The 57,671-nt window shown below is 71.6% G+C and carries 48 protein-coding genes (2 of these 48 cut by a window edge); 26 read left to right on the top strand and 22 right to left on the bottom strand.

Annotated elements, in window-relative coordinates:
- The 10 genes from acnA to R2D22_RS08955 form a co-directional block, all read left to right on the top strand.
- On the top strand, positions 1–1,082 hold the final stretch of the coding sequence (gene acnA, locus R2D22_RS09000) for an aconitate hydratase AcnA (protein WP_318102500.1). 1,636 nt of this gene lie to the left of the window's left edge; only the last 1,082 of its 2,718 coding nucleotides appear in the window; its start codon lies off the left edge, out of view; it ends in the stop codon at positions 1,080–1,082.
- Positions 1,083–1,452: 370 nt separating this feature from the next.
- Positions 1,453–2,892, top strand: a complete 1,440-nt coding sequence (ngcE, locus tag R2D22_RS08995; protein ID WP_318102499.1) for an N-acetylglucosamine/diacetylchitobiose ABC transporter substrate-binding protein — start codon at positions 1,453–1,455, stop codon at positions 2,890–2,892.
- 49 nt (positions 2,893–2,941) lie between these two features.
- Entirely contained in the window at positions 2,942–3,877 is a 936-nt protein-coding gene (locus R2D22_RS08990; RefSeq protein ID WP_318102497.1) for a carbohydrate ABC transporter permease, read from the top strand.
- A gap of 15 nt (positions 3,878–3,892) precedes the next feature.
- Positions 3,893–4,828 (top strand): carbohydrate ABC transporter permease, encoded by a 936-nt coding sequence (locus tag R2D22_RS08985; protein WP_318102495.1) that lies wholly within the window; start codon positions 3,893–3,895, stop codon positions 4,826–4,828.
- Between the two features lie 164 nt (positions 4,829–4,992).
- A complete protein-coding gene (locus tag R2D22_RS08980) occupies positions 4,993–6,204 on the top strand; it encodes an ROK family transcriptional regulator (protein ID WP_318102493.1) in 1,212 nt (403 codons plus the stop codon).
- A 122-nt stretch (positions 6,205–6,326) separates the two neighbouring features.
- Positions 6,327–7,391 carry a sugar ABC transporter substrate-binding protein gene (locus tag R2D22_RS08975; protein WP_318102492.1) on the top strand — a complete coding sequence of 355 codons (1,065 nt, stop codon included), beginning with the start codon at positions 6,327–6,329 and terminating at the stop codon, positions 7,389–7,391.
- 219 nt (positions 7,392–7,610) lie between these two features.
- Positions 7,611–8,399 carry an ATP-binding cassette domain-containing protein gene (locus R2D22_RS08970; protein ID WP_318102491.1) on the top strand — a complete coding sequence of 263 codons (789 nt, stop codon included), beginning with the start codon at positions 7,611–7,613 and terminating at the stop codon, positions 8,397–8,399.
- Positions 8,396–9,667, top strand: a complete 1,272-nt coding sequence (locus tag R2D22_RS08965; protein ID WP_411976994.1) for a sugar ABC transporter permease — start codon at positions 8,396–8,398, stop codon at positions 9,665–9,667. The genes R2D22_RS08970 and R2D22_RS08965 overlap by 4 nt, the downstream gene beginning before the upstream one ends.
- Before the next feature lie 216 nt (positions 9,668–9,883).
- Positions 9,884–11,809, top strand: coding sequence for a 1-deoxy-D-xylulose-5-phosphate synthase (gene dxs, locus R2D22_RS08960; protein WP_318102489.1), 1,926 nt, complete (start codon positions 9,884–9,886; stop codon positions 11,807–11,809).
- Between the two features lie 148 nt (positions 11,810–11,957).
- Complete coding sequence (locus R2D22_RS08955; protein ID WP_318102487.1) at positions 11,958–13,478, top strand: amino acid permease; 1,521 nt, start codon at positions 11,958–11,960, stop codon at positions 13,476–13,478.
- Between the two features lie 21 nt (positions 13,479–13,499).
- Here the strand turns inward: R2D22_RS08955 and R2D22_RS08950 are convergent, their stop codons facing one another.
- Positions 13,500–13,892: an NTP pyrophosphohydrolase gene (locus tag R2D22_RS08950; protein WP_318102486.1), complete on the bottom strand. Its 393-nt coding sequence runs from the start codon at positions 13,890–13,892 to the stop codon at positions 13,500–13,502.
- Positions 13,893–14,071: 179 nt separating this feature from the next.
- Between R2D22_RS08950 and R2D22_RS08945 the strand changes: the two genes are divergently transcribed.
- On the top strand, positions 14,072–15,130 hold the full coding sequence (locus R2D22_RS08945; protein ID WP_318102484.1) for a PLL family lectin: 1,059 nt from the start codon (positions 14,072–14,074) through the stop codon (positions 15,128–15,130).
- A gap of 81 nt (positions 15,131–15,211) precedes the next feature.
- Here the strand turns inward: R2D22_RS08945 and R2D22_RS08940 are convergent, their stop codons facing one another.
- Positions 15,212–16,312, bottom strand: a complete 1,101-nt coding sequence (locus R2D22_RS08940; protein WP_318102482.1) for an LCP family protein — start codon at positions 16,310–16,312, stop codon at positions 15,212–15,214.
- Between the two features lie 238 nt (positions 16,313–16,550).
- Here R2D22_RS08940 and R2D22_RS08935 point away from each other — a divergent pair, with 238 nt between their 5' ends.
- The 6 genes from R2D22_RS08935 to R2D22_RS08910 all read left to right on the top strand — a co-directional run bounded on the left by R2D22_RS08935 (position 16,551) and on the right by R2D22_RS08910 (position 26,796).
- On the top strand, positions 16,551–18,128 hold the full coding sequence (locus R2D22_RS08935) for a PLL family lectin (RefSeq protein ID WP_318102479.1): 1,578 nt from the start codon (positions 16,551–16,553) through the stop codon (positions 18,126–18,128).
- Positions 18,129–18,354: 226 nt separating this feature from the next.
- Positions 18,355–19,539, top strand: a complete 1,185-nt coding sequence (locus R2D22_RS08930) for a CDP-alcohol phosphatidyltransferase family protein (protein WP_318102477.1) — start codon at positions 18,355–18,357, stop codon at positions 19,537–19,539.
- Positions 19,536–23,969 (top strand): bifunctional glycosyltransferase/CDP-glycerol:glycerophosphate glycerophosphotransferase, encoded by a 4,434-nt coding sequence (locus tag R2D22_RS08925; protein WP_318102475.1) that lies wholly within the window; start codon positions 19,536–19,538, stop codon positions 23,967–23,969. Before R2D22_RS08930 ends, R2D22_RS08925 begins: the two co-directional genes overlap by 4 nt.
- Positions 23,970–24,000: 31 nt before the next feature.
- On the top strand, positions 24,001–24,765 hold the full coding sequence (locus R2D22_RS08920) for a rhamnogalacturonan acetylesterase (RefSeq protein WP_318102474.1): 765 nt from the start codon (positions 24,001–24,003) through the stop codon (positions 24,763–24,765).
- Positions 24,762–25,490, top strand: a complete 729-nt coding sequence (locus R2D22_RS08915; protein WP_318102471.1) for an Ig-like domain-containing protein — start codon at positions 24,762–24,764, stop codon at positions 25,488–25,490. Before R2D22_RS08920 ends, R2D22_RS08915 begins: the two co-directional genes overlap by 4 nt.
- A complete protein-coding gene (locus R2D22_RS08910; protein ID WP_318102469.1) occupies positions 25,483–26,796 on the top strand; it encodes a phosphodiester glycosidase family protein in 1,314 nt (437 codons plus the stop codon). Before R2D22_RS08915 ends, R2D22_RS08910 begins: the two co-directional genes overlap by 8 nt.
- Before the next feature lie 33 nt (positions 26,797–26,829).
- Here the strand turns inward: R2D22_RS08910 and R2D22_RS08905 are convergent, their stop codons facing one another.
- The 3 genes from R2D22_RS08905 to R2D22_RS08895 form a co-directional block, all read right to left on the bottom strand.
- A complete protein-coding gene (locus R2D22_RS08905) occupies positions 26,830–27,726 on the bottom strand; it encodes an RNA polymerase sigma-70 factor (RefSeq protein WP_318109657.1) in 897 nt (298 codons plus the stop codon).
- 177 nt (positions 27,727–27,903) lie between these two features.
- A complete protein-coding gene (locus R2D22_RS08900; protein WP_318102467.1) occupies positions 27,904–30,033 on the bottom strand; it encodes a 3-hydroxyacyl-CoA dehydrogenase NAD-binding domain-containing protein in 2,130 nt (709 codons plus the stop codon).
- Positions 30,030–31,244 carry a thiolase family protein gene (locus tag R2D22_RS08895; RefSeq protein ID WP_318102465.1) on the bottom strand — a complete coding sequence of 405 codons (1,215 nt, stop codon included), beginning with the start codon at positions 31,242–31,244 and terminating at the stop codon, positions 30,030–30,032. Before R2D22_RS08895 ends, R2D22_RS08900 begins: the two co-directional genes overlap by 4 nt.
- Before the next feature lie 303 nt (positions 31,245–31,547).
- On the opposite strand from R2D22_RS08895, the gene R2D22_RS08890 reads away from it, so the two are divergent.
- Entirely contained in the window at positions 31,548–32,672 is a 1,125-nt protein-coding gene (locus R2D22_RS08890) for an alpha/beta fold hydrolase (protein ID WP_318102463.1), read from the top strand.
- Positions 32,673–32,713: 41 nt separating this feature from the next.
- Here R2D22_RS08890 and R2D22_RS08885 read toward each other — a convergent pair whose 3' ends face one another.
- From R2D22_RS08885 to R2D22_RS08875, 3 genes are all read right to left on the bottom strand, one after another.
- Positions 32,714–33,988, bottom strand: a complete 1,275-nt coding sequence (locus R2D22_RS08885; RefSeq protein WP_318102461.1) for a ribonuclease D — start codon at positions 33,986–33,988, stop codon at positions 32,714–32,716.
- 77 nt (positions 33,989–34,065) lie between these two features.
- On the bottom strand, positions 34,066–34,728 hold the full coding sequence (locus tag R2D22_RS08880; RefSeq protein WP_188272546.1) for a LuxR C-terminal-related transcriptional regulator: 663 nt from the start codon (positions 34,726–34,728) through the stop codon (positions 34,066–34,068).
- 261 nt (positions 34,729–34,989) lie between these two features.
- Positions 34,990–35,679: a DUF3000 domain-containing protein gene (locus tag R2D22_RS08875; RefSeq protein WP_318102459.1), complete on the bottom strand. Its 690-nt coding sequence runs from the start codon at positions 35,677–35,679 to the stop codon at positions 34,990–34,992.
- Positions 35,680–35,770: 91 nt separating this feature from the next.
- On the opposite strand from R2D22_RS08875, the gene hemE reads away from it, so the two are divergent.
- Positions 35,771–36,832 (top strand): uroporphyrinogen decarboxylase, encoded by a 1,062-nt coding sequence (gene hemE, locus R2D22_RS08870; RefSeq protein ID WP_318102457.1) that lies wholly within the window; start codon positions 35,771–35,773, stop codon positions 36,830–36,832.
- Between the two features lie 67 nt (positions 36,833–36,899).
- Here hemE and R2D22_RS08865 read toward each other — a convergent pair whose 3' ends face one another.
- From R2D22_RS08865 to R2D22_RS08855, 3 genes are all read right to left on the bottom strand, one after another.
- Entirely contained in the window at positions 36,900–37,277 is a 378-nt protein-coding gene (locus tag R2D22_RS08865; protein ID WP_318102455.1) for a hypothetical protein, read from the bottom strand.
- 65 nt (positions 37,278–37,342) lie between these two features.
- Positions 37,343–38,764, bottom strand: coding sequence for an FAD-dependent oxidoreductase (locus R2D22_RS08860; protein WP_318102453.1), 1,422 nt, complete (start codon positions 38,762–38,764; stop codon positions 37,343–37,345).
- Positions 38,765–38,791: 27 nt separating this feature from the next.
- The gene (locus R2D22_RS08855; protein WP_318102452.1) at positions 38,792–39,832 is read right to left on the bottom strand and encodes a DUF4349 domain-containing protein; all 1,041 of its coding nucleotides are present in this window, start codon (positions 39,830–39,832) and stop codon (positions 38,792–38,794) included.
- A gap of 158 nt (positions 39,833–39,990) precedes the next feature.
- Here R2D22_RS08855 and hemG point away from each other — a divergent pair, with 158 nt between their 5' ends.
- On the top strand, positions 39,991–41,493 hold the full coding sequence (gene hemG / locus R2D22_RS08850) for a protoporphyrinogen oxidase (protein WP_318102451.1): 1,503 nt from the start codon (positions 39,991–39,993) through the stop codon (positions 41,491–41,493).
- Positions 41,494–41,510: 17 nt separating this feature from the next.
- Positions 41,511–42,224 carry a hydrogen peroxide-dependent heme synthase gene (gene hemQ / locus R2D22_RS08845; RefSeq protein ID WP_318102449.1) on the top strand — a complete coding sequence of 238 codons (714 nt, stop codon included), beginning with the start codon at positions 41,511–41,513 and terminating at the stop codon, positions 42,222–42,224.
- 281 nt (positions 42,225–42,505) lie between these two features.
- Here the strand turns inward: hemQ and R2D22_RS08840 are convergent, their stop codons facing one another.
- The 5 genes from R2D22_RS08840 to R2D22_RS08820 all read right to left on the bottom strand — a co-directional run bounded on the left by R2D22_RS08840 (position 42,506) and on the right by R2D22_RS08820 (position 47,688).
- Positions 42,506–43,261: a TIGR04222 domain-containing membrane protein gene (locus R2D22_RS08840; protein ID WP_318102447.1), complete on the bottom strand. Its 756-nt coding sequence runs from the start codon at positions 43,259–43,261 to the stop codon at positions 42,506–42,508.
- 97 nt (positions 43,262–43,358) lie between these two features.
- Positions 43,359–44,357: a TIGR04222 domain-containing membrane protein gene (locus R2D22_RS08835; protein WP_318102445.1), complete on the bottom strand. Its 999-nt coding sequence runs from the start codon at positions 44,355–44,357 to the stop codon at positions 43,359–43,361.
- A 5-nt stretch (positions 44,358–44,362) separates the two neighbouring features.
- Positions 44,363–46,000, bottom strand: a complete 1,638-nt coding sequence (locus R2D22_RS08830) for an MbnB/TglH/ChrH family RiPP precursor modification enzyme (RefSeq protein ID WP_318102443.1) — start codon at positions 45,998–46,000, stop codon at positions 44,363–44,365.
- Between the two features lie 105 nt (positions 46,001–46,105).
- Positions 46,106–46,858: a DUF4142 domain-containing protein gene (locus tag R2D22_RS08825; protein WP_318109655.1), complete on the bottom strand. Its 753-nt coding sequence runs from the start codon at positions 46,856–46,858 to the stop codon at positions 46,106–46,108.
- A 116-nt stretch (positions 46,859–46,974) separates the two neighbouring features.
- On the bottom strand, positions 46,975–47,688 hold the full coding sequence (locus R2D22_RS08820) for a peptidyl-tRNA hydrolase (RefSeq protein WP_318102441.1): 714 nt from the start codon (positions 47,686–47,688) through the stop codon (positions 46,975–46,977).
- Between the two features lie 83 nt (positions 47,689–47,771).
- Between R2D22_RS08820 and R2D22_RS08815 the strand changes: the two genes are divergently transcribed.
- Positions 47,772–48,449, top strand: a complete 678-nt coding sequence (locus R2D22_RS08815; protein ID WP_318102440.1) for an AIM24 family protein — start codon at positions 47,772–47,774, stop codon at positions 48,447–48,449.
- Between the two features lie 125 nt (positions 48,450–48,574).
- On the opposite strand, the gene R2D22_RS08810 is transcribed toward R2D22_RS08815, so the two are convergent.
- The 6 genes from R2D22_RS08810 to zapE all read right to left on the bottom strand — a co-directional run bounded on the left by R2D22_RS08810 (position 48,575) and on the right by zapE (position 54,563).
- A complete protein-coding gene (locus tag R2D22_RS08810; protein ID WP_318102438.1) occupies positions 48,575–49,213 on the bottom strand; it encodes a dihydrofolate reductase family protein in 639 nt (212 codons plus the stop codon).
- Positions 49,214–49,304: 91 nt separating this feature from the next.
- Positions 49,305–50,273, bottom strand: a complete 969-nt coding sequence (locus R2D22_RS08805) for a polysaccharide deacetylase family protein (protein ID WP_411976993.1) — start codon at positions 50,271–50,273, stop codon at positions 49,305–49,307.
- An 87-nt stretch (positions 50,274–50,360) separates the two neighbouring features.
- Positions 50,361–51,248, bottom strand: a complete 888-nt coding sequence (locus R2D22_RS08800; RefSeq protein ID WP_318109651.1) for a polyphosphate kinase 2 family protein — start codon at positions 51,246–51,248, stop codon at positions 50,361–50,363.
- Between the two features lie 222 nt (positions 51,249–51,470).
- The gene (locus tag R2D22_RS08795; RefSeq protein WP_318102436.1) at positions 51,471–52,838 is read right to left on the bottom strand and encodes an alkaline phosphatase PhoX; all 1,368 of its coding nucleotides are present in this window, start codon (positions 52,836–52,838) and stop codon (positions 51,471–51,473) included.
- Positions 52,839–53,013: 175 nt separating this feature from the next.
- Positions 53,014–53,439: an OsmC family protein gene (locus tag R2D22_RS08790; protein WP_318102434.1), complete on the bottom strand. Its 426-nt coding sequence runs from the start codon at positions 53,437–53,439 to the stop codon at positions 53,014–53,016.
- A gap of 32 nt (positions 53,440–53,471) precedes the next feature.
- On the bottom strand, positions 53,472–54,563 hold the full coding sequence (zapE, locus tag R2D22_RS08785; protein ID WP_318102432.1) for a cell division protein ZapE: 1,092 nt from the start codon (positions 54,561–54,563) through the stop codon (positions 53,472–53,474).
- 36 nt (positions 54,564–54,599) lie between these two features.
- On the opposite strand from zapE, the gene R2D22_RS08780 reads away from it, so the two are divergent.
- The 4 genes from R2D22_RS08780 to msrB form a co-directional block, all read left to right on the top strand.
- A complete protein-coding gene (locus tag R2D22_RS08780; RefSeq protein ID WP_318102430.1) occupies positions 54,600–55,376 on the top strand; it encodes a pyrimidine reductase family protein in 777 nt (258 codons plus the stop codon).
- Between the two features lie 105 nt (positions 55,377–55,481).
- Complete coding sequence (locus tag R2D22_RS08775; RefSeq protein WP_318102428.1) at positions 55,482–55,961, top strand: indole-3-glycerol phosphate synthase; 480 nt, start codon at positions 55,482–55,484, stop codon at positions 55,959–55,961.
- A 155-nt stretch (positions 55,962–56,116) separates the two neighbouring features.
- On the top strand, positions 56,117–57,523 hold the full coding sequence (gene murC, locus R2D22_RS08770) for a UDP-N-acetylmuramate--L-alanine ligase (protein ID WP_318102426.1): 1,407 nt from the start codon (positions 56,117–56,119) through the stop codon (positions 57,521–57,523).
- Positions 57,524–57,536: 13 nt separating this feature from the next.
- Positions 57,537–57,671, top strand: partial view of a peptide-methionine (R)-S-oxide reductase MsrB gene (gene msrB / locus R2D22_RS08765; RefSeq protein WP_318102425.1) — the 5' end (the start) only. It continues 273 nt past the right edge of the window; the window shows 135 of its 408 coding nt (coding positions 1–135); it begins with the start codon at positions 57,537–57,539; its stop codon lies beyond the right edge, outside the window.

Here is a 57,671-nt window from a genome sequence, read left to right as displayed (position 1 = left end):
ACTTCGAGGGCCGTATCAACCCCGACGTCAAGATGAACTACCTGGCCTCCCCGCCGCTGGTCGTCGCGTACGCCCTCGCGGGTTCCATGAAGGTGGACATCACCAAGGACGCGCTCGGTGTCGACACCGAGGGCAAGCCGGTCTACCTGGCTGACATCTGGCCCTCCGAGGCCGAGGTGAACGACGTCGTCGCCAACGCCATCGGCGAGGACATGTTCAGCAAGTCCTACCAGGACGTCTTCGCGGGCGACGCCCAGTGGCAGGCGCTGCCGATCCCGACCGGCAACACCTTCGAGTGGGACGCCGAGTCCACCTACGTGCGCAAGCCCCCGTACTTCGAGGGCATGACGATGGAGACCACCCCGGTCACCGACATCGTCGGCGCCCGTGTCCTGGCCAAGCTGGGCGACTCGGTCACCACCGACCACATCTCCCCGGCCGGCGCCATCAAGGCCGACACCCCGGCCGGCAAGTACCTCACCGAGCACGGTGTGGAGCGTCGTGACTTCAACTCCTACGGCTCGCGCCGAGGCAACCACGAGGTCATGATCCGCGGCACGTTCGCCAACATTCGCCTGCGCAACCAGATCGCGCCGGGCACCGAGGGCGGGTACACCCGCGACTTCACCCGCGCCGACGGCCCGGTGTCGTTCATCTACGACGCCTCGCAGAACTACCAGGCCGCCGGCACCCCGCTGGTCATCCTGGGCGGCAAGGAGTACGGCTCCGGCTCGTCCCGCGACTGGGCGGCCAAGGGCACCGCGCTCCTCGGCGTCAAGGCCGTCATCACCGAGTCGTACGAGCGCATCCACCGCTCGAACCTCATCGGCATGGGCGTCCTGCCGCTCCAGTTCCCCGCCGGCCAGTCGGCCGACTCGCTCGGCCTGACCGGCGAGGAGACCTTCTCCATCGCGGGCATCACGGAGCTGAACGAGGGCACCACCCCGAGCACGGTCAAGGTCACCACCGACACCGGTGTCGAGTTCGACGCGGTCGTCCGCATCGACACCCCCGGTGAGGCGGACTACTACCGCAACGGCGGCATCATGCAGTACGTGCTGCGCAACCTGATCCGCGGCTAAGCACCACCGCACCGGCCGGTAACGGCCGGCACGGGCCAAGAGGGCCGCACCCCCGGCAACGGGAGTGCGGCCCTTTTGTCGTCCCCGGACCATTCCCGTCCGCACAGATGACGAACCGTCAGGCATTTCCCGCAGGTCTCAACTCGGGAAAGACTGCCGACCAACCTTGCTTTCGATCTTGCTCCGCCGACGGGAAGTGGACTATACCTGTCGCGTCCGGCCAGTCGTACCGCACACGACGGCAGAACGACTGCACGACTGCACGAACCCAGCTGCAATTGACTGCGGTGGCGGGGCCCTTCGCCTCAGGCGAGCAGTACGGGCGACCGGCAAGCACCGCCTGAGTCCTGGAGAAGGCGAGGACTTGAGCATGGGATCCACCTCCGCCCACAACAATGAGGGCCTCGGCCGTCGCGATCTGATCAAGCGTTCAGCCGCACTCGGTCTGATCTCGGTACCGACGATGAGCTTCCTGTCCGCGTGCGCCTCCAGCGGTGGAGACGACTCCGGCGACAAGAAGCCGCAGGGGCAGAAGTCCAAGGACAATCCGTTCGGCGTGGCCAAGGGCGGCAAGATCGACGTCGTCGTCTTCAAGGGCGGCTACGGAGACGAGTACGCGAAGGCCTGGGAAGCCGCCTTCAATAAGAAATGGGGCGTCACCGCCACCCACACCGGCACCCAGGAGATCACCGGCAAGCTCCAGCCGCGCTTCAACGCCGGCAACCCGCCGGACATCGTCGACGACTCCGGCGCCCAGAAGATCAAGATCGACGTTCTGCACAAGAACGGCCAGCTGCTCGACCTCGCCGAGGTCCTGGACGCGCCGTCCGTCGACGACCCCTCCAAGAAGGTCCGCGACACCCTCATCCCCGGCACCCTCGACCCGGGCCTGCAGGAGGGCAAGGTCGTCGCCCTCAACTACATCTACACGGTGTGGGGCCTGTGGTACTCCGGCAAGCTCTTCAAGGAGAAGGGCTGGACCGAGCCCAAGACCTGGGACGAGTTCCTCGCCATCTGCAAGGAGGCCACCGCGCAGGGCATCGGCGGCCTCGCCCACCAGGGCAAGTACCCGTACTACATCAACGTCGCCATCATGGACCTGATCGCCAAGAAGGGCGGTCTCGACGCGATGAAGGCGATCGACAACCTCGACCCGAAGGCGTTCGTCGGTTCCGACGCCGCCAAGGAGGCCGTCGAGGCGATCTACGAGGTCGTGGAGAAGGGCTACTTGATGCCCGGCACCAACGGCCTGACCCACACCGAGTCGCAGACCCGGTGGAACCAGTACAAGGCCGCCTTCATCACCTGTGGTTCCTGGCTGGAGAACGAGCAGCTCAAGCAGACCCCGGCCGACTTCGACATGAAGTTCATGCCGATGCCGCTGCTGCCCGGCAGCAAGATGCCGTACGAGGCGATCCGGGCCGGCTCCGGCGAGCCCTTCATCATCCCCGCCAAGGCCAAGAACCTCGCCGAGGCGAAGGAGTTCATGCGGCTGATGCTCTCCAAGGAGTGGTCGACGAGCTTCGCCAAGGAGGCGAACTCGCTCACCATCCTGGCGGACGGCGTGGACCCGAGCGTCAAGCTGCGGCCCGGTACGCAGTCGACGGTCGACGTCTCCAAGAAGGCCGGCACCAATACCTTCCGCTACCTCTACACCGAGTGGTACAGCGAGATGGACACCGCCATCCAGAACGCGTCCAACGAGCTGATGGCCAAGCGCATCCAGCCCGCGGAATGGCTGAAGAGGGCACAGGCCGCGGTCGACAAGGCGGCCAAGGACCCGGCGTCCAAGAACAACCGCCGCGACTGATCTCGCACCGACCGCTGCATTCGCCGGGAACATCAGGAGCAGGAACGCCATGCGCAAAGGGCAGTACCAGTTCGTCGCGGGATTTCTTCTCGTCCCCGTGGCGCTCTATCTGGTCTTCGTCATCTGGCCGTACATCCAGACGTTCGGTTACTCGCTGACCGACTGGAAGGGGCAGTCGCAGACCTTCTCGTTCGTCGGACTGGACAATTACGTCGCGTTGTTCCAGGACGACATCTTTCTCGGTGCCATCTGGCACAACATCCTGTTCCTGGTGTTCATCCCGGTGATCACCATTCTGCTCGCCCTGTTCTTCGCCTTCATGGTGAACGCGGGCGGGCGGAGCCGGGCCGGCGGCGTCTCGGGCGTCGCCGGGGCCGGGTTCTACAAGATCCTCTATTTCTTCCCGCAGGTGCTGTCGCTGGCGATCCTCTCGGTGCTGTTCGGCGCCGTGTACCGCAGCGACTCCGGCGGCATGCTCAACGGCTTCCTGGTCTCCATCGGCCTGGTCGATCCGGGCGCTCCCGTCGAATGGCTCAACGAACCCAACTTCGTGCTCTGGGCGCTGATCGCGGTCATCGTCTGGCACGGCGTCGGCTTCTATCTGGTGCTGTTCTCCGCCGCCATGCAGTCCATCCCCAGGGACATCTACGAGGCCGCGCTGATCGACGGTGCCGGCCGCGCCCAGTCCTTCTTCAAGATCACGCTGCCGCTGCTGTGGGACGCGGTGCAGACCGCCTGGGTCTACCTCGGCATCGTCGCGATGGACATGTTCATCCTGGTCTCCACCATGACCGCGCCCGGTGGCGAGTTCGGCGGTGGTCCCGACCACGCCAGCGAGACCATGTCGACCTACCTGATGCGCAACTTCCTCATCTACGGCAAGAGCGGCTATGCCTGCGCCATGGGCGTCGTCATGCTGCTCCTCACCCTGATCCTGTCCGTGGTCACGCTGCGCGCCACCCGCCGCGAGCGCATCGAGTTCTGAGCGGGAGACCCCACGATGACTGCACCCCTCCAGAAGACCGACGTCACCGAGGCCGAGGTGCCCCGCCAGCGCGCGGTCACCAAGGCGAACACGCCGGCCTCGGGACCGGCCCGCGAAGGCGTCGTCCTCAACGTCTTCTCGCACGGCTTCCTCGCCCTCTGGGCCCTGATGATCGTCCTGCCGCTGCTGTGGCTGGTGCTCAGCTCCTTCAAGACGGACGCCCAGATCGCCGGGTCCGCCTTCGGCTGGCCGGCCAACTGGTCCTTCGACGTCTTCACGCGGGCCTGGGACAAGGGCATCGGCGACTACTTCGTGAACACCGTGATCGTCCTGGTGTTCTCGGTCCCGCTGACCATGCTGTTCGGCTCGATGGCCGCGTACGTGCTGGCGCGCTACGAGTTCTGGGGCAACCGCCTCGTCTACTACGTGTTCGTCGCCGGCGCGATGTTCCCGGTGTTCCTGGCCCTCGTCCCGCTCTTCTTCATGGTGAAGCTGCTGGGGATGCTGAACACCTACCAGGGCCTGATCCTGGTCTACGTCGCCTACTCGCTGCCGTTCACCGTCTTCTTCATGCACGCCTTCTTCCGGACGCTGCCGACGGCCGTCTTCGAGGCGGCGATCCTGGACGGTGCCTCGCACACCCGGACCTTCTTCCAGGTGATGCTGCCGATGGCGAAGCCCGGCCTGCTCAGCGTCGGGATCTTCAACACGCTCGGCCAGTGGAACCAGTTCGTGCTGCCGACCGTGCTCATGCAGCCGCAGAGCGGCGACGACCCCGAGCGGTACGTGCTCACGCAGGGCCTGATCCAGCTCCAGCAGCAGCAGGGGTACGAGACCGACCTGCCGGTGCTCTTCGCCGGTGTGACGATCGCCATGATCCCGATGCTGGTCGTGTACCTGTCCTTCCAGCGCCAGGTGCAGGCGGGACTCACCTCCGCGACCCTGAAGTAGCGCGTTCACGCGTCGAACGGAACCCTGCGAGGCCCCGGCGGGCGATGCCTGCCGGGGCCTCGGCACGTCCGGACACCACCCCCACCAGGTCTTGACGGGGACGGAGGCCAAAGCGTCCCCTTAGAGTTCACATGTTGGAGAAAACGGCAGGAGTGAGTGAGTCGATGGAGACTCCCGGGTCGCAGACGTCTCTGCACAGGGCCAACCTCGAACGCGTCGTCCGAGCGGTACGCATGGCCGGATCGCTGACCCAGGCGGAGATCGCCCGGGCCACCGGGCTGTCCGCCGCGACGGTCTCCAACATCGTGCGAGAACTGAAGGACGGCGGCACGGTCGAGGTCACCCCGACCTCCGCGGGCGGCCGGCGGGCCCGCAGCGTCTCGCTCTCCGGCGACGCCGGCATCGTCATCGGGGTCGACTTCGGCCACACCCACCTGCGGGTCGCGGTCGGCAACCTGGCCCACCAGGTGCTCGCCGAGGAGTCCGAGCCGCTCGACGTGGACGCCTCCGCCGCGGAGGGCTTCGACCGGGCGGAACGCCTGGTCACCCGGCTGATCGCGAGCACCGGCATCGGCCGGGACAAGGTCGTCGGGGTCGGCCTCGGCGTCCCCGGCCCGATCGACCTCTCCTCCGGCACCCTCGGCTCCACCTCGATCCTGCCGGGCTGGAGCGGCATCAACCCGGCCGAGGAGCTGTCCGGCCGGCTCGGCGTGCCCGTGCACGTCGACAACGACGCCAACCTCGGCGCGCTCGGCGAGCTGGTGTGGGGGAGCGGCCGGGGCGTGAAGGACCTCGCGTACATCAAGGTCGCCAGCGGTGTGGGCGCGGGCCTGGTCATAGACGGCCGCGTCTACCGGGGGCCCGGCGGTACGGCCGGCGAGATCGGCCACATCACGCTCGACGAGTCGGGGCCGGTCTGCCGCTGCGGCAACCGGGGCTGCCTGGAGACCTTCACCGCGGCGAGGTACGTGCTGCCGCTGCTGCAGCCCAGCCACGGCCCCGATCTGACGATGGAACGGGTCGTCCAGCTGGCCCGGGAGGGCGACCCCGGCTGCCGCCGGGTGGTGGCGGACGTCGGCCGGCACATCGGCAGCGGTGTCGCCAACCTCTGCAACCTGCTCAACCCCAGCCGGGTGGTGCTCGGCGGCGACCTCGCGGAGGCCGGTGAGCTGGTCCTGGGGCCCATCAGGGACTCCGTCTCGCGGTACTCGATCCCCAGTGCCGCCCGGCAGCTCTCGCTGGCTCCTGGGGCGCTCGGGCAGCGCGCCGAAGTGCTGGGCGCACTGGCCCTGGTGCTGAGTGAAATGGGCGATTCGACCCTGTTGGGGAGCGCGTTGCCGGGAGTCGCGCCGACCGCCCAGCCTGCGTTCACTTAGAGAACGGATGCCGTCGTTGTCATCTCGTTAAGGATTTACTTCTTGACGTCGGGGTCGCGGCCGAGTTGACTTCCAGCCACCTCGGCCGCGACGTTGCGGCCACGTCAGGGAGGCAAAACCTTATGAACGCAGTGACGCGTCGCGTCGTCATAGGCACGGCAGCGGTCTCCATGGCCCTCGCGCTCTCCGCCTGTGGCAAGGCCGGCGGCGGCGACGGCGAGGACAAGGGCAGCGCCACGAAGATCGGTCTGCTCCTGCCCGAGAACAAGACCGCGCGTTACGAGGCCCTCGACAAGCCGCAGTTCGAGAAGGCCGTCAAGGCCGCCTGTGCCGACTGCGAGGTCGTGTACAACAACGCCGTCTCCGATGTCGTCAAGCAGAAGCAGCAGTTCGACCAGCTGATCGCCGACGGCGTGAAGGTCATCGCCCTGGACCCGGTCGACGCCGCCAAGGCCGCTGGCTGGGTCAAGGACGCGAAGGCCAAGAACGTGAAGGTCGTCGCGTACGACCGTGCCGTTCAGGGCGCCGACGCCTACGTCAGCCACGACAACAACAAGGTCGGCGAGCTCCAGGGCCAGGCCCTGCTGACCGCGCTCGGCGCGAAGGCCGCCACCGCCAACGTCGTGATGATCAACGGTGACGAGAAGGACCCGAACGCCGGGCTGTTCAAGAAGGGCGCCCACGCCGCCCTCGACGGCAAGGTCGGCAAGGTCGCCTACGAGGCCTCCGGCGAGTGGGACCCGAAGGTCGCGGGCGAGAAGATGGCCGCCGCGATCTCCTCGGTCGGCAAGGACAAGATCGGCGCGGTCTACTCCGCCAACGACGGCATGGCCGGCGGCATCATCACCTCCCTCGAGAACGCCGGCGTCAAGGGCATCCCGGTGGGCGGCCAGGACGCCGAACTCGCGGGCATCCAGCGCATCGTCGCCGGCACCCAGACCTTCACCATCTACAAGTCGCCGCTCCAGCTGGCCCCCGAGGCCGCCAAGTTCGCGGTGAACCTGCTCAAGGGCAAGGCCGCCGGCGCCCAGGGCGAGACCGACGGCGTGCCCTCCACGCTGTTCGCGCCGGTCGTCGTCGACAAGAGCAACATCCAGTCCACCGTCATCAAGGACGGCATCTACAAGGCCTCCGAGGTCTGCACCGCGGACCTCGCCGCGCAGTGCGCGGCCATCGGCCTGAAGTAGCCCCGGCCCGAGGGCGCCCCGGTCGGTGGACCGCGGCGCCTCGCGCCCCCTCCGCCGGACCCGGTCCGGCACGGGCGGTTCCCGCCCCCCACCAGCCGTCCGGCCCCCGGCCGGCCCAGACCCCGCTGTCGGTCCGGGGCCGGATGGCACACCCCCCTTGAACTTCGGCGCCGCACCGGCGGCGCGTCATGCCCGCCGCCCCACCCTGCGGCGAAGGAGTTGGTTCACGTGTCCCAGACGCCTGTCCTGGCGTTGCGCGGGATCTTCAAGCGATTCGGAGCGGTCCAGGTCCTCTCCGGTGTCGATCTCGAAGTCCACGCCGGTGAAGTCGTCGCCCTCGTCGGCGACAACGGAGCCGGCAAGTCCACTCTCGTCAAGACGATCGCGGGTGTTCACCCGATCGACGAGGGTGTCATCGAGTGGGAGGGCGAGCGAGTCGAGATCTCCCGCCCGCACGACTCCCAGAACCTCGGCGTCGCGACCGTCTACCAGGACCTCGCGCTCTGCGACAACCTCGACGTCGTCGCCAACCTGTTCCTCGGCCGCGAGATCAAGAAGGGCGGCGTCCTCGACGAGGTCGCCATGGAGAAGCGGGCCAAGGACCTGCTCTCCACCCTCTCGATCCGCATCCCCAGCGTCCGGATCCCGGTCGCCGCGCTCTCCGGCGGTCAGCGCCAGGTCGTCGCCATCGCGCGTGCCCTGGTCGGCAACCCCAAGATCGTCATCCTGGACGAGCCGACCGCCGCCCTCGGCGTCGAGCAGACGGCCCAGGTCCTCGACCTGGTGGAGCGGCTGCGCGAGCAGGGCCTCGGCGTCATCCTCATCAGCCACAACATGGCCGATGTGAAGGCCGTCGCCGACACCGTCGCCGTGCTGCGGCTCGGCCGGAACAACGGCTCCTTCCCGGTGGCCACCACCACGCACGAAGAGATCATCGCCGCGATCACGGGCGCCACGGACAACGCCGTGACCCGTCGGCAGGCCCGCAACGCGGAGGTAGCGAAGTGAGCACGACCCCCGCCGCCGAGACCCCGGCCGCCACCGAGACCCCTGCCGTGGTCCCCGCCGTCGACCCCCGCCTCCTCGTCCGCGAGCAGGGATTCAAGGGCTACGTCGACGAGTTCAAGCGCAAGATCCGCTCCGGCGAGATCGGCTCCCTGCCGGTCGTGGTCGGCCTCGTCGTCATCGGCATCGTCTTCCAGGCCCTCACCGGCAACTTCATCACCTCGTACAACCTCGACCAGATCACGCTGTACGCGGTCGGCCCCGGCATCATGGCCGTCGGCATCGTCTTCGTGCTGCTGCTCGGTGAGATCGACCTCGCGGTCGGCTCGGTGGCCGGCCTCGCCGGCTCCGTCTGGGGCGTCCTCGGCACCGACATGCCCGACTCCCTGGCGATCCTGCTCGGCATCCTGTCCGGCACCCTGATCGGCGCCTTCCACGGCGTCGTCTTCGCCAAGATCGGCGTGCCCGCGTTCGTCGTCACCCTCGCCGGCTTCCTCGGCTGGGCCGGCCTGCAGACCTGGGTGATGGGGGAGAAGTCCACCATCCCCACCCCGATCGGCAGCTTCGTCGGCGACCTCACCAAGTACTACTTCTCCGACGTCGCCGCCGCCTACGGCCTCGCCGTGCTCGTCGTCGCGGGCTTCTACCTGGCCCAGCTGCGCGACGCGCGCCGTCGCAAGGCCGCCGAACTCCCGAGCCGCCCGCAGAGCGAGATCGTGCTGCGCACCGCCGTCCTCGCGGTCCTCGTGTTCGTCGCCGCGTACGGCTTCAACCAGGAGAAGGGCCTGCCGCTCTCCCTGGTGATCTTCCTGGCCATCCTGCTCGTCACCGACTTCGTCCTGCGCCGCACCACCTACGGCCGCCAGGTCTTCGCGGTCGGCGGCGGCATCGAGGCCGCCCGCCGGGCCGGCATCAACGTCGCGTGGATCCGGACCTCGGTGTTCATGATCTCCGGCACGATGGGCGCGATCGGCGGTCTCTTCCTCGCCTCCGCGACCGGCGGCGCCGACCGCTCCCTCGGCGGCGGGAACCAGCTGATGATGTGCATCGCCGCGGCGGTCATCGGCGGCACGTCCCTCTTCGGCGGCCGCGGCAAGGTCTGGTCCGCCCTGCTGGGCATCCTGGTCATCCAGTCCATCGTCCAGGGCCTGAACCAGATGAATCTGGACTCCAACGCGATCCAGTACATGATCACCGGCGCGGTCCTGCTCATCGCCGTGATCATCGACTCGGTCTCGCGCCGCACGCAGAAGTCCGCCGGACGCGCCTAGCCAGGCAGCCGCGTAACGAACCCCACAGTGTCCCGGCGCCGCGAACCGGCGCCGGGCACTGCTGCGTCCGGACCAGTGGGGTCGCCACCCGGAGCACCGGCGTGTCGGCCACCCGAGTGACGCGGAAGCGCCGCCCGGAGACTTCCGGTCCCCGGCGGAACATTAGACTCGACAAAATCGGCAAGCTCGACCAGCTCAAAACGCAAGGAGGCACGGGTGGCTCTGCTGACCCGTATCAAGGGCCCGCGCGATCTGGACCGGCTCTCCCCGGAACAGCTGGACCAGCTGGCCGCGGAGGTCAGGACGTTTCTCGTGGACGCCGTCTCCAAGACCGGCGGGCACCTCGGCCCCAACCTCGGTGTGGTCGAGCTGACCATCGCCCTGCACCGGGTCTTCGACTCCCCGAAGGACAAGGTCCTCTGGGACACCGGCCACCAGAGCTACGTGCACAAGCTGCTCACCGGCCGTCAGGACTTCTCGAAGCTCAAGATGAAGGGCGGCCTGTCCGGCTACCCCTCGCAGGCCGAGTCCGAGCACGACGTCATCGAGAACTCGCACGCCTCCACGGTCCTCGGCTGGGCCGACGGCCTCGCCAAGGCGAACGAGGTCCTGAAGAAGGACGACCACGTCGTCGCCGTCATCGGCGACGGAGCCCTGACCGGCGGCATGGCCTGGGAGGCGCTGAACAACATCGCCGCGGCCAAGGACCGTCCGCTCGTCATCGTCGTCAACGACAACGAGCGCTCGTACGCCCCGACCATCGGCGGCCTCGCCAACCACCTGGCCACCCTGCGCACCACCGACGGCTACGAGCGCTTCCTCGCCCGCGGCAAGGACATCCTGGAGCGCACCCCGGTCGTCGGGAAGCCGCTGTACGAGACCCTGCACGGCGCCAAGAAGGGCCTGAAGGACTTCATCGCCCCGCAGGGCATGTTCGAGGATCTCGGCCTGAAGTACGTCGGCCCGATCGACGGCCACGACATCGAGGCCCTGGAGTCCGCGCTCACCCGCGCCAAGCGCTTCGGCGGCCCGGTGATCGTCCACTGCATCACCCAGAAGGGCCGCGGCTACCAGCCCGCCCTCTCCGACGAGGCCGACCGCTTCCACGCCGTCGGCAAGATCCACCCGGACACCGGCCTTCCGATCTCCGCCTCCGGCGCCGACTGGACCGGCGTCTTCGCCGAGGAGATGGTCGCGCTCGGCAAGGAGCGCGAGGACATCGTCGCGATCACCGCGGCCATGCTCCAGCCGGTCGGCCTGGACCGGTTCGCCAAGGCCTTCCCCGAGCGGGTGTACGACGTCGGCATCGCCGAGCAGCACGGCGCGGTCTCCGCGGCCGGCCTCGCCACCGGCGGCCTGCACCCCGTCTTCGCGGTGTACGCCACCTTCCTGAACCGGGCCTTCGACCAGGTCCTGATGGACGTGGCGCTGCACAAGTGCGGCGTGACCTTCGTGCTCGACCGGGCCGGCGTCACCGGCACCGACGGCGCCTCCCACAACGGCATGTGGGACATGTCGATCCTCCAGGTCGTGCCCGGCCTGCGGCTCGCCGCCCCGCGCGACGCCGACCAGGTCCGCGCCCAGCTGCGCGAGGCCGTCGAGGTCACCGACGCCCCGACCGTCGTCCGCTTCTCCAAGGGCGCCGTCGGCCCGGCCGTTCCGGCGCTGCGCCGCGTCGGCGGGATGGACGTGCTGCGCGAGCCGGGCAGCGACAAGCCCGACGTCCTCCTGGTCTCGGTCGGCGCCCTCGCGCCGATGTGCCTGGAGATCGCCGACCTGCTCGACAAGCAGGGCATCTCGACGACCGTCGTCGACCCCCGCTGGGTCAAGCCGGTCGACGAGGCGATGGCCCCGCTCGCGGAGCGGCACCGCGTCGTCGTCACCGTCGAGGACAACAGCCGCGTCGGCGGCGTCGGCTCGGCCGTCGCCCAGGCGCTGCGCGACGCAGGCGTGGACGTGCCGCTGCGCGACTTCGGCATCCCGCCGCAGTTCCTCGACCACGCCTCGCGCGCCGAGGTCATGGCCGAGATCGGCCTGACCGCCCCGGACATCGCCCGTCAGGTCACCGGCCTCGTCTCCCGCCTCGACGGTAGGTACGAGACCAGCGCCGCCGCTCCGGCCGTGGAGCCCGCGCGCGACTGACCCGCGACACCCGCCCCGATTGGGCCGGTCGGACTCCCTCCGGGGCGTTCCGACCGGTCCGTTCGTGTGAATGGGCCTCAGCTCGGCGCGCGCGCACCGGTGTCTGCCTCGATCATGGGCGTACGGCCATGGGTACGGAGGTACGCCGGTGAGCGTGGACCAGCAGTCCAACGGGAACGGGAACGAGTCGCTGTTCCGGACCAAGACGGTCGAGCAGTCGATCCGGGACACCGAAGAGCCTGAGCACGCACTGAAGAAGTCCCTGTCCGCATGGGACCTGACCGTTTTCGGCGTCGGTGTCATCATCGGCACCGGCATCTTCGTGCTCACCGGCAAGGTGGCCAAGGAGAACGCCGGACCCGCCACCGCATTGGCGTTCGTCGCCGCGGGCATCGTCTGCGCCCTGGCGGCCCTGTGCTACGCCGAGTTCGCCTCGACCGTCCCGGTCGCCGGATCGGCGTACACCTTCGCGTACGCCTCCATCGGCGAGCTGCCGGCCTGGATCATCGGCTGGGACCTGGTGCTGGAGTTCGCACTCGGCACCGCGGTCGTCGCGGTCGGCTGGTCCGGGTACGTACGGTCCCTGATGGACAACGTCGACTGGCATCTGCCGGCCGCGCTGGAAGGGCCGGACGCGCCGGGCGGCAGCTTCGACATCCTGGCCTTCCTGCTGGTCCTGGTGCTCACCGCGGTCCTCGTGCTCGGCATGAAGCTGTCCGCCCGGATCACCGCGGTGGTCGTCGCGATCAAGGTCACCGTGGTGATGATCGTGATCATCGCGGGCCTGTTCTTCATCGTGGGCGACAACTACAAGCCGTTCATCCCGGACGCGGTGACCCCGGAGGGCGGCCTCGGCTGGGAGGACGCGCCGATGGTCCAGCTGATCTTCGGGTACGAGCCCACCAACTTCGGCGTGATGGGCATCTTCACCGCCGCCTCCATCGTCTTCTTCGCCTTCATCGGCTTCGACGTGGTGGCCACCGCCGCCGAGGAGACCAAGCTGCCGCAGCGCGACATGCCCCGCGGCATCCTCGGTTCGCTCCTCATCTGCACCGTGCTGTACGTGGCCGTCGCCCTCGTCGTCACCGGTATGCAGCACTACACGAAACTGTCCGTCAGCGCGCCGCTCGCCGACGCGTTCAAGTCCGTCGGGCATCCCTTCTACGCGGGCGTGATCAGCTTCGGCGCCGCCGTCGGTCTCACCACGGTCTGTCTGATCCTGCTGCTCGGCCAGACCCGGGTGTTCTTCGCGATGAGCCGCGACGGGCTGCTGCCGCGGTTCTTCTCCGTCACGCACCCGAGGTTCAAGACCCCGTACCGGCCGACCATCCTGCTCGGCGTGATCATCGCCATCGTGGCCGGCTTCACCAGCATCAACGAGCTGGCGACGCTGGTGAACATCGGCACCCTGTTCGCCTTCGTGATGGTCGCCGCCGGCGTGATGGTGCTCCGCCGCACCCGCCCCGACCTGCACCGCGCCTTCCGCACCCCGTGGGTGCCGGTGCTGCCGATCGTCTCCATCGCCGCGTCGCTCTGGCTGATGCTGAACCTGCCGGGCGAGACCTGGCTCCGCTTCGGCATCTGGATGGTCATCGGCATCGTCGTGTACTTCCTCTACGGCCGCGGCCACAGCCGCCTCGGGCAGCTGGGCCGCGGGGCCGAGTACTGACCGCCGGGCGGGACCACACCTTCATACGTCTCTTACGGCGCGCGGGCCCAGGCACCGCGCGCCGTGGCGTTCCACCCGAGCGCGCAGCTCCCGGTCGGCCGTGACCACGACGCACGGCCGGCCGTCCGTCTCCCGGGCCGCGCGCACCAGCTCCACGACGAGGTCGTCGCCACTGCCCGGCGCGGACTCCACCCGCACCCCCGGCACCGATGCCACCCCGCGCGCCGCGCCCTCCACGACCAGCACAAGCTCGACCGGGCCGGGCAGCTCCGCGAAGCCCTCCGCCGCGCGTCCGGCGAGCCGGTCGCGCAGCCGCTCGGCAGCGCCGCGGCGGTCCCGCCACCAGCCGTCGGGCACGGAACCGACGACGTTCGCGCCGTCGACGACGATCATGGGCCGAATCTGCTCGGGCATGGTGCCAATGTTATTGTCGCCAGGATTTCAAGGGTGTCAGGGAAGGTGGTCGGCAGACCATGGCGGTGTGGTCCGCGCGCAGGTCGCAGGGTCGGAAGTCCGAGTCGCGGCGATCCGACGACGCCCTCCCGGGAGCCGTCTCCGGCTCCCGCTCCGCCGCGCTGCGGCCCGGGGAGCCGATGAGCACCCCCCTGCCGGCCACGGTCGACTGGCTGCTGCGCGGCAAGGACGGCCGGCTGACCGCGTACTCCCCTGTCGACGGCGGCGTGCTGCGCTGGACCGAGTCCCGGCCCGGCGGACCCGGCTGGGACGGCCCGGACCTGCTTCCGGCGCCCGGACTGCTGCCCTACCTGTCGATCGTGCAGAGCACCGAGGGCTACGTGTACCTCACCGGCCTGCGCCGGCTGCCGGGCGCCGATGGACTGCTCGACGTGGACGTCCTGTACGGGGTCCAGTACCAGACCGGCCGCCCGATGCGCGACTGGCACTCGCTGACCAGCCCGTACACCGTCCCGCGGGTCAAGCACTTCGCCGCCGAGATGGGCGTGCCGGTCTCCTTCGTCGACGCCACCGGATCGCTGCACGTCATGCTGCGCAACGCGGGTGGCGGCGTCAGCGGCCGGAGCCAGAACCCGGTGCGCTGGCAGCCCAAGTGGGCCGACCTGAAGGGCAGCGACGTCACCGGCACGGTCGCCGTGACCGTCAACGAGGCGGGCCACGTCGACGTGTTCGCGCCGTCCGCCGAGCACGTGCTGCGCTGGAGCCAGGACACCGGGGGCGCGGAGTTCCCCCGGGTCGACGCCCTGACGGCCGCGGTCGCCGACGGCACCTTCACCGCGCTGCGCACCGGCTCGGACACGGTGACCCGCTTCTGGCGGGACGCGCACTCCGGCGAGGTCCTGGCCTGGCGCCCGGGCGCCGGCCCCCGCTCCCTCGGCGGCGCGACCGGCACCGGCCCGCTCGCCCTGCTGCGCACCCCGGTCGACGGCGTGGACTGCACGCTGCTGGCGCAGCGGGACGCCTCGGGCCGGGTCGCCCTGGCCGCGTACCCGACGGAGCACGAGGACGCCGGCCTCAGCTGGACCCCGACCGGCCCCGTCGTCACGGGCGCCCCGGCGCTCGCCCTCGACGGCCGCGGCCGCATCGTCCTGGCGGCGATCGCCGAGGACGGCGGGCTGCTCGTGACGCGTCAGAAGGACGAGTCGGGCCTGGCCCTGGAGGAGTGGACGCGCGCCTGACGCGCCCACCGGCCGCACACGCGCGAAGGCCCCGGAACTCGAGTTGAGTTCCGGGGCCTTCGGCGTATCGCTCCGGGTGGATCAGCCGCCGGTGGCGGGGGACTTCTTCGCGGACGCGGGGATCTCGGCGTCCTCGCGGATCGCCTTCCACAGCGTCGAGGCGTTCGGCTCGGCGGCGACGACGCGGTTCGGGTCCTTCTTGTCGTACGCGACCGGCAGCATGATCGTCTCCATGTTCTGCGGGTCGACGCCGTTCATGCTCTGGGCGAACTCGCTGAGCGACTTGAGGGAGGCGAGCTCGGAGTCGGTGGTGAGCGCCTTGGTCGCCGAGCCGGCGATCTTGTAGGCCTTCGCCGGGCTGCCCAGCAGGTCCTGCTTCTTGACCTCGCTCAGCAGCGCCATCAGGAACTGCTGCTGGAGGCCGATGCGGCCGAGGTCGCTGCCGTCGCCGACGCCGTGCCGGGTGCGGACGTAGGCGAGGGACTGGGTGCCGTCGAGCTTCTGCGGGCCGGCCTGCAGGTCGAGCCCGCTCGCGCCGTCCTTGATCGGCTGCTTCACGTCGACGGTGACGCCGCCGATGGCGTCCACGAGGTCCTTGAACCCGGCGAAGTTGATCTCCAGGTAGTGGTCGAGCCGGACGCCGGACATCTCCTCGACGGTCTTGACCACACAGGCCGGGCCGTACTGGGAGTACACCGAGTTGAACATGACGCGCTTCGCGCCGGGCGCGGTGTCGCCGTTCTCGCGGACGCACTCGGGCCGGGTGACCAGGGTGTCGCGCGGGATGCTGATGGCGACCGCCTCGGTCCGCCCCTCGGGGATGTGCACGACCAGCGCCGTGTCCGACCGGGCGCCGCTCACGTTGCCGCCGGCCAGGTCGCCGTTGGCCCCGGCCCGCGAGTCGGAACCGAGCACCAGCAGGTTCTGGCCGCTGGTCGGCAGCTTCTGCGGGCGGTTGTCACCGAGCGCCTTGTCGATGTCGACGCCCTTGATGTTGCTGTCCAGGCTGCTGTACATCCAGTACAGCCCGCCGCCGGCGGCGAGCACCAGCGCCAGCAGGACCAGCAGCACGATCGTCCCGGTCCGCCGCTTCTTGCGGCCGCGTCCGCGGCTGCCGCGGCCCTCCGGTCCGGAATCCCCGCGTGAGCTGCGGGTTTCGGGCGTGCGTATGTCCTGGCTCATGGTGCGTGAGTCCTCGAATCTGATGGCCCGGTCGGGCGTCGGGGAACCCTGTACCCCCCCGGGGCTCAGGATCCGCAGGCTCAGTAGACCGTGAAGTATAGGCGGAGGCCCAGACAGGCGTGCGACTGAGCCCGGGTTTCCCGGCCGGCCGTACGAACGCTTATCGTCTACGGGGATTACGCGATCGAAAGCACGATCGACGTCGAGTTGAACGGCAGTCCATCAGCGGGAGGGTCGGATGGCGAGAGGTTCCGGTCGCCGGACGCGGGCCGGGCGTCCCGCCGGCGACGCACACTCCGGTGCCGCCGGCCCGCTCGTGCTGGTGGTGGCCACCCCGGCGGACGCGATCCCGCTGCTGAGCGCGGAGCCTCCGGGCGCCCCGATCGCGGTGACCTGCCTCGACCGCGGTGCCGCGGGCGAGCTGGAGGCGCTCGGCCGGGCGCTGGCCGTGGCCCGCGATCACGGCCACCGGATCATGGGCGAGCCGTACGTGGTGGACGCCCGCGGCGACGAGGTCGAGGACCTGCTGTTCGACGAGTTCCTGGACATCGGGCCGACCCGGATCGGCACGCTCGACCCCGACCCGGTGAGCACGGCGGTGGAGGGCGGCGAGCGGAAGTTCGCGGTCGTCGAGCCGCCGGCGCGCGGCCGGGCGGCCCGTGCCGCGCTCCGTGCGGCCCGCGCCTACCAGGAGTACACGGGCAAGCCGGTGTTCGTGGACTGCCGGCGCGCCGGCACCGATCCGCGCGCGCCGTTCGAGGCCGCGTCCCGGTACCCCCGCCAGAGCAACTGGCTCACCCTCGGCCGGGACGGCCGGCTCTCCGTCCACCTGCTCTCCGCGGCGGGTGTGCTGCGCTGGACCGAGTCCGTGCCCGGCGGGCCGGGGTGGGACGGTCCCGAACTGCTCGAGACGCCGGAGCTGATGCCCGGACTGACCGTGCTGCAGGGCGCCGACGGTTACGTACGGCTTTTCGGGCTGCGCCGCGCCGAGCGCCAGGACGGCGGTGAGCTGGAGGTCGTCACGGCGGTCCAGTACCAGAGCGGCAGGCCGCTCGGCCCGTGGAACCCGGTCGGCAATCCGAACGCCCGCGAGTGGGAGCGGGCCCGCCAGGTCGGCTTCCCGGTGGCCGCGCTCGACGCGGCCGGGACCCTGCACGTCTTCGTGCGCAACATCGGACGCAGCATCAGCACCCGGCGGCAGGACACGGCCGGGCGCTGGACGGCCTGGGAGCACCTGCGCGGCCGGCGGGTCGCCGACGAGATGGCCGTCTTCCCGGGCTGGGACGGCGGCGTCGAGCTGGTGGCGCGGCGGCGGGACTCCGTGGAGGCCGTGCACTGGCACTTCGATCCGGCGTCGCGGTCCTGGACCGAGAACCGGACGATCCCGGTGAGCGCGGTGCCGGGCAGCATCGCGGCGGCCCCGGAGGCCGCGGCGGTCCGGTTCCGGTACGCGGCCACCAACGAGCTGTGCGTCTGGCAGCCGGGCGCGCACGCGCCGATCAGCCTGGGCGGCGCCGACGGCAGCGGCCCGGTGACGGGTGTCGCCGGGGCCGGGATCCAGGGTTGGAGCTGCACGGTGATGGCGCGCCCCGGCCGCGACGGTGTGCCGGCGGTCGGCGCGCACGCGGACGGGCGTCCCGACACCGGGGTGTGGTGGTCGCCGACCGGCGAGCGCTCGCTGGTGGCGCCGGCGGTCGCGCTCGACGGACTGGGGCGCGTGGCGGTCGCCACTCTGGGGAGTGACGGCGTGCCCCGGATCGCCCGTCAGCGTGAGGACGTCGCAGGGCTGGAATTCGGTCCCTGGCAAGCGATTTGATGCTCGCGCGGACCGTGCGGTAGCGCCTTGGGCGAGGGCGCGGCGCGCCCGGGTCGAACTGTTGATCGTGGATCAAGTTTGCTAAGGTCGGCTAGTCACTTTATGCGAATCACAGGTGAAGGATCTGTGTGCGCAAAGTGTACGGCCCCCGGATGCGGGGGTTCGTGCGCAGGCCAAGGGTCGTCCTGCCACACCAGGTGTTCCGTGGGTCGACGACGAGGGGTCCATGCACAAGCTGTCTCTGAGGGCTGTCCAGAAGCTCACGTGCAAGAAGCGTGACGCCTGGTGGACCGTCCTCCTCGTGGACCCCGTCGCCACGCGGCTGGTGTGCTGGTTCGCCCGGTTCAACTGGATCACCCCGAACCGCGTCACCTGGGCCGCCCTCTTCGTGGGCCTCGGCTCGGCCGCGCTCTTCCTCAAGGGCGACTACCAGTCCCTGGCCATCGGCGCCGCGCTCTACCACGTCAGCTTCATCCTGGACTGCATCGACGGCAAGCTCGCCCGCCTCAAGGGCAACGGCTCCGTCTTCGGCGGCTGGCTCGACTACGTGTTCGACCGCATCCGCGTGCTGTTCTGCGCCCTCGCCCTGATGGGCGGCCAGTTCCTGCGCACCGGCGAGCCGATCTTCCTGCTCGCCGCACTCGTCGTGGTCTTCCTCGACATGCTCCGCTACGTCGACGCCCTCCAGATCTACAAGATGCGCATGTCCATGCGCTCCAAGATCGAGGCGGTCACGCTGGCCCGGCAGGCCGAGCAGGGCGTCAGCGAGGAGGAGCAGAAGGTCGTCTTCATGGAGGACCTGCTCCGCGAGAACCCCCTGATGGAGGCCGACCACCTCAAGGCGGCCGCCTCGCAGCCCGGCTCGTCCGAGGTCATCGACCTGCACCAGCAGTTCCGCAAGCGCTTCCCCTGGTACGCCAGGGTCCGGCACGCGCTGCTGCGCAGCCGCATCCGGCCGCACCTCATCAGTGGCATCGAGTTCCAGATGTTCATCTTCATCGTCGGCCCGCTGATCGGCCGCGTCCTGATGACCACCGCGGTCTCGGCGATCCTGCTCGGCGCCTTCGAGCTCGTCATCATGTTCAAGTTCTGGCTCTCCACCCGGGACTTCACCCGCACCATGGAGCGGCTCGACCCGGACAGCGTGCCCAGCCGCGCCGGCAACATCTCCCCGCACCTCAAGGCCGGCCGCCACCGCCGCCGCGAGGACGACGTGGACCCGGAGCAGGCCGCCTGGGCCGACGAGCGCTTCCCCGCACCGGCCCCCGACGAGGACCCGGGCTTCCAGCCCTGGCCGCACCCGTACGCGGACGGGGAGGGACGCGACCCGCGGGACACCATGCAGCTCACCAGGATCCCGATGCAGGCGCTGTACGGCTACGGCCGCGATGCGGAGCAGGGTCGTCCATGAGTTTCCCGCCCGACATCAGCCAGTACCTCGTCACGGTCGTCGTCCCCGCGTACAACGCCAGCGCCACGCTCGCCAGGGCGCTGCAGTCCGCGCTCGCCCAGACGCATCGCAACGTCGAGATCCTCGTCGTCGACGACTGCTCCGCCGACGGCACCCTGATCACCGCCCGCCAGTTCGCGGCGCAGGACGCCCGGGTGCGCGTCATCGAACGGCCGCAGAACAGCGGCGGCTGCGGAGCGCCCCGCAACAACGGCATCGAGGCCGCCTCCGGTCAGTACGTGATGTTCCTCGACGCGGACGACGAGCTGCCGCTCAAGGCCGTCGAGGAACTGCTCTCCTCCGCGCTCACCACCGGCTCCGACGTCACCGCCGGCCGCGCGCTGCGCATCAACCCGGTCAACGACGAGATCACCGTCTGGCAGCCGCAGCTCTACGCGGCCGACCAGACCGTCGAGGGCCTCGGCGCCCTGCCGGAGCTGTTCAGCGACCCGATCGCGGCCGGCAAGCTCTACCGCCGCGACTTCCTCGACAACTTCGGCATCCGCTTCCCCGAGGGTGTCTTCTTCGAGGACACCTACTTCTCCACGGTCGCCAACTTCTACGCCCGGTCCTTCACCATCCTCGCCACCCCGGTCTACCGGTGGATGTGGGAGCGCGAGAGCGACCAGCCGTCGATCACCAACCGCCGCCACGAGCTGCGCAGCATCCGCGACCGGGTGCTGGTCCACCAGTACACCGACCGCTTCCTCGCCAGTGTCGGCCGCCAGGACCTGCTCGCCCACAAGGGCGCCAAGTTCCTCTCCCACGACCTGCGGCTCTACACCCCGGAGCTGCGCACCGGCGACGAGGCCTACCGCAACGGCTTCGTCCGCGCCGTCGCGCCGTACCTGACCTCCCTGGACCCGCAGACCTACGAACTGTGCGGCCCCATGGAGCGGGTGCGCGCCTTCGGCCTGATCCACGGCCGCGTCGACATCGCCGTCTCGGCGTCCGACTTCATGCGCCGCCGCAGCGTGATCAGCTCCGACATCGTCGAGCGCGACGGGCGGGTGTTCTGGTCCGGCTCACTGCTCGGCCGCGCCGGCGCGGAATCGTTCCTCGACGTCACCGACCTGGAGCTCACCGGCGCCAAGCTGGCCGACGCCCGGCTCTACAACGAGGCGTCCCGCGTCGAGATCGACGGCGACCGGCTCCACATCGCCGGCGCCATCCGCAACCAGTTCGGCCGGATCGACCCCGAGGGCAAGGTCGAACTCGTCGCCGTGCTGCGCCGCCGCAGCACCAAGGCCGACCACCACTTCCCGGTCTCCGGCGTGGAGATCGACGAGCACTGGATCCGGTACCACGCCAGCCTCGACCTGGCCGACACGCTCGGCAAGGCCGACCGCCCGGGCAACTGGAACTTCTTCGTCCAGCTCCGCTACGAGGGCGAGCGCGCCTCCACGGCGCTGAACATCAGCGGCGTCGACACCGAGGACCTGCGGTACACCGCCGAGGCCGGCACGTACGAGGTCTACGAGACCGTCAGCGGCAACCTCGGCCTGCGCCCGCAGACCGCCGAGGCCCAGGCCAAGTCGTTCCCGCGCGGCACCCCCTGGCTGTGGTGGCAGGACCGGGAGCCGGCCGCCCCCACGTTCCCGAAGGACCGCTACGCGGCCGCGATCGTCGTCCACTGCCGCAACGACGAGTACAACCTGCGGGAGTTCCTCGCCTCGCTGTCCGCGCAGGCCCGCTTCGAGGACATCCAGGTGGTGTTCGTCGACGACGGCTCCACCGACACCACCCCCCAGCTGCTGTCCGGGTACGCCGCGTACTACCCCAACACCGGCATCGTCACCCAGAACAGCCTCGGCCTGCGCTCCGCCTTCGACAACGGCCTGCAGTACGTCACCGCGCCCTACGTGATGTTCGCGCGCGCCCGCGACATCCTCGGCGAGGCCGCCGTCGGCCGGCTGCTCGCCGCAGCCCACCGCGTGAAGGGCGGTGTCGACGTCGTCGTCGGCGAGGCCGACAACTTCCCCGGCCCCATCCAGAGCGAGGGCGAGCCGTGGAGGCGGTACTTCACGGACTCCGACCCGATCGGTCACCTCGACGACGCGCCCTACCTGGTCTTCTCCACCGCCCTCGGCGCCAAGCTGTTCAAGACCTCCTACGTGCGCGACCGCCGCTTCCGCTGCGGCCCCGGCCCAGGCTTCGAGGACGACTGGTTCACCGTCCCCGCGCTGCTGCGTTCCCGCCGGGTCGCCGTCGCCCGCGGCGCGCGCTTCTTCGCCCGTGACGAGGAGCTGCAGGGCTCGCTCTTCGACCGGCCGTGGAACGACCCGGTCAAGACCCAGGAACTGGTCCGGCTCACCGCGCACGTGCTGACCGCGGTCAAGGACATGCCGGAGCGCACCGTCCGGCTCGCCCAGCGCTTCGTCGTCCGCTCGCTCCAGCCGTACGTGCGCAACATGCACCGCATCATGAGCAAGCCGGAGATCGCCGCCGTCTTCCCGTGGCTGCACACCATCTACACCCAGATCCCCGACGACCTCATCCTCCAGTACGCGGTGCAGCCGCTGGCCCGGCTCCAGCACCACGCGATCGTCACCGACAACCTGGACCTGTTCGCCGAGCCGCTGAGCAAGCCTGACTACCTGCCGACCCTCTTCCTCGACGACGAGGGCGTCTTCCGGAAGATCGCCGGGGACCCGGTCCAGACCCAGCTGCTCCGCGTCCCGAAGACCGGCGCCGTCCTGGAGACCTTCGACTGGTCCGGGGACGAGATCGAGTTCGAGGGCCTGCTGGTCTTCGCGGCCACCGACATCAACGAGCCGTTCACCAACCGGGTCCAGCTGGTCTTCTCCGACGGCGAGCGCGAGACCTCGGCCCCCGTCGAGCAGGTCTACCGGCGCGACCGCTGGCGCACCCGCAAGGACCAGGACTGGTTCTCCGGCTGGCGCGCCCGGGTCCGGCTGGACGCGCTCGACGTCGTCGCCAACGCCGACCTCCGCCTGTCGATCCGCATCCACGAGGACGACCGGCACCACGACATCCCGCTGGCCACCCGGCAGATGCTGCACCGCTTCAAGGGCGTGCACACCCGCGGCAAGGACCGCTTCGTGCTCTCCATCGCGGACGACGAGACGCCGTCGGTCCGGTGGGTGCAGGGTTTCCGCGCCCGCCGCAAGGACAAGCGTCGCCGCTTCCGCTGGGAGCTGCGCAACTCGCTGCCGGGCCGGCCGGGCTGGCGCACCCGCCTCATGTACTGGCTGACGTACCCGAGGCTGCACGGCCGCGGCATCTGGATCATCGGTGAGCGCGAGGACACCGCACAGGACAACAGCTACCACCTGTTCAAGTGGATCCGGCAGAACCACCCGCGCCGCAAGGTCTACTACTCGATCAACGGCAACTCCGCGGACTGGGACAAGATCGCCCAGTACGGGCACGTGATCGACCGGCTCTCCTGGAAGCACCGGGCCTATCTGCTGCACGCGGAACGCCTGATCAACGCCTACGACCTGGAGGCCTACCTCGGCTTCCCGGGGCTGAACAAGCGCGCCTTCCTGCGCGGCTACGGCGACCTGCTGCGCTACAAGCGCGTCTTCCTCCAGCACGGCGTCGTCTACAACGACGTCGTCGCCTCGATCCACGCCCAGGCCACCAACGTCGACATGGTGCTCACCACCGGCCGCAGCGAGCGCGCCTACTTCGCCGAGCACTGCGGCTACGGCTACGACCGGGTGGCGGCCACCGGCCTGCCGCGCTACGACGCGCTGGACCCGGTCCCGGGCATCCGCCGGGTGCTCGTCATGCCGACCTGGCGGCGCGACATCGTGGCCCCCTCGTACAACAAGGCGGCCAAGCCGGAGATCCCGTTCGCGGCCTCGCAGTACTACCGGTTCTTCTCCGCGCTGCTGCGCAACGAGCGGCTGCTCAAGGCGCTGGAGTACTACGGCGTCGAGCTGGAGTTCATGCCGCACTACGAGATCCGGCCGTACCTCAAGCACTTCAAGATCGACCACCCGTCCATCACGGTGTCCACCACCGGCCGGGACGTCCAACTGGCGATGCGAGAATGCTCGATGCTGGTGACCGACTACTCGTCCGTGTTCTTCGACGTGGCCTACATGGGCAAGCCGATCGTCTACACGAACTTCGACGACGAGGAGTTCTACAGCAAGCACTACAAGCGTGGATACTTCGACCTGGGGCGGGACGGCTTCGGGCCGGCCTGCGCCACGGTCGACCACGCGGTGCACGAGATCATCGCCTCGATCGAACGCGGCTTCCAGGTCGAACCCGAGTACCAGCGGCGCGCGGCGGACTTCTTCGTGCTGCGCGACACGTCGAACTGCGAGCGGGCGTTCCAGGTCATCGAGACCCTGGACCCCTCGGTCGTGGCGGACCCGGACTTCGACGACTACCGCGGGGTGCAGATTCCATGAAGTGGCAAGGCGAGCAGGGATGAACGGTCGGATGAAACGAATCTTCCTCGCGGGGGGATCCTCGGTCTGCACCCGCCAGATCAGCATGGCCCCGATGGCCGGCTGGGGACAGGCCATGGACCTGTTCCTGCAGGGCGTGGAGGTCGTCAACTGCGCCCGGGCCGGTGCGAGCTCCCGCAGCTTCTACGAGCGCGGCCGGCTGGCCTGGATCCTGGACAACATCGCCCCCGGCGACCTGCTGCTCGTCTCCTTCGGGCACAACGACATGCGCTCCGAGGCCGGCCGCTTCAGCGCGCCGTTCTCCGACTTCCAGTTCTACCTGCGCAAGTACGTCGACGGCGCCCGGGCCCGCGGCGCCCACCCGGTGCTGATACCCGGCCAGGAGCGCCGCGTGTTCGACGCGTACGGCAACATGCGCCGCAGCCTCGGCGTCTACCCGCAGGCCATCCGCGAACTCGCCCAGTCCGTCTCCGTCCCGCTCATCGACCTGCACGAGTTCTCCTGCAACTGGTGGCAGCAGCTGGGCGCGGAGGAGAGCAAGAAGGTCTTCGTCTACCTGCGGCCCGGCGAGAGCCCGAACTACCCGGACGGCGTCGAGGACAACACCCACCTCAGGCCGCAGGGCGTCATCGAATGCGCCCGGTTCATCTCCCGCGAGCTGTACGCCCAGGGCCTGCTCCACCCCGGCTGCTTCCGGAACCTCGACGCGCACATACCGGAGCAGGAGATCACCTGGCTGCCGGACGACGTCTTCGAGCACCTGACCAAGTCCCGCGTGAGCGAGGTAGTCCGATGAGCGACTGGTACCCGCTGGCCCGCTCCTGGGTCAGCCACCCGGAGACCCCGCAGTACGGCGGCCACCTGGAGCTGTTCTCCGACGTCGACCCGCTGCGCCCGCTCGTCCCCGGGCAGAAGTTCAACTTCGCGCTGTCGATCACCCCGCAGGACGCCCCGTACCGGGTGTACGGCTACCTCCTCGGCGACATCTTCGAGGGCGTGACGAAGGTCGTCCGCCACAAGGGCCTCGGCAAGCTCGGCAACGGGCGCTACGCGACGTACTCCTCCGGCGCCGAGCCGCGCACCGCCACCATGACCGTCAAGATCGACGAAGACGCGCCGGAGGCCTCCTACCTCCTCCCGCGCATCGTGGTGGGCGTCAAGCGCACCGACGGGGAGAAGCTGGTCTCCTCGATGAACGTCTCCCACCTCGGCTTCCGGGTCCGCCGGCACTGGCTGGCCGGTCGCTCCATGCAGCTCAACCCCGGCGGCCGGTTCACCATCCCGGCCGACTACCAGCCGGCCGACGGGCTGCGCTTCACCGGCAGCTCGTTCCCCGCCAACGGCACGCTGTTCCACGCGCCCGGCGGCGGCCTCACCTACCAGGCGAACCCCGACTTCCTCGGCTACGACGGCTTCTCGTGCACCTTCGAGGACGAGTTCGGGCACCGCGTCCAGCAGGAGATCGTGGTCCACATCGGCGGCCTCGGCGACTCGCCCGGCGCGCTGCCCGCGGATGGGTAGACCCGCGGCACGACGCTCGGCCGCGGCGCTCGCCCTCGTCCTGCTGGCGACGACCGGGGCGTGCACCGCGTCCCCCGACGACAAGGGCGGCGCCGCACCGCGCCCCACCGCCTCGCCGTCCGTCGCGCCGTCCCGCTCGTCCGCCCCGACCTTCGAGCGGACGATCGCCCCCGGCGTCGGCTACCAGGAGTCCACCCGCCGCGGCCCGGCCGGCCCGGTACGGATCGCCGTGCTCCGCGTCGCGCCCGACGCCGAGGCCCGGCTCACCGCCGTGCACGGCAGGACCCTCGCCGTCCCGCAGACCGTGCGCCAGGTCGCCGGCCGGGTCGGCGCGCTCGCCGCCGTCAACGGCTCGTACTTCGACATCCAGGGCGGCAAGGCCTTCGGCGGCTACCAGGGCGACCCGGTGGGCCTGTACGCCGAGGGCGGCCGGCTGCTCAGCGAGGCCCGCAACGACGGTGCCGCTCTGCTCCTGGGCCAGAAGGACGGTCGCATCGAGGCCCGGATCACCGAGGTCTCCACCCGCGGCCGGATCACCGCCGGCGACGGAGCCGCACGCCCCCTCGACGGCGTCGACCGGGTCACCGGGCGGCTGCGGGCCTGCGGGGGAGCGGACAGTGCCCGGCTCGCCGCCGAGGGGCGCCCGCTGCGCAAGGACGCGCGCACGGGCCTGTGCAGCGACCCGGACGAGATCGTCGAGTACACCTCCGACTGGGGCGTCGACACGCCCGGCGGGCGGCGCGACGGCGTCGAGGCGGTGCTCGCCCAGGACGGCACCGTACGCCGCCTGCGCTCCCCGGGCAGCGGACCGGTGCCCCGCGGCACCCGCGTGCTCCAGGGCATCGGAGCGGGCGCCGACTGGCTGCGCGACCACGCCCGTACCGGCGAGCGGCTCGACGTCGCGATGCCCATGACCGACCCCGACGGAACGGACCTCACCGGCCTGGTCGACTCGGCGATCGGCGGCGGCGCCAGGTTGCTGGAGAACGGCCGGGTCGCGCTCGGAGAGCGCGAACTCGCCGCCGCCGACCGGCCGCCGCGGACGCTGGCCGGCGTCACCGCCGACGGCGCCGTCCTGCTCGTCACCGTCGACGGGCGCGACCCCGGCGTCAGCGAGGGCGCCACCCTCGCCGAGTCCGCGGAACTGCTGCGCTCGCTGGGCGCAGTCGACGGGCTCAACCTGGACGGCGGCGGCTCGACCTCGATGGTCGTCGACGGCGAACTGCGCAACAGCCCGCGCGAGGCCGCGGGCGACCCGGTGGGGGAGCGGAAGGTCGCCACGGCGATCGCGGTCCTGCCGCGCTGAGCGTCAGGACCGCCGTCGTCGTCGCGGCCGTGTTCAGCGCAGGCTGAGCGGGGTCCCGGTCGCGACGCGGGTCAGCTTCTCGGGGTTGCGGACGAAGAACAGGCCGGTGACGAGGCCGTCCTCGACCCGGACCGTCAGTACGCCGTCGAGCTCGCCGTCCCGGCGCAGGACGAGCGCCGGGTTGCCGTTGAGCGTCGTGAGCTCGCCGGTGACGGCGACGCCGAACTTGGCCGCGCCGCCGACGATGAAGCGGGCCACCTTGTCCGCGCCGACGATCGGCCGTGCCGCGGCCTGCTTGATGCCGCCGCCGTCGCTCATCAGCACGACCTCGGGAGCGAGCACGTCGAGGAAGCCCTGGACGTCGCCGGTGACGAGCGCGCGCCGGAACGAATCCAGCGCGGTCCGCGCGGCGTTGGGGGACACCGTGTTGCGGGGGCGGCGGGCCTCTACGTGCTTGCGGGCGCGGTGGGCGATCTGGCGGACGGCGTCCGGGGTCTTGCCGACCGCCTCGGCGATCTCCTCGTAGCCGACGTCGAAGACCTCGCGCAGGACGAAGACGGCGCGCTCGGTCGGGCCGAGCGTCTCCAGGACCAGCATCATGGCCATCGACATGCTCTCGGCCAGTTCGACGTCCTCGGCCACGTCCGGTGCGGTGAGCAGGGGTTCGGGCAGCCAGGGGCCGACGTAGGACTCCCTGCGGCGCTTCATCGTGCGGAGCCGGTTGAGTGCCTGCCGGGTGGTGATGCGGACCAGATAGGCGCGTTCGTCGCGTACCTGCTCCCGATCGGCGTCGACCCAGCGCAGCCAGGTCTCCTGGACGACGTCCTCGGCGTCGGCCGCCGAGCCGAGCATCTCGTACGCGACGGTGAAGAGCAGATTGCGATGGGCGACGAAGGCCGCCGTCGCCGGTTCGGCGGCGTGGTCCCCCAAGCCCCCACGCGGGTCACCGGGTTCGGTCGGACGAGCATCCACAGCAAGATCCTTTCTTCCGGTACGGAGCCTACGCCGCGACGGCCGGGAGCGGAGGGGGAGGACGCCGGAAAAGCCGGTGGCCCGCACCCCCGGAAGGGGATGCGGGCCACCGGCCTCAGCTGTGAGCCCGCGGCACTAGGCCGGGACGCTCGCCACGCCCTGCGCCAGGAACGGCTTGCCGTTGACGCGCTGGGAGACGCCCTCGCGGTCCAGGTACGGCGTGATGCCGCCCAGGTGGAAGGGCCAGCCGGCGCCCGTGATCAGGCAGAGGTCGATGTCCTGCGCCTCGGCGACGACACCCTCCTCCAGCATCAGGCCGATCTCCTGCGCCACCGCGTCCAGGACGCGGTCGCGGACCTGCTCCTCCGTCAGGACGACGTCGCCCTGCTCGAGGAGGGCGGCGACCTCGGGGTCCAGCTCCGGCTTGCCGGAGTCGTAGACGTAGAAGCCGCGCTTGCCGGCCTTGACGACGGCCGTCAGGTTCGGGGAGACGGTGAAGCGCTCCGGGAAGGCGCGGTTCAGGGTCTCGGAGACGTGCAGACCGATCGCCGGGCCGACCAGCTCCAGGAGGACCAGCGGCGACATCGGCAGGCCGAGCGGCTCGATGGCCTTCTCGGCCGTCTCGACCGAGGTGCCTTCGTCGATGACGTTCTGGATCTCGCCCATGAAGCGGGTCAGGATGCGGTTCACGACGAACGCCGGGGCGTCCTTGGTGAGGACCGCGGTCTTCTTCAGCTTCTTGGCCACACCGAAGGCGGTGGCCAGCGAGGCGTCGTCGGTCTTCTCGCCGCGGACGATCTCCAGGAGCGGGAGGATCGCGACCGGGTTGAAGAAGTGGAAGCCGACCACGCGCTCCGGGTGCTGGAGCTTCGAGGCCATCTCGCTGACGGACAGCGAGGAGGTGTTGGTGGCGAGGATCGCGTGCGCCGGGGCGACCGCCTCGACCTCCGCGAACACCTTCTGCTTGACCGACATCTCCTCGAACACGGCCTCGATGATGAAGTCCGCGTCCGCGAAGCCCTCGGCCTTGTCCAGGACGCCGGTCACCAGGGCCTTGAGGCGGTTGGCCTTGTCCTGGTTGATGCGGCCCTTGCCGAGCAGCTTCTCGATCTCGGCGTGGACGTAGCCCACACCCTTGTCGACGCGCTCCTGGTCGATGTCGGTCAGCACGACCGGCACCTCGAGGCGGCGCAGGAACAGCAGCGCCAGCTGCGAGGCCATCAGGCCCGCGCCGACGACGCCGACCTTGGTGACCGGACGCGCCAGCGACTTGTCCGGGGCACCGGCGGGGCGCTTGGCGCGCTTCTGCACCAGGTTGAAGGCGTAGATGCCGGAGCGCAGTTCGCCGCCCATGATGAGGTCGGCCAGGGCCGTGTCCTCGGCGTCGAAGCCCGCCTGCAGGTCGCCGTCCTTGGCCGCGGCGATGATGTCCAGCGCGCGGTAGGCGGCCGGAGCGGCGCCGTGCACCTTGGAGTCCGCGATGAAGCGGCCCTTGGCGACGGCCTGGTCCCAGCCCTCGCCGCGGTCGATCTCCGGGCGCTCGACGGTGACCTCGCCCTTGAGGACCCGGGCGGTCCAGATGAGGGACTGCTCCAGGAAGTCGGCGCCCTCGAACAGCGCGTCGGCGATGCCGAGCTCGAAGACCTGCTTGCCCTTGAGCTGACGGTTCTGGTTGAGGCTGTTCTCGATGATGACCGAGACGGCCTTCTCCGCGCCGATCAGGTTCGGCAGGATCGCGCAGCCGCCCCAGCCGGGCACCAGGCCGAGGAAGACCTCGGGCAGCGAGAAGGCGGGCAGCGCCTTCGACACGGTGCGGTAGGTGCAGTGCAGGCCGACCTCGACGCCGCCGCCCATGGCCGCGCCGTTGTAGTACGCGAAGGTCGGGACGGCGAGCGCGGACAGACGCTTGAAGACGTCGTGGCCGCCCTTGCCGATGGCCAGCGCGTCCTCGTGACGCTTCAGCAGCTCGACACCCTTGAGGTCGGCGCCGACGGCGAAGATGAACGGCTTGCCGGTGATGCCGACGCCGACGATCGAGCCCTCGGACGCCTCCTTCTCGACCTGGTCGATGGCGACGTTCAGATTCGCCAGGGACTGCGGGCCGAAGGTGGTCGGCTTGGTGTGGTCGAAGCCGTTGTCCAGCGTGATCAGCGCGAACCGGCCCGCACCCGCGGGCAGTTCGAAGTGCCGTACGTGGGCGCTGGTGACGACCTCGTCCGGGAAGAGCTCGGCGGCGCCCTTCAGAAGCTCGGCGGTGGTGCTCACTTGCCCTCCCAGTGGGGGTTCTCCCAGATGACCGTCGCGCCCATGCCGAAGCCGACGCACATGGTGTTGAGGCCGTAGCGGACCTGCGGGTTCTCCTCGAACTGGCGGGCCAGCTGCGTCATCAGACGCACGCCGGAGGAGGCCAGCGGGTGACCGTAGGCGATCGCGCCACCGTACTGGTTGACGCGGGCGTCGTCGTCGGCGATGCCGTAGTGCTCGAGGAACGCCAGGACCTGGACCGCGAAGGCCTCGTTGATCTCGAAGAGGCCGATGTCCTCGATCGAGAGGCCGGCCTGGGCCAGCGCCTTCTCGGTCGCCGGGATCGGGCCGTAGCCCATGACCTCGGGCTCGACGCCGGCGAAGGCGTACGAGACGAGGCGCATCTTCACCGGGAGGTTGTTCGCGCGGGCGAAGTCCTCGGAGGCGATGATCGAGGCGGTGGCGCCGTCGTTGAGACCGGCCGCGTTACCGGCGGTGACCTTGCCGTGGACGCGGAACGGCGTCTTCAGGTTGGCCAGCGACTCCAGGGTGGTGCCCGGACGCATCGGCTCGTCGGCGGTGACCAGGCCCCAGCCGGTCTCGCCGGCCTCGGCGTTGGTGCGGCGGACGGAGATCGGCACCAGGTCGGGCTGGATCTTGTTGTCCGCGTACGCCTTGGCGGCCTTCTCCTGCGAGCGCACGGCGTACTCGTCGGCGCGCTGCTTGGTGATGGTCGGGTAGCGGTCGTGCAGGTTCTCGGCGGTCATGCCCATGAACAGGGCGGACTCGTCGACGAGCTTCTCCGACACGAAGCGCGGGTTGGGGTCGACGCCCTCGCCCATGGGGTGACGACCCATGTGCTCGACACCGCCGGCGATGACGGCGTCGTACGCGCCGAAGGCGATGGAGCCGGCGACCGAGGTGACGGCGGTCAGCGCGCCGGCGCACATGCGGTCGATCGAGTAGCCCGGGACCGACTGCGGGAGGCCGGCGAGGATGCCGGCGGTGCGGCCGAGGGTCAGACCCTGGTCGCCGATCTGCGTGGTCGCGGCGATGGCGACCTCGTCGATCTTCTTGGGGTCGAGGTCCGGGTTGCGGCGCAGCAGCTCCCGGATGGCCTTCACGACGAGATCGTCGGCGCGGGTCTCGTGGTAGATGCCCTTCGGGCCCGCCTTGCCGAACGGGGTGCGGACGCCGTCGACGAAGACGACGTCCCTGACGGTACGAGGCACGATGGCTCTCCTCCAGGGTGCGGGATGGCACTGCTGCGGCACGCGACTAAGCGCGCGCTTGCTCCCCCCATGCTACTTGCGGGTAACCAGGCTGCCCAGTCCCCTGGGCCGGAGCGGCGAAGGTCACATCCCGCGCCCCACGCCCGAACATGTGCGCCCCGTCCGTGCGCCCGTCCGATCGGAGGGTTCTGCAACCCGATTTGCCCAGACCGGCGGCCGTGCCGTGCGCGCCGGGCGCACATCGGACCGAGGCTGGCACAACCCGGGCGCGAGGCCCGGACCGAGCGCACGGAAAGGATCCCCATGCCGATCGTCACCAACGACCTCCTGGTCCCCCACAAGTCCACTGTCCCCGCGAACAAGAACGACCCCGTCGAGCTGTTCGTGCGGGAGCGGGACGGCACGCCCCTGGGGCTCCTCCCGGAGCGCAAGGCCGTCCTCATGCTGCACGGCCGGAGCATTCCGGCGCTTGCGGCCTTCGATCTCCAGCACACGTCCTACAGCTGGGCGGAGCACCTGGCCAAGGCCGGCTACGACGTCTTCATGATGGACCTCCAGGGCTCCGGACGGTCGCCACGTCCCAAGATGAACGAGCCCCGCAATGCCAGCCCCGCCAACCAGAACCTCCTGACGCCGAGGCCACCGGGATTCACCCCGGGCCCGGTGGAGTACAAGTTCCAGCTGAACAACTCGAACAGCGACCGGGACGAGCTGCACACCGTCGTGGAGTACATCCGCAAAGAGCGCAACGTGGACAAGGTCGCGTTCGTCGGCTACTCCGCTGCGGGGCTCACGATGGGGCCGTACGCGGTGAACAATCCCACCAGGGTGGAGAGTCTCTTCCTGCTGGCGCCGGTCTTCCCGCCCGACGGCACATCGACCCCACCGAGCACGCTGCCGCAGCCCGGCTTCCCGATGTTCCTGGGCACGAGGTGGGGTTTGGAGCAGGGGTGGAACAGGGAACTGGGCTGCGACGGTCAGCGCGAACTCGGCATCGTCGAGAAGGCGTGGGCCGCGGTGATGGAGAGTGACCCGGTAGGCAGGAACTGGGGACCGCCCGAGGGCCTCAATCGGATCCGGAACTTCGTCCGGTGGGGCTGGAACAAGACGACGGCGGCGCAGGGCGGTGTCCTCGGCGGACGCGTGCCCGTCCTGATCGTGTACGGGGAGCACGACGCCACGGTGAACACGTCGCCGCCCAGCACCGACCCGGAACTCAACTTCTCGGTTCCCGCGCTCTACGACGCCATCACGGGCGACCACAAGCTCATGGTCAAGCTGGCCTGCGCGGGCCACACGGTGGTGTGGGAGACGCAGCACAAGAACGTGCACAACCTCTCGAAGCACTGGCTGAAGCACCTCAAGGTCGACGGCAAGACACAGGGCGTCTTCAACATGGACACCGACGGCAACCTCAGCCCCGCGTAGGAAGGAAGAGCCCCCGGGCGCCGGGGGCTCTTCCCGCAGGACTACGCGCTCGCCGTCAGCGCCTTCACGAGCAACGGGGTCACCAGTTCGACCTGCCAAGGGCGCGCGCCGTACGTGCGCAGTGCCGCCGCCACGTCGCCGTCGGCCGGGGGTTCCCAGCAGACGCGGCGGACCGTGTCCGGGGTGATCAGGTTCTCCTGGGGGAGGTTCAGCTCCTCCGCGAGCGCCGAGACCGCCGTGCGGGCCGCCGCGAGGCGGGCCGCCGCCGCCGGGTCCTTGTCCGCCCAGGCGCGCGGCGGGGGCGGGCCCGCGACGGGCTGGCCGGGCTGCGGGAGCTGCGCGTCGGGGAGGGCCTTCGCCCGGTCCACCGCCGCCTGCCACTGCTCCAACTGCCGCCGTCCCATCCGGTGGCCGAACCCCGGCAGCGCCATCAGCGCCTGCACGTTCGCCGGCACGGCCAGCGCCGCCTCGACGATCGCCGCGTCGCTCAGCACCTTGCCCGGCGAGACGTCCCGTCGCTGCGCCACCGCGTCACGCGCCTGCCACAGCTCGCGCACCACCGCCATCTGCCGGCGGCGGCGCACCTTGTGCATGCCGGAGGTCCGGCGCCACGGGTCCTTGCGGGGCGGCGCGGGCGGGGCCGAGGCGATCGCGTCGAACTCCTGGAGGGCCCAGTCCAGCTTGCCCTGCCGGTCGAGCTCCTTCTCCAGTGCGTCACGCAGGTCGACGAGCAGCTCGACGTCCAGCGCGGCGTACCGGAGCCAGGGCTCGGGCAGCGGGCGGGTGGACCAGTCCACCGCGGAGTGGCCCTTCTCCAGGGCGTAGCCCAGTACCGACTCCACCATCGCGCCGAGGCCGACGCGCGGGAAGCCCGCGAGCCGTCCGGCCAGCTCGGTGTCGAACAGGGAGGTGGGGACCATGCCTATCTCGCGCAGGCAGGGCAGGTCCTGGGTGGCCGCGTGCAGGATCCACTCGACGCCGTCGAGCGCCTCGCCGAGCCCGGACAGGTCCGGGCAGCCGACGGGGTCGATGAGCGCCGTGCCGGCGCCCTCGCGCCGGAGCTGGACGAGGTACGCGCGCTGCCCGTAGCGGTAGCCGGACGCCCGCTCGGCGTCGACCGCCACCGGCCCGCGGCCTGCGGCGAAGGAGGCGATCACCTCACGCAGGGCGTCGTCGGTCTCCACGACGGGCGGAATGCCCTCGCGCGGTTCCAGAAGGGGGATCGGCAGCCCGTCGGCAGGGACATCTTCGTCCGGGGGGCCGCCCCCGGTGGTGCGCAGTGCGGTGTCTGCTGCGGTCTCTTGGGCGTCGGTCACCAGTCAAGGGTATCCGTGAACGGACGCCGCCCGTCGACGGAACGTTCCGTCGACGGGCGCGGCTGCCGTGTCGGGCGTCAGTGGATGATGCCGGTGCGCAGCGCGACGGCGACCATCCCGGCGCGGTCACCCGTGCCGAGCTTGCGCGCGATGCGGGCGAGGTGGCTCTTCACGGTCAGCGCGGACAGGCCCATCGAGACGCCGATGGCCTTGTTCGACTGGCCTTCGGCGACGAGCCGGAGCACCTCGACCTCACGGCCGGAGAGCTCGCGGTAGCCGCCCGGGTGGCTCGGGGCACCCGGGGGGCGGCGGTGCATACGGGCCGCCGCGGAGCCGATGGGGGCGGCGCCGGGGCGGGTGGGGTGGCCGATGTTGGTACGGGTTCCGGTGACCACGTAGCCCTTCACACCGCCGGCGAGGGCGTTGCGGACGGCGCCGATGTCGTCGGCCGCGGAGAGGGCGAGGCCGTTCGGCCAGCCCGCGGCGCGGGTCTCGGACAGCAGGGTGAGCCCGGAACCGTCGGGCAGGTGGACGTCGGCCACGCAGATGTCGCGCGGGTTGCCGACGCGGGGACGGGCCTCCGCGATGGACGACGCCTCGATGACGTCGCGCACGCCGAGCGCCCACAGGTGGCGGGTGACGGTGGAACGGACGCGTGGGTCGGCCACGACGACCATGGCCGTCGGCTTGTTCGGGCGGTAGGCGACCAGGCTTGCGGGCTGCTCGAGGAGAACGGACACCAGGCCTCCTGGGGGGAAGGTGCGGGACGGAGCCGGCTCGGGGAAGAAGCCGGGGGTGGACCCCTGCCTGAAGGGTCATTGACCTCTTCGGCAGCTCGGCCGCCCGCCTTTAGAGAAAGATCACGATTTGGTGAGTAACATTTAGGGCAATTCGGACACGTGATCGATCATCCTACGAGTGACCCGGGCCCTGGACCAGCGCAGGACCAGCGCGGCGCCGGTACGGGAGCGCTCCCGTACCGGCGCCGCAAAAGGCACCGGTCACGCCTGCTGCGGTCCCCGCCGCTGCGGCAACGACACCACGCCCGCGCCCGCCGTCGTCCCCGTTCCGTTCTCCCCGGCGCCCTGCCCCGACGGTGGCAGCCCGGCGACCTGGCACAGCAGGTCGCACCACGCGGCCAGGTGCGCCGCCGTGTCCGGCACCCCGCCGAGGCCCTCGCGCGGCGTCCACGACGCCCGGATCTCGATCTGGCTGGCCGGCCGCCGCTCCGCCAGCCCGCCGAAGTAGTGCGACCCCGCCTGCGTGACGGTGCCGCTCGCCTCCCCGTACCCGAGACCGCGCGCCTCCAGCGCCCCGGTCAGCCAGGACCAGCAGACCTCCGGCAGCAGCGGGTCCGCCGCCATCTCCGGCTCCAGCTCCGCCCGGACCAGCGTCACCAGACGGAAGTTGCCCTGCCAGGCGTCGTGCCCGGACGGGTCGTGCAGCAGGACCAGGCGGCCGTCCGCCAGATCCTCCTCGCCCGAGACGACCGCCGCCTCCAGTGCGTACGCGAACGGTGCGAGCCGCTGCGGGGGGCGCGTCGGATCGATCTCGATCTCCGGCCGCAGCCGCGCCGAACGCAGTCCTTCGACCGCCTTCCGGAAGACGGGCGGCACGGGTTCCTGCCCCGTGCCGCCCGCCTTTCCGGTGTCGTCGGAATGATCGGAAGAATGTCCCTGAGCCGCAGCCATGCGGGGAAGAGTAGGCGGAACGGGGCCCTCGCGCAGGGAGGGACACCCGGCCCGCGCGGGCGGCTTCCCCGCACATGCGAAGATTCTGGGCGTGAGTGCCAACGGAAGCCCCTCGGGCCAGTCGAAGACGTACGATTCCGCCTTCCTGAAGGCGTGCCGCCGTGAGCCCGTGCCGCACACGCCGGTCTGGTTCATGCGGCAGGCCGGGCGGTCGCTGCCCGAGTACCTGAAGGTCCGCGAGGGCATCCCCATGCTCGAGTCGTGCATGCGGCCCGAGCTGGTCACCGAGATCACGCTGCAGCCCGTGCGCCGCCACAAGGTGGACGCCGCGATCTACTTCAGCGACATCGTGGTGCCGCTCAAGGCCATCGGCATCGACCTCGACATCAAGCCCGGCGTCGGCCCGGTCGTCGCCGACCCGATCCGCCGCCGCGAGGACCTGGCCCGGCTGCGCGACCTGACCCCCGAGGACGTCTCGTACGTCACCGAGGCCATCGGCATGCTGACGCAGGAGCTGGGCGGCACTCCGCTGATCGGCTTCGCGGGCGCGCCTTTCACCCTCGCGAGCTACCTCGTCGAGGGCGGTCCGTCCCGCAACCACGAGCACACCAAGGCGCTCATGTACGGCGACCCGCAGTTGTGGGCCGACCTGCTCGACCGCCTCGCCGAGATCACCTCGGCCTTCCTCAAGGTGCAGATCGAGGCCGGCGCGTCCGCCGTGCAGCTCTTCGACTCGTGGGTGGGCGCGCTCGCCCCGGCCGACTACCGCCGCTCGGTGATGCCCGCCTCGACGAAGGTGTTCGACGCGGTCGCCTCGTACGGCGTGCCGCGCATCCACTTCGGCGTCGGCACCGGCGAGCTGCTCGGCCTCATGGGCGAGGCGGGCGCGGACGTCGTGGGCGTCGACTGGCGGGTGCCGCTGGACGAGGCCGCCCGCCGCGTCGGCCCGGGCAAGGCTCTCCAGGGCAACCTGGACCCCGCGGTGCTGTTCTCCACGCCGGAGGCCGTGGAGGCCAAGACGGACGAGGTCCTGGCCGCCGCGAGCGGCCTCGAGGGGCACATCTTCAACCTCGGCCACGGGGTGCTGCCGACGACCGACCCGGACGCGCTGACCCGCCTGGTGGAGTACGTCCACACCAAGACGGCCGTCTGACGGTCCCCCGCGGCACGGCCCCGGCCCGCCACCCCCGTTCGGGGTGGCGGGCCGGGGCCGTGAAGGGTCAGCCCGCCTCGCAGTTGATCGGCAGGTTGCCGGTGGCGACCCGGCAGAAGTCGGTCCCGAGACCGCCGTCGACGACGCCGGCGTTGTTGCCGCCGATCTGCAGGTAGTCGTTGCCGGTGTTGCCGCGTACCGCGGCCATGGTTCCCACGGAACCGTCGATGACGATGTAGTCGCTGCCGCCGAGACCGTCGACCGAGTGGTTGGCGGGGACCGACGCGCAGCGGATGTAGTCGCTACCGGGCGTGCCGGTCAGGTTGGTGGCGCTTCGGGGGAAGCCGTTGACCGTGCAGGTCACGGCCTGGGCGGGGGTGCTCAGGGCGAGCGGGGCTATGACGAGGGAGGCGGCGCAGAGCGCTCGCACGGTGTGTCTGATCATGCGATCAGTGACGCATGGTGCCCGAACGCTCGCAAACCGTCACCACGCGTCGTGGCCCGGTCGGGTCACTCTGCCGCCCGAACGGCGGCCACCGCCTTGCGCGCCGCGATCAGGACCGGGTCCCAGACCGGCGAGAACGGCGGCGCGTACCCCAGGTCCAGTGCCGTCATCGCCTCCACCGTCATCCCCGCGGTCAGCGCCACCGCCGCGATGTCCACCCGCTTCGCCGCGCCCTCCCGGCCCACGATCTGCACGCCGAGCAGCCGTCCCGTACGCCGCTCCGCCAGCATCTTCACCGTCATCGGGGCCGCCCCCGGGTAGTAGCCGGCCCGGCTCGTCGACTCGATCGTCACCGAGACGTACCGCAGCCCCACCTCGCGGGCGTCCTTCTCGCGCAGGCCCGTCCGGGCGATCTCCAGCGCGCACACCTTGCTCACCGCCGTGCCCACCACGCCCGGGAAGGTCGCGTACCCGCCGCCCACGTTCGAGCCGATGACCTGGCCGTGCTTGTTGGCGTGCGTGCCCAGCGGGATGTACCGCTCGCGGCCCGACACCAGATCGAGCACCTCCACACAGTCGCCGCCCGCCCAGATGTTCCCGTGGCCCCGCACCCGCATCGCCAGGTCGGTCAGCAGCCCGCCGTGCCCGCCGAGCGGCAGCCCCGCCGCCCGCGCCAGCGTCGTCTCCGGCCGCACGCCGATGCCGAGGACGACCACGTCCGCCGGGTACTCGGCGTCCGCCGTCGCCACCGCCCGCACCCGGCCGTCCGAGCCCGTCCGGATCGCGGTGACCTCGGCGTCGCCGACCGTCGTGATGCCCAGACCGTCCATCGCCTCGTGCACCAGCCGGCCCATGTCCGGGTCCAGGGTGGCCATCGGCTGCGGGCCCCGGTTGAGCACCGTCACCTCGTAGCCGCGGTTCAGCAGCGCCTCGGCCATCTCCACGCCGATGTACCCCGCGCCGACCACGACCGCCCTCCCCCGAGCTCCCGGACGCGCCCCGGCAGGGGGGACCCCCGTGGCGCCGTCGGTCTCCAGCGCCGTCAGCGAGTCGAGCAGAGCCTGGCCGTCGTCCAGGGTCTGCACCCCGTGCACGCCAGGGGCGTCGATCCCCGGCAGCGGCGGCCGCACCGGCTGCGCCCCGGTCCCGATCACCAGCTTGTCGAAGCCGGTCCAGGACTCGGCGCCGCTCTCCAGGTCGCGGGTGCGCACCCGTTGCCCCGGCACGTCCAGCTCGGTCACCTCGGTCCGCATGCGCAGATCGATGTCCCGGGCACGGTGCTCCCGCGGCGAGCGCGCGATCAACTCGTCGCGCGCGGCGACGTCGCCGCCGACCCAGTACGGGATGCCGCAGGCCGAGTACGAGGAGAAGTGGCCGCGCTCGAAGGCGACGATTTCCAGCTCCTCGGGGCCCTTGAGCCTGCGGGCCTGCGACGCGGCGGACATGCCCGCCGCGTCGCCGCCGATGACGACCAGTCGCTCCCTCATGCGAACACGCTACGTCGGGGCGGGGGTTCAGTCCTCCTCGGGGGCGGGCGCGGCGGAGGCTCCGTCAGGTCGCGGCGCGGGCACGGGCGCCGGTGCGGACGCCGACGTCGGTGCGGGCGTCGACGTCGGTGCGGGCGTCGCCGTACGCGTCGACGCCGGCTCCGGGGCGGCAGACCGCTTCGCCAGGCGCGGGCGGACCAGCCACCGCCAGGCCGCGTACAGCACGGCGAGGACGGCGAGCCACGGGGCGAGCGCCGCGAGCACGATCGCCAGCCAGGTCGCCGCGGTCACCAGTGCGTTCCAGCCACCGCCGAGGGCGTCGAGCAGGCCCGGGGTGTCGTCCTCGGCCTTCGTCGGCCGCTCCGTCTCGGACAGCTCCAGGGTGATCGTCGCCATCGTCGTACGGTCCTTCAGCGAGGCCTGCTGGGCGAGCAGCGACTCCAGGTCCGCCTGGCGGCGGCTCAGCTCGCTCTCCAGGGTGACCACGTCGGCCAGCTTCGTGGCCTGGTCCATCAGCTTGCGGACCCGGTCCACGCTGGCCCGCTGGGTCGCGATCCGGCTCTCCACGTCCACCACCTGCTCGGTGACGTCCTTGGCGTCCGCCTTCCGGGAGATCAGCTTCCCGCCGCCGGCCAGCTCACCGAGGACGGAGTCGTACCGCTCCTGCGGGACGCGCAGCACCACCCGCGAGGTCACGTGCGTGTCGTCGACCCGCTCGGTCGTCTCGCTCGCCACGTGCCCGCCCGCCCGGGCGACGACGCCGCGCGCCGCCGCCAGCGCCTTCGGCGCGCTCGCGACCTCGACGTACAGCTCGGCGGTACGGATGACGTGCTGCGTGGGCACGGCCGCCGGGTTCTCGGTGCCCGCCGGCTTCTCGGCGCCGCCGCCCCCGGGCGCCGCGTCCGGGGCGCCGTCTCTGGCGGCCTCCGCGCCCGCGTCGGCCGGCTTCTCCGCCGTCAGCCCCTTGGCGTCCGCCGCCGAGCCGCCGGCGTCGTCGTTCGCGCCGCAGCCCGCCAGTGCCAGCGACGCGACGAGCAGCGCCGCCGCGAAGGTCCGTGTTCCACGCATGGGGTCCCCCCAGGGATGTGGTGGCCGAATGGTGCCCTTTCGACGTACGGGGCGGGGCGCGGGTTGCCGTTCCCCGGTAGCGATGCGGTCACGTTCCGGACTCGGAACAGGCGGTGGGCGGGCGCGGGCACCCGCCGGGCGTTTGAGAGAGTGGGGGCATGAACGCGGACACAGGAGCGGGTACCCCGGCGGCGCCGGACGGGCGGCATGTCGTCGTCGTGGGCGGTGGCATCGCCGGGCTCGCCGCCGCGCACCGGCTCGCCGGCGCCGGGGTGCGGGTGACCCTCCTGGAGGCGACCGACCGGGTCGGCGGCAAGCTGCACGCCGGGGAGATCGCCGGGGCGCCCGTCGACCTCGGGGCCGAGTCGCTGCTCGCCCGCCGGCCCGAGGCCGTCGCGCTGGCCCGTGCCGTCGGCCTCGGCGAGCGGATGCTCGCGCCCGCCACCACCACCGCGTCGGTGTGGAGCCGGGGCGAACTGCGCCCCATGCCCAAGGGCCACGTCATGGGCGTGCCCGGCGACGCGGGCGCGCTGGCCGGACTGCTCTCCGAGGAGGGGCTGCGCCGGGTCGACCAGGACCGCGAACTGCCCCCGGCGGAACTCGGCGAGGACGTCGCCATCGGCGCGTACGTCGCCGACCGGATGGGCCGCGAGGTCGTCGACCGGCTCGTCGAACCGCTCCTCGGCGGGGTGTACGCGGGCGATGCGTACAAGATCTCGATGCGGGCCGCCGTGCCCAAGCTCTTCGAGGAGGCCCGCGCCCACGGCACCCTCGGCGAGGCCGTCCGCGCCGTCCAGCGGGCCGGCGCCGCGACCCCGTCCGACGCCGCCGGCGCGGCCACCGGCCTCGGCGGCTCCGCCTTCCTCGGCATCCGGGGCGGCATCGGCGTCCTGCCCGCAGCGGTCGCCGACGCGATCCGGGCCGCCGGCGGCGAGATCCTCACCCACGCCCCGGTCACCGAACTGCGCCGCGTCCCGGCGGGTCCGGACGGGACGGCCGGCCCCGGCACCTGCTGGCGCGTCGTCACCGGCGACCGGGTGCTGCACGCCGACGGCGTCGTCCTCGCCACCCCCGCCTGGTCCGCAGCCGAGCTGCTGGCCGCCGAGTCGCCCGCCGCCTCCGCCGAACTCGGCCAGGTCGAGTACGCCTCGATGGCCCTGGTCACCCTCGCCTTCCGGCGCGCCGACCTCAGCGGCCTGCCCGGCTCCGGCTTCCTCGTCCCGCCCGTCGACGGACGCACGATCAAGGCCTCGACCTTCTCCACCCAGAAGTGGAGCTGGGTGGCCGACGCCGCCCCGGACCTCTTCGTGCTGCGCACCTCCGTCGGCCGGCACGGCGAGGAGGCGCAGCTCGACCGCGACGACGCCGAGCTCGTCGCCGCGTCCCTGACCGACCTGGGCGCCGCCGTCGGCCTCACGGCCCGCCCCGCCGCCACCACCGTCACCCGCTGGATCGACGGCCTGCCGCAGTACCCGGTCGGCCACCTCACCCGCGTCGAACGCATCCGCGACGCCGTCGCCAAGCTCCCCGGGCTGCGGATCGCGGGCGCGGTGTACGACGGCGTCGGCGTCCCGGCCTGCGTCGCCTCGGCCCACCGGGCCGCGGACGAGATCATCGCCACGTCGAAAACCACCGACCCTGGTGCCGGGCACTGTCCGTGACGGGCGAGAATGGACGCATGAGTGCGCCCGAAAAGATCCCGAACGCCGGTAAGAAGGCGAAGGACCTCAACGAGGTCATCCGCTACACCCTGTGGTCCGTCTTCAAGCTGCGCGACGTTCTCCCCGAGGACCGGGCCGGCTACGCCGACGAGGTCCAGGAGCTGTTCGACCAGCTCGCGGCCAAGGACATCACCGTCCGCGGCACGTACGACGTCTCCGGCCTGCGCGCCGATGCCGACGTCATGATCTGGTGGCACGCCGAGACCTCGGACGAGCTCCAGGAGGCGTACAACCTCTTCCGCCGCACCAAGCTGGGCCGCGCTCTGGAGCCGGTCTGGTCGAACATGGCGCTGCACCGCCCCGCCGAGTTCAACAAGTCGCACATCCCGGCCTTCCTGGCCGACGAGACCCCGCGCGACTACGTCTCGGTCTACCCCTTCGTGCGCTCCTACGACTGGTACCTGCTGCCGGACGAGGACCGTCGCCGGATGCTCGCGGACCACGGCAAGATGGCCCGCGGCTACCCCGACGTCCGCGCCAACACGGTCGCCTCGTTCTCGCTCGGCGACTACGAGTGGATCCTCGCCTTCGAGGCCGACGAGCTGTACCGCATCGTCGACCTGATGCGCCACCTGCGCGCCTCCGAGGCCCGGCTGCACGTCCGCGAGGAGGTCCCCTTCTACACGGGGCGTCGCAAGAGCGTGGCGGACCTGGTGGCCGGGCTTGCGTAGAGCCTCCGGGCCGGGGGTCCGGGGGTCGACCCCCGGGAATCGCAGTACGGGGCGCCGCAAGAGCGTGGCGGACCTGGTGGCGGGCCTGGCCTGACCACCGTACGAACCTGGTGACGACCGGCTGCCGGCCGGCCCGTCACCCCTCGACCCGGAAGATCAGACGGCGGACGGGATCCGTCCGCCGCTCCAGCGACACCGGGTCCGGCTCCGGGTGCGGCGCGCTCTCTGCGCGCCGCACCGGCGTCTTTCCGGGGCCCGTAAACGAGCGGGCCCGCATGCTGCTACCGCGCGTCGAGGGCGGCCCGGAGGCCCGGATCGGCCAGGGCCCGCGGGCCGCGCGTCGCCAGGGCGGCCATCGGGTCGTCGGCCGCCGGGACTTCGCCGAGCAGTACCTGACCGGCGGGGGAGGCCCAGTGCGGGTACGGATGCGCCTCCGCGCGGGCGGCGAGCAGACAGCCCAGGGTGAGCACGACCGGCAGCGAGAACCAGGCCAGGACCGGGGTGACCGAGACCCCCTGAGGCAGGATCAGCACCGCGCCGGCCGCGAGGGCCAGACTCAGCACCAGTGACGCGAACACCGCGCGCACCCCGGCGGCGACGCTGCGGCGGCCCGGCTCCGGCACCGCCAGGCCCGCTGTCACCAGCCGGTCCGCCACGGTCCGTACAGCATCCGCCGCGGCGACCGCCGGGCGTATCGCCGTCGTCCTGGCCTGCCCGTCCGGGCCTATCGCACCGATCACCGAGCGCTCCAGGTCGTCCCGGCCCTCCGGGTCGACGACCGTCGCCCAGCCGGTGTGCGCGAGCAGCAGCCGGCGGGCGCGGTGCATCGACACCAGGGTCAGATCGGCGACCCGCAGCGGACCGCCGGACAGGTAGGCCGCCTCGGCAAGCGTCAGTTCGCGGCCGGGGTCCCGGTCCTCCCCGAGCACGAACTCCGGAGGGGCGGGCCGCGCGGCCGTGACCGCTGCGAGGCAGAGCCGGACCGAACTGAGGACAGCCGCGGCGCAGGCGACGAGGAGCAACGGGACCCAGAGCATGGCCGAGTTCTACGGGACGGCCCGGGCCCCGCGCCATGGGTTTCTCACGATCCGGAACCGGGCCGCCGCCGGCCGCCGCTCGCGGCGCGCCGCGCGGTCAACCGGAGCTCGAACCGCCGCAGCTCGAACCGCTGCTGGACGAACAGCTCGAACCACTGCTGGACGAACAGCTGGAACCGCCGGAGGACGAGCAGGACGAGCCGCTGGAGCAGGACGAGCCGCCGGAGCACGACGATCCACCGCCCCCACCTCCGCCCCCGCCGGCGCCGCAGCCGCCCCCACCGCCGCTGACGCCCGCGCACCACACGGTGACGACGGCCGCGCTGTCCGAGGAGTCGCCGCTGTCGCCGAACGGCCGGGACGGCGGCGTGCGCGGCATCCGGGCCGCTGTGATCAGCTGGGCCCGCAGCTCGGGGTCCGGCAGCGCGCCCAGGCCGCGCAGCGCGACCAGGTGCCCGGCGTCCGTCAGGTACGCCGCCTGCTGCCGGTAGGCGTGCAGCGCCCGCCGCCCGGCCGAGGTGACCCGGCCGGCGGCCACCGCCCCGCAGATCAGCGCGCTGACGACGCCGAGCCCCAGGGCGGGAACCACCTTCGCGATGAACGGGATCGAGTCGCCGAGGGTGATGACCGTCAGGAACACCGACACGAAGATCATCCCGAACGAGGCGAAGCCCTGCGCGACCGCCCAGCGGACGACCGTGCGGCGCGCCGCCGGGGTGACGAGCAGCCCCCGCGCCGCGAGCCCGTCGCCGATCTCCTGCACCGCCGGGTGGCGCATGACGGCGAGCCGCAGGGTGTGCAGCGCGCCGTGCGGCGCGGCCGCGAGTTCCTGCAGCACGGCGCGTTCGACGGGGTGCCGGCCGCCCGGGCCGAGGGCGACGACGATGCCGGGGCCGCCGATGGCGATGACGCCCTCGGCCTGCATCGCGGCGAGCGCGCTGTCCACGACCCGCGCCGGGCCGCCCTGCAGGAAGGCCGCCTCGGACACGTCGTGCACGGCCCCGCCGGGGCCGCCGCGGGAGGACGAGATCCTGGCGATCAGCATGATCAGGCTGGCCAGGACGGCGAGGTAGACCAGTGCGGCGAGTGCGTTCACGGCCGTCACCTCCCCGCCAGCACGGCGCGGGCGGCGCGGACGAGCCGGGTGGCCCGCCCCGGCGGCCGGGCCCCGGCCCGGTCCTGCCACCAGTACGTGAGCCGCCTGCGGACCTCGGGGTCGGCGGGGCGGCCGGCGACCAGCAGGTGCTCGGCGAAGTCGAGCGCCTCGCGCCGGTAGCTGCCCGGCATCGGCCGTGCGGTCGCGTACGCGAGGAACGCGGGCCGGTACGCGGCCCCCAGGATCTCCGGCAGCTCCGGCGCCACCTTGGCGACGACGGAGGCGCGCTTGGCGACCAGGGCCCGGCTCTGCACCCGCAGCCGCCGCGCGTCGAACCCCTCGGGCGCGGGCGTCCCGGCGACCAGCGCCGACAGCAACGCCGCCTGCGCCAGCCCGACCCGCTCCCGGGCGCCGGGGGCCGGAGCCTCGGTCCGGTCGGAGTCGGGGACCTCGGCCCGGTCGACCCGCGCGGCCTCCGGGGCCGGGGCCGAGGAGCCGGTGCCCCGGGCCGGGGCCTCGCCGGGCTCGGGCATCGGGCCGCCGGAGACGCGGGCCCCGGCGCCGACCAGGAGCGGCATGGGCTCGGGGGCCGCCTCGGAGGCGTCGACGGAGCCGTCGGCCACCCGGTCCGGCGCGCCGAGCGCGGCGTCGCCGGGCTCGGGCATCGGCCCGCCCGAGACCCGGGCCCCGGCGCCCACGAACAGGGGGCGCGCGACCGGGGCGTCGGCGTCGGCGTCGGCCGTCGATTCCGCCGCGGCGTCGGGCCGCGCATCGGCCGTCGGCAGCGCCACCGGCCCGGTACCCGACCGCACGCTCGCCCGCGCCGTCCGCACCGTCGTCTCGATCGCCGTCAGTTCCGCGGCGAGCTCCTCCGCCGGGGGGAAGTCGTCGTCCCGTTCCAGCAGGACGCCCGGCGGGGCGACACGGGACGCCAGTTCCGCGAGTACGTCGAGGACCTGAGGGGGAACCGGGTGGGCGTGGGTGTCGTGCCAGACGCCGTCGCGCTCCTCGCCGCCCGCGACGTGCACGTACGCGATCGCCTCCACCGGCAGCTCGGCGAGCGCCTTCGCCGGGTCCTCGCCGCGGTTCACATGGTTCGTGTGCAGGTTGGCGACGTCGATGAGGAGCCGTACCCCCGTACGCTCCACCAGCTCCGCCAGGAACTGTCCCTCCGTCAGCTCCTCGCCCGGCCACGAGATCAGCGCCGCGACGTTCTCCAGGGCCAGCGGCACGGGGAGGGCGTCCTGCGCGATGCGGACGTTCTCGCAGAGCACCTCCAGCGCGTCCCACGTGCGCGGCACCGGCAGCAGGTGCCCCGCCTCCAGGACGGGCGTTCCAGTGAGCGGCCCCCCGGCGCGCACGAACGCGATGTGCTCGGTGACCAGCGGGGAACCGAGGGCCTCCGCCTTCGCCGCGAGGTCCGCGAGCCGCCCCGCGTCCGGGCGGTCCGCGCCGCCCAGCCCGAGCGAGACACCGTGCGGGACCACCTTGACGCCGCGTTCGCGCAGCCGGGTCAGCGAGTCGGGGAGATGGCCGGGGCAGATGTTCTCGGCCACCACCTCCACCCAGTCGACGCCGGGCAGTCCCTCCACCGCGTCCGCGATCTCCGGCCGCCAGCCGATGCCGATGCCGAGTTCTGCCATGTCCCCCTCCTTCAGTCCCTGTGCTGATGACCCCGAAGCACGGGTTCGAATCCAGACGGATGGACGTTCAGAGGTTGATTTGAGGTTTGGGCGCGGCGCCGTCACTCAGGGGCGGTTCGTGTTCACCGCCGGTCCTGGAACCGGGCGCGAGGTGAACGACTGGTCCTCGCCGGTCGGCAGGACGGGCGTCGGCGCGGGCGGCAGATTGCCGTTCGGCGGCGGCGGACCGCTCGGGCTGGCCGTCGCCCGGCCCGCCGCCTCGTTGGCGATCGCGTCGAAGTCGACGAGGCCGGTCGCCTCCAGCATCGTGATGTGGTCCAGGACGGTCTGGTTGGCGTCGCTCGCGAGCTGCCGGATCAGGGTGTTGCGGGTGGTGTGCCGGACCTGGGCGACCAGGGCGAAGACCTTGCCGTGCGCGTTGCGCAGCAGGTTCGCGAACTTCCGCTCGTACTCCTCACCCTGGGCCGCGGACAGCTCCCGCAGCCAGCCCTGCTGCTGTTCGTTCGCCTGGTTCGGCAGCTCGACGCCGAGCTTCGCGGCGACGTCGCGGGCCCGCCGGTCGAGGTCGGTGTGGCCGACGACGAGATGGTCGCCGGCGTCCCGGATGGCTTGGCTGGGCGCGCGTTCGATGGCCTGCTGGCCGGCCGGCAGCTCCCACAGGCCGGCCAGCCGCACCTTCACGAGGAAGTCCCGGTCCGTGGCGGACAGCGGCCCCCACTGGGTGGCCACGGACGACGCGGCGAGATTGGCCTGGCCGGTGCCGGAGCGGTCGGCGTACGACCAGACGGGGAACGCCAGCGCGCCGACCGTGGCGACCAGCGCCGCGATGATGAGAGCCGTTCCGTTGACGCGTCGCAACACTGTGCTGTGCCTCCCGTGCTTCGAGCCTGACACCGCAGACTGAACCGCCAACCGACCCCGCGGTTCAACCCACTTGACGATATGGGGAGGTACGTACGGACGGTCCCGGCCGTTCAGATCGCGGTGTCGGCGATGTCGACGCCCGGGAACTCGCCCACGACGGTGCAGGAGCCGGGCGCGATCTCGGTGAAGCCCGCGTCCCGGACCACGGGCAGTCCGCTGCCGGTGAGCTCCGCCCAGCGTTCCGCCGGAGCGGTCCGCACCACCAGCGGGAACCCGGCCTCGCGCCACGCCTTGCGCTGCGCGTCGGACAGCCGCCACCACACCAGCTGCGCGCCGTGCCCGGCCTGGGCCATCGTCTTGCCCGCGGACATGTCGAGCTCGGGGTTGAGCCAGAGCACCGCGCCGCCGGGGCGGGGTTCGCCGGGCGCGGCCGGGTCGTCCAGGTCGGTGCCGGACACCTGGAGCTTGAGCAGCTCCTTGGGCCAGCCGTCCAGGGGGACCGGCGGGAAGACCCGTACCTCGGCGTGCTCGCCGGTGACCGTGATGCCCGGAAGCTCGCAGGCGCGCCGCCACTCGGCGCCGCGTGCCCGGCGGACGACCTTCCGGATCCGGGCGTCCTGCCAGTCGCTGATCGCCCGGGCCCACTCGCCCTCCCCGTTCGACCGCTCGTCGGCGAGGATCGCCAGGACGGCGCGCGCCGCGGTCTCCAGCGCGTCGGTACGGGCCGGGGGCGCGGCCTTCTCGATGCGGACGACGAGCGGCAGCACGAACTGCGGGGCCTCGTCGCGGGGGTCGGCGGTGTTCGAGGTGTCTTCGGTGCTCACCCGCCCAGTCTGCCACCGCGGTGATCGGACCCGGGTGGGAGGGTTTTTGCCGGAACGCTCAATTCCGGGACAGGATGCCCGACATGAAGAGCGATCTCTTTTCCGTAGACAATCTGGCGCAGCAGGCCACCGCACCCGGCATGACCCTGCAGAACGCCAAGTCCGTCAAGTACGCGGTGAACGGCGAGATGCACGCCCGACAGGGCTCCATGATCGCGTTCCGCGGCGATCTCCAGTTCGAGCGCAAGGGCCAGGGCATAGGCGGCATGCTCAAGCGCGCCGTCACCGGCGAGGGCCTGCCGCTGATGGCCGTGCGCGGCCAGGGCGAGGCGTGGTTCGCGCACGAGGCGCAGAACTGTTTCATCGTCGAGATCGAGCAGGGCGACGCGCTCACCGTCAACGGCCGGAACGTGCTCTGCTTCGACCCGACCCTCTCCTACGAGATCAAGACGGTGAAGGGTGCCGGCATGACCGGCGGCGGCCTCTTCAACAGCGTCTTCACCGGCTACGGCAAGCTCGCCCTGGTCTGCGAGGGCGCGCCGATCGTCATCCCCGTCGCCCCGCACGCCCCGGTCTGCGTCGACACGGACGCGGTCGTCGGCTGGAGCGCCCACCTGAACACCTCGCTCCACCGCTCCCAGTCCGTCGGCTCCATGATCCGCGGCGGCTCCGGCGAGGCGGTCCAGCTCCGCCTCGACGGCGAGGGCTTCGTCGTCGTCCGCCCGAGCGAAGTGACCCCCCAGAAGACCTCGGCGAACTGACGGCGAGAGCCTCTTCGTGACGGGCCCGGCAGGCGATCTGCCGGGCCCGCCCGCGGTTCAGGGGCGCGAGCATCCTGCATGGCATGCACAGGTGGCACGCTTTGCCACCCGTGAGCGGGACCTCCTCATCGGCTGACCCCGCGGTCGGGTGCGGTCATGTCGCCCGTCCCGGGCGTGCCCTCGGCGAGGCCGTAGCGGAGGTGGACGGTGCCGCTCGGGCTCGCGGCAGGGGGTTCGAGGAGGGTGACGTTGGTGGGGACCTCGCCGCCGTCGAAGACCTTCTTCCCGACGCCGAGCACGATCGGGTGCACCCAGAGGTCGAGCCGGTCGAAGAGCTTCTCGCGCAGGAGGGTCTGCACGAGGTTCAGGCTCCCGACGACCTTGATGTTCTCGTGCCGGTCCCGGATCTCGCGCACCGCGCCGACGAGGTCCGGGCCGAGCTGCGTGGATCCCTGCCACGACAGGTCGGGCCGGCCGCGGGAGGCCACGTACTTCGGGATCCGGTTGAAGAGCGTGGCGATCTCGTTGTCCTGGCCGCCCTCCTGGTGCGGCCAGTACGCGGCGAAGATGTCGTACGTGCGCCGGCCGAGCAGGAGGGCGTCGGTGCCCTCGTACGCGGCGAGGATCTGCGCGCCCGCGACCTCGTCCAGCAGGGGTGCCTGCCAGCCGCCGAACGGGAACCCGATCGGGTCCTCGTCGGGGCCGCCGGGCGCCTGCGCGACGAGGTCGAGGGTGGCGAACAGCTCGATGTGGACGAGGCCCATGGCGTGCTCCTGCTCGGTCAGTGCTGTCTCGGTCGGTGCTTCCCCAGTGGGTGCTTTCCCGGTCGGGGGTGACCTGCCGGCGCCCGCGGACTCATCGCCGCGACGACGGGGCCGCGCCGGCCATCAGGTCGGAGACCTTCACGAAGTGGTATCCGCGGGCGCGGAGTTCCGGGACGATGCGGCGGATCGCCTGCTCGGTGACCGGGGCCGCGCTGCGGGTGCAGTGCATGACGACCAGTGAGCCGGGCTTCACCCCGGCCAGGACCTGCTCGGCGACGGCGTTGCCGTTCTTGGCGAACGCGTCGCCGCTGACCACGTCCCACTGGACCGCCGTCACCTTCGCCGGGCCGAGCGCGCGCAGGGCGTCGTCGTCGTAGCAACCGCCGGGGAAGCGGAAGTACGGGACGACATTGCGCGCCCCGGCCTTGGCGAACGCGTCGAACGCCCGGCGGACGTCCTTCGCCATCGCGTCGCGCTCCACCGTCGGCAGGCCGTAGCACGGCGAGGCGAAGGCGTAGTGGCTGTAGGAGTGGTTGGCGATCTCGAACAGGGGGTCGTTGCCGATGTCCCGGGCCTGGTCCGGGTACTCCTCGGCCCAGCGGCCGGTCATGAAGACCGTCGCGTCCACCTTCAGGCGGCGCAGCGTGGCGATGAGCTGAGGGTTGTCGAAACGCTCGCCGCCCGCGGCGCGCGGTCCCTGGTCCGCCGTCATGTCGGCGTCGAAGGTCAGCGCGACGACCTTGCCGGACGCGGCGGCGCCGCGCTCGAAGACCGCGGTCCGGCCGCCCGGCCCGGGCGCCATCGTCGGCGGCGCCTTGCGCGCGGTGCCGGGGCCGGGCGCCGCGCTCGCGGACGGGGAAGCGGTACCGCGCTCGGACGGCTTCGCGCCCGGTGCCGCGCTCGCGGACCGGCTCGCCGACGGCGCCGCCTTGTCACGCCGCGCCGCGGCGTCGGTTCCGGATCCCCCCGTGTCGCAGCCGACGAGCACCGCACCCAGCGCAGCCCCCGCCGCAACACCCGAAACGGCAAGAGCCGTCAATCGTCGTACAGAAATGGTCACGAACGGAAAATATCCGATCGTCATCCTTTATCCGCGACCCGACACCGCCAACTGCGACCCGACACCGCCAACTGCCGCCAGACCCCTCTATCTGCGGCCACACCCCTCCGGAACTCCGCCACCCGGATCGGCGATGCTGTCGAGCAGCAGCCGCTTCCGGGACGCCGTCACGTCGAAGTCGCCCGGCGGGTACGCCGGGTCCATCTCCTCCAGGTGCTCCAGGAGCAGCGTGCTGATCGCCCAGTTCCGGTACCACTTGCGGTCGGCCGGAACCAGGTACCAGGGGGCCTCCTCTGTCGAGCAGCGCGCCAGGGCGATCTCGTACGCCTCCTGGTACGCCGGCCACAGTGCCCGCTCCTCGATGTCGCCCGGGTTGAACTTCCAGTGCTTCTCCGGGTTGTCGAGGCGTTCCAGGAGCCGCCTGCGCTGCTCGTCGTACGAGATGTGCAGGAACACCTTCACCACGGTGACGCCGTCCTCCACCAGCGACTGCTCGAAGCGGTCGATCTGTCCGTAGCGCCGGTCCAGCACCTTGGGCGGCGCCAGCCCGCGGACCCGGGCGATGAGCACGTCCTCGTAGTGCGAGCGGTCGAAGATGCCGATCTCGCCCGGCTGCGGCAGCGCCTGCATGACGCGCCAGAGGAACGGGTGGTTCAGCTCCTCCCGCGTCGGGGCCTTGAACGCCTTGATCCGGCAGCCGGACGGGTTGAACAGCCCGATCACGTGCTTGACCGTGCCGCCCTTGCCACTGGTGTCCATGCCCTGCAGGACCAGCAGCAGCCGGCGCCGGTCGCCCCCGGTGCTCGCCGCGTAGAGCCGCTCCTGGAGCGCGGCCAGCCGCGGGCCGAGCGCGGCCGTCGCGGCGAGCCCGGCCGCCTTGTCGCGGGGACCGCCCGGCGTCGCCGCGGTGTCGTAAGAGGTGAGGTCGATCCGGGCGCCGCCGGGAACCCGCAGCAGTTCGCGCAGGTTCGGCACGGGCCGCTTCCCGGCCCTGCCGACGTCGCGCTTGCCCCCGTCGCGCCCGGTGCCGTCGCGCGTTCCGCCGTCTTTCTTCCCGCCGTCCCGCTTCCCCTGTGCCTTCGGCTTCGCCACCGCGTGTTCCCCTTCCGGTCCGCTCCCTCGATCCTGCGACGGAACGGGCGGGTGCGCGACCGCGGTCGCGCACCCGCCCGGGGAGGGGTCAGGCCGGAAGGGCCGTCAGCACCACGGACCCGTCACGGCGAAGGTCGTGCCGGGGGTGTAGCAGTTGACGTACATGGTCTCGCCGTCGGGCGAGAAGGTGACGCCCGCGAACTCGCCCCACTCCGGCGTCTCCGGGGTGCCGATGTTGTTCGCGCCGCGCGCCACCGCGTACACCTCGCCGCGCCGGTTCACGCCGTAGACGTGCTGCGCCCCCTCGCCGTCCTCGCAGACCATCAGCCCGCCGGTCGGCGCGAGGCAGATGTTGTCGGGGGACTCGCCCGGCAGCTGGATGTCGGTGTCCGGGCCGAACACGACGACCAGCGTGAGCCTGCGCCGCTGCGGCTCGTACTTCCACACCTGGCCGTAGTGGGTCGCGCCCGAGCCGTCCTTGGTGCGGGCGAAGCTGGAGACGAAGTACACCGCGCCGCCGCCCCAGTAGCAGCCCTCCAGCTTCTGCGCGTGCGTGATGCCCTTCGGCCCGAAGTCCTGCAGCCGGATCGGTGTCTGCACCGCCTGCGGATCGGGTACGGGAACCCATTCGACGCCCTCGAACCGCGCGCCGGTCTCCTGGATCACGGACAGGTCCGGCACGCCCGGCACCCGCATCGCCTCCAGCGTGCCGCCGGCCCGCAGCGAGCCGGTGCCGCCGAGCGGCTTCTCGGGCAGGAAGCGGTAGAAGAGCCCGAACGGCTTCAGGAACGCGTCCTCGGTCTCGTAGACGATGCCGCTGCGCGGGTCGACGGCGATCGCCTCGTGCTGGAAGCGGCCCATCGCGGTGAGCGGGACCGCGCCGGTGCGGTGCGGGTCGGCCGGGTCGACCTCGAAGATGAAGCCGTGGTCCTTGGTGTAGCCGTTGGTGCCGGCCCGGTCCTCGGTCTCCTCGCAGGTCAGCCAGGTTCCCCAAGGGGTCGGCCCGCCCGCGCAGTTGACCGCGGTGCCGGCGATGGCGACCCGTTCGTCCAGCACGTTGTTCCGGCCGTCCAGGGTGAGCGCCGTGCAGCCGCCCTTGGCGGCCGGGTCGTAGGTCAGGCCCTCGACGGTCGGCACGCCCACGCGGCCGGTGACCCGGTTCTCGTGGTTGCGGACCAGATGGACGCGGCCTCGGCGGCCGGCGAAGGCGGCCATGCCGTCGTGGTTGCTGGGCACCGGGCCCTCGCCGGAGCGGAGCGGGTCGCCCTCGCGGGACAGGACGGTGTAGCGGAAGCCCTTCGGCAGGTCGAGCAGGCCGGCCGGGTCGGGGACCAGCGGGCCGTATCCGGCGGCGGGGGAGTGGCCGCGGGCGGCGGCGGTGCCGGCGAAGAGCTCGGAGAACGCGCCGGTGAAGGCGATGCCGGCGACGGACGCGCCGGTGCGGGAGAGGATCTGACGTCGTGTTGCGGACATGAGGCAACCCACTTCCTGCTGGGGGTCCCCCCAGGCCCCCCGGGCCTAGGGGGAGGACAGGTGTGACGTGGTGCATGTGTGTGACGTGTGACCCGCATGTGTGTATCACGCAGTGTGGTGACACGTGAACCATGCGGGCCCACGTCGCCTCATGTGGCGTGTGCGCCGGGAGGGGTCAGGCGAGCTCGGCGGTGAGCGTGATCGTCGTACCCGTGAGGGCCTGGCTCACCGGGCAGTTCTTCTTGGCGTCCTCGGCCAGCGCCTGGAACTCGTCCGCGTCCAGGCCGGGGACCTCGCCGCGCACGGTCAGGTGGATGCCCGTGATGCCCTCGCCCGGCTGGAAGGTGACGTCGGCCTTGGTCTCCAGGCGGGTGGGCGGGTTGCCGGCCTTGGCGAGACCGTTGGAGAACGCCATCGAGAAGCAGGAGGAGTGCGCGGCGGCGATGAGCTCCTCGGGGCTCGTCTTCCCGTTCGGCTCCTCGGCCCGGGCCGGCCAGGACACCTCGTACGAACCGAGGCCGGAGGAGTCGAGGGTGACGACGCCCTTGCCCTTCAGGAGGTCGCCCTCCCAGACGGTGTGGGCATGACGGACGGTGGCCATGGTGGATCCCTTTCGGTCGGGTATCACCCAACCTACTGCTCCACAAGCCCCTTTGCGTCGCGGGCGAGCGCGGTGAGCCGGGAGATCGCCCGGAAGTACTTCTTGCGGTACCCGCCCTTCAGCATCTCTTCACTGAACAGCCGGTCGAAGGGGAGTCCGGAGGCCAGCACCGGGATCTCGCGGTCGTACAGCCGGTCGGCGAGGACGACCAGCCGCAGCGCGGTCGACTGGTCGGGCACGGGCGTCACGTCGGTGAGGCAGACGGCCGTCAGGTCGTCGGTCAGCGCGCCGTACCGGCTCGGGTGCACCTTGGCCAGGTGTTCGAGCAGGTGCGGGAAGTCGTCGAGGCTCGCGCCGGGGGTGGCGTACGCGGCCTTGGTGACGGCCTCCTCGGAGTACGGGGCGGGCGCCTCGGGCAGCCCGCGGTGCCGGTAGTCCTCGCCGTCGATCCGCAGCGGGCGGAAGTGCGCGGACAGGCCCTGGATCTCGCGCAGGAAGTCCGCCGCGGCGAACCGGCCCTCGCCGAGCTTGCCCGGCAGCGTGTTCGAGGTGGCGGCGAGCGCGACGCCGTGCTCGACGAGGCGGGCGAGCAGGCTGGAGACGAGGACGGTGTCGCCCGGGTCGTCCAGCTCGAACTCGTCGATGCAGAGGAGACGGTGCCCGCTGAGGGTCTGCACGGTCTGTTGGAAGCCGAGCGCGCCGACCAGGTTGGTCAGTTCCACGAAGGTGCCGAAGGCCTTGAGCGCGGGCTCGGCCGGGGTGGCGTGCCAGAGCGAGGCGAGCAGGTGCGTCTTGCCGACGCCGTAGCCGCCGTCCAGGTAGACCCCGCGGGGGCCGGCGGGCACGGTCGGCTTCGGGGCGCGGGAGAACCAGCGGCGCTTGCCGGCGCCGGAGGCGTGCGAACCGCCGAGCCCCTCGGCGAAGGCGCTCAGGACGTCGACGGCCTCGATCTGGCTGGGCTGGTTCGGGTCCGGGATGTACGTGTCGAAGCGCACCGAGTCGAACCGGGGCGGCGGCACCATCTCCGCGACGAGCCGGTCTGCGGGCACATGGGGCTCACGGGCGCAGAGGGAGAGCGGTGTCGCCTCTATGGAGGCGGCTTCGGCGAGGGCACGGGTCGACACAGTTCCCCACTGTAAGGGGCGTGTCAGACTGCGAGCATGCGACGCCTGTTCCCTGTGACGGACATGACAGCAGCCGAGTCGGACGGGGAGTGGTCCCTCGACGAGCTGGCCGACGCCTACGCGTACCCCGAGGAGGCCCGGGCCGCCGACGGCGTGTGGCTGCGGGCCAACATGGTCTCCTCCCTGGACGGCGCGGCCCAGCACGACGGCCGCTCGCAGCCGATCTCCTCCGACACCGACATGCGGATCTTCGGCACCCTGCGGGCGCTGGCCGACGTGGTCGTGGTCGGGGCGGAAACGGTACGCCTGGAGGGGTACCGACCGGCCCGGGCCCGTGAGGCCTTCGCCGCCCGACGGGCCGCCGCCGGGCAGGGGCCCGCGCCCGCGATCGCCGTCGTCAGCTCCTCGCTCGACCTCGACTTCACGCTTCCGCTCTTCACCTCGCCGCTGGTACCGACCCTCGTGCTCACCGGCGAGGCCGCGGCGCCGGACCGGGTGCGGGCGGCCGAGCAGGCCGGCGCGCAGGTGGTGGCGGCCGGCGAGGGGACCCGGGTGGACCCGGAACGCGCGAAGCGGGAACTTGCCGCGCGCGGGCTGCGACGGCAGCTGACGGAGGGCGGCCCGCGGCTGCTCGGACAGTTCGTGGCGTCCGGCGTGCTGGACGAGCTGTGCTGGACGGTGTCTCCGACCATGACCGCCGGGAGTGCGCAGAGGATCGCCGGAGGCCCTTCCGTGACCGTCCCTGCACGGTTCTCGCTCGCCTCTGTACTGGAGGAGGCCGGGTTTCTCTACACCCGCTACCGTCGGATCTGACACGTAGCGGAATTACCCGTTCCGGTTAGCTTCCGCTGGGCACACTTACTCACGCAGACCCCGTGCGGGCACGGGGAAGGATGGTTTCCGCAGAAGGGCTCCGAAGTGTTCACAAGCGTTTTGATGATCGAGAAGCCCCTGACGTCCGTCGACGTGGAGTTCGTCACCACGCTGCACGGAGACGAGACGGTCTCGTTCATCGTGCTGATGCAGCCCAGGGGTGACCAGGCCGATGTCCTGCTGCGCGCCATCGACGACGTCGCGATGGGCGAGCTGAAGGAAGCCCGGCGGGAGGGCGGCGAACCGGAGGGCAAGGAGGCCCGGCCCCTTGCCGAGCGGGCCCTGGACGCCTCGCTGAGGGCGCTGCGCGCCGCGGGCTGCGAGGCGGTCGGACAGGTGGTCGAGGACCACCCCCTGAACAAGATGAAGGCCGTGGTCGACGAGTCGGACGCGGACGAGGTCATCGTCCTGACCGCACCGCACTACGTGGAGGAGTTCTTCCACCGGGACTGGGCCTCCAGAGCCCGGCACAAGGTCGGCGTCCCGGTCCTGAAGCTCTTCGCCCACAGCGACGAGGAGGAGTAGACGGGGCGGGGCGGCTGGGCCGCGGGGCCGGACCGGGGGAGCGTGGGCTCCCGGAACCGGCCCCGGGGCCGCCCCCGGCCCGGGCACACCGGGTGTCCGGCGCCAGCCACTACGCTGGGGGCCTCATGTACGTCGCACCCCGGGGAGACACACGCATGGCCTCCGCCATCCCTGCCGCCGCCGTCCCTGCCGCCATGGAGCGGCCGCACTTCATCGGCATCGGCGGTGCCGGAATGTCGGGCATCGCGAAGATCCTCGCCCAGCGTGGCGCCAAGGTCGCCGGCAGTGACGCGAAGGAGTCCGCGACCGCCGAGGCGTTGCGCGCCCTCGGCGCCACCGTGCACATCGGCCACGCCGCCGCGCACCTCGCCGACGACGCCTCCTGCGTCGTCGTCTCCAGCGCCATCCGCGCCGACAACCCCGAGCTGGCCCGCGCCGCCGAGCTGGGCATCCCGGTCGTGCACCGCTCCGACGCGCTCGCCTCCCTGATGGACGGGCTGCGCGCGGTCGCCGTCGCCGGTACGCACGGCAAGACGACGACCACCTCGATGCTGGCCGTCGCCCTGACCGAGCTGGGCCTCGACCCCTCGTACGCGATCGGCGGCGACCTCGCCGGCCCCGGCACCAACGCGCGGCACGGCGCCGGCGCCGTCTTCGTGGCCGAGGCCGACGAGAGCGACCGCAGCTTCCAGAAGTACGACCCCGAGGTCGCGATCGTCCTCAACGTCGAGCTGGACCACCACGCGAACTACGCGTCGATGGACGAGATCTACGAGTCCTTCGAGGCCTTCGTCGGCAAGATCCGCCCCGGCGGCACCCTGGTCGTCGGCGAGCACGCGGGCGCCCGCGAGCTGGCCCGCCGGGTCGCGGACCGCGAGGGCCTCCAGGTGCTCACGGTCGGCGAGTCCGCGGACTCCGACGCCCGCATCCTGGCGATCACCCCGAACGGCATGACCAGCGAGGTCACCGTCGACCTGGACGGCGTCGAGCACACCTTCACCGTCTCCGTCCCCGGCCGCCACTACGCGCACAACGCCGCCGCCGCCCTCGCGGCCGGCTCGCGCGTCGGCATCGACCCGGCCGAGCTGGCCCAGGCCCTCACCGCGTACACCGGCGTCGGCCGCCGCCTCCAGCTCAAGGGCGAGGCCGCGGGCGTGCAGGTCATCGACTCGTACGCGCACCACCCCACCGAGATGACCGCCGACCTGGAGGCCATGCGCGGCGCCGCCGGCGCGGCCCGCCTCCTCGTGGTCTTCCAGCCGCACCTCTTCTCCCGCACCCAGGAGCTGGGCAAGGAGATGGGCGACGCCCTGGCGCTGGCCGACGCCTCCGTGGTCCTGGACATCTACCCGGCGCGCGAGGACCCGATCCCGGGCATCACCAGCGACCTGATCATCACCGCCGCCCGCGCCGCGGGCGCCGAGGTGACCGCCGTCCATGACAAGGCCACGGTCCCCGACGTTGTCGCGGGAATGGCGAAGCCGGGCGACCTCGTTCTCACGATGGGCGCGGGCGACGTCACCGACCTGGGGCCGAAGATCCTCGCCCGCCTGTCGAACTGAGGGAGCGCGCATCATGTCGTACGAGGTCGAGAAGCCGGACGAGCAGTGGCAGGCCGAGCTGACCCCCTCGGAGTACCAGGTGCTCCGCCTGGGCGGCACCGAGCCCGCCTTCCGCGGTGAGTACACCGACACGAAGACCGAGGGCGTC

Source organism: Streptomyces sp. HUAS YS2, assembly GCF_033343995.1.
GTDB classification, from domain to species: Bacteria; Actinomycetota; Actinomycetes; order Streptomycetales; family Streptomycetaceae; genus Streptomyces; species Streptomyces solicathayae.
This window is presented reverse-complemented; position numbering and strand designations above follow the sequence as displayed.

Excerpts from the sequence above, each read along its gene's own strand:
- ngcE (WP_318102499.1), top strand. The coding sequence starts at position 1,453 with ATGGGATCCACCTCCGCCCACAACAATGAGGGCCTCGGCCGTCGCGAT.
- R2D22_RS08990 (WP_318102497.1), top strand. The coding sequence starts at position 2,942 with ATGCGCAAAGGGCAGTACCAGTTCGTCGCGGGATTTCTTCTCGTCCCC.
- R2D22_RS08985 (WP_318102495.1), top strand. The coding sequence starts at position 3,893 with ATGACTGCACCCCTCCAGAAGACCGACGTCACCGAGGCCGAGGTGCCC.
- R2D22_RS08980 (WP_318102493.1), top strand. The coding sequence starts at position 4,993 with ATGGAGACTCCCGGGTCGCAGACGTCTCTGCACAGGGCCAACCTCGAA.
- R2D22_RS08975 (WP_318102492.1), top strand. The coding sequence starts at position 6,327 with ATGAACGCAGTGACGCGTCGCGTCGTCATAGGCACGGCAGCGGTCTCC.
- R2D22_RS08950 (WP_318102486.1), bottom strand. The coding sequence starts at position 13,892 with ATGCCCGAGCAGATTCGGCCCATGATCGTCGTCGACGGCGCGAACGTC.
- R2D22_RS08945 (WP_318102484.1), top strand. The coding sequence starts at position 14,072 with ATGAGCACCCCCCTGCCGGCCACGGTCGACTGGCTGCTGCGCGGCAAG.
- R2D22_RS08940 (WP_318102482.1), bottom strand. The coding sequence starts at position 16,312 with ATGAGCCAGGACATACGCACGCCCGAAACCCGCAGCTCACGCGGGGAT.
- R2D22_RS08935 (WP_318102479.1), top strand. The coding sequence starts at position 16,551 with ATGGCGAGAGGTTCCGGTCGCCGGACGCGGGCCGGGCGTCCCGCCGGC.
- R2D22_RS08930 (WP_318102477.1), top strand. The coding sequence starts at position 18,355 with ATGCACAAGCTGTCTCTGAGGGCTGTCCAGAAGCTCACGTGCAAGAAG.
- R2D22_RS08925 (WP_318102475.1), top strand. The coding sequence starts at position 19,536 with ATGAGTTTCCCGCCCGACATCAGCCAGTACCTCGTCACGGTCGTCGTC.
- R2D22_RS08920 (WP_318102474.1), top strand. The coding sequence starts at position 24,001 with ATGAAACGAATCTTCCTCGCGGGGGGATCCTCGGTCTGCACCCGCCAG.
- R2D22_RS08915 (WP_318102471.1), top strand. The coding sequence starts at position 24,762 with ATGAGCGACTGGTACCCGCTGGCCCGCTCCTGGGTCAGCCACCCGGAG.
- R2D22_RS08910 (WP_318102469.1), top strand. The coding sequence starts at position 25,483 with ATGGGTAGACCCGCGGCACGACGCTCGGCCGCGGCGCTCGCCCTCGTC.
- R2D22_RS08890 (WP_318102463.1), top strand. The coding sequence starts at position 31,548 with ATGCCGATCGTCACCAACGACCTCCTGGTCCCCCACAAGTCCACTGTC.
- R2D22_RS08875 (WP_318102459.1), bottom strand. The coding sequence starts at position 35,679 with ATGGCTGCGGCTCAGGGACATTCTTCCGATCATTCCGACGACACCGGA.
- R2D22_RS08865 (WP_318102455.1), bottom strand. The coding sequence starts at position 37,277 with ATGATCAGACACACCGTGCGAGCGCTCTGCGCCGCCTCCCTCGTCATA.
- R2D22_RS08860 (WP_318102453.1), bottom strand. The coding sequence starts at position 38,764 with ATGAGGGAGCGACTGGTCGTCATCGGCGGCGACGCGGCGGGCATGTCC.
- R2D22_RS08855 (WP_318102452.1), bottom strand. The coding sequence starts at position 39,832 with ATGCGTGGAACACGGACCTTCGCGGCGGCGCTGCTCGTCGCGTCGCTG.
- hemG (WP_318102451.1), top strand. The coding sequence starts at position 39,991 with ATGAACGCGGACACAGGAGCGGGTACCCCGGCGGCGCCGGACGGGCGG.
- hemQ (WP_318102449.1), top strand. The coding sequence starts at position 41,511 with ATGAGTGCGCCCGAAAAGATCCCGAACGCCGGTAAGAAGGCGAAGGAC.
- R2D22_RS08840 (WP_318102447.1), bottom strand. The coding sequence starts at position 43,261 with ATGCTCTGGGTCCCGTTGCTCCTCGTCGCCTGCGCCGCGGCTGTCCTC.
- R2D22_RS08830 (WP_318102443.1), bottom strand. The coding sequence starts at position 46,000 with ATGGCAGAACTCGGCATCGGCATCGGCTGGCGGCCGGAGATCGCGGAC.
- R2D22_RS08815 (WP_318102440.1), top strand. The coding sequence starts at position 47,772 with ATGAAGAGCGATCTCTTTTCCGTAGACAATCTGGCGCAGCAGGCCACC.
- R2D22_RS08810 (WP_318102438.1), bottom strand. The coding sequence starts at position 49,213 with ATGGGCCTCGTCCACATCGAGCTGTTCGCCACCCTCGACCTCGTCGCG.
- R2D22_RS08795 (WP_318102436.1), bottom strand. The coding sequence starts at position 52,838 with ATGTCCGCAACACGACGTCAGATCCTCTCCCGCACCGGCGCGTCCGTC.
- R2D22_RS08790 (WP_318102434.1), bottom strand. The coding sequence starts at position 53,439 with ATGGCCACCGTCCGTCATGCCCACACCGTCTGGGAGGGCGACCTCCTG.
- R2D22_RS08780 (WP_318102430.1), top strand. The coding sequence starts at position 54,600 with ATGCGACGCCTGTTCCCTGTGACGGACATGACAGCAGCCGAGTCGGAC.
- murC (WP_318102426.1), top strand. The coding sequence starts at position 56,117 with ATGGCCTCCGCCATCCCTGCCGCCGCCGTCCCTGCCGCCATGGAGCGG.